The sequence below is a fragment of the Lachnoanaerobaculum sp. OBRC5-5 genome (genome assembly GCF_000296385.1).
GTDB lineage: Bacteria > Bacillota > Clostridia > Lachnospirales > Lachnospiraceae > Lachnoanaerobaculum.
Genome location: NZ_JH815185.1, coordinates 2707852 through 2765522, shown reverse-complemented (window position 1 = coordinate 2765522; position 57671 = coordinate 2707852). Strand labels below are relative to the sequence as shown.

General features: G+C 34.9%; 55 protein-coding genes and 2 pseudogenes (1 of these 57 running past the window's edge). 1 reads left to right on the top strand and 56 read right to left on the bottom strand.

Annotated features, from left to right (window positions below; all coding sequences use genetic code 11):
* The 26 genes and pseudogenes from HMPREF1135_RS12810 to HMPREF1135_RS12685 all read right to left on the bottom strand — a co-directional run.
* Positions 1–108: the 5' end (the start) of an ABC transporter permease gene (locus HMPREF1135_RS12810; protein WP_007595870.1), read on the bottom strand. The gene continues 1071 nt to the left of window position 1, outside the view; 108 of the gene's 1179 nt are visible here — the first part of the coding sequence; the start codon lies at positions 106–108; its stop codon lies beyond the left edge, outside the window.
* Positions 92–796, bottom strand: coding sequence for an ABC transporter ATP-binding protein (locus HMPREF1135_RS12805; protein ID WP_007595868.1), 705 nt, complete (start codon positions 794–796; stop codon positions 92–94). The genes HMPREF1135_RS12810 and HMPREF1135_RS12805 overlap by 17 nt, the downstream gene beginning before the upstream one ends.
* A complete protein-coding gene (locus tag HMPREF1135_RS12800; protein WP_007595867.1) occupies positions 796–2523 on the bottom strand; it encodes an efflux RND transporter periplasmic adaptor subunit in 1728 nt (575 codons plus the stop codon). The genes HMPREF1135_RS12805 and HMPREF1135_RS12800 overlap by 1 nt, the downstream gene beginning before the upstream one ends.
* 11 nt (positions 2524–2534) lie before the next feature.
* Entirely contained in the window at positions 2535–3641 is a 1107-nt protein-coding gene (locus tag HMPREF1135_RS12795) for an S-layer homology domain-containing protein (protein ID WP_007595866.1), read from the bottom strand.
* 304 nt (positions 3642–3945) lie between these two features.
* Positions 3946–5481 carry a 2,3-bisphosphoglycerate-independent phosphoglycerate mutase gene (gene gpmI, locus HMPREF1135_RS12790; RefSeq protein ID WP_007595865.1) on the bottom strand — a complete coding sequence of 512 codons (1536 nt, stop codon included), beginning with the start codon at positions 5479–5481 and terminating at the stop codon, positions 3946–3948.
* A gap of 229 nt (positions 5482–5710) precedes the next feature.
* Positions 5711–6541: a metal ABC transporter permease gene (locus HMPREF1135_RS12785; protein ID WP_007595863.1), complete on the bottom strand. Its 831-nt coding sequence runs from the start codon at positions 6539–6541 to the stop codon at positions 5711–5713.
* The gene (locus HMPREF1135_RS12780; RefSeq protein WP_007595861.1) at positions 6538–7209 is read right to left on the bottom strand and encodes a metal ABC transporter ATP-binding protein; all 672 of its coding nucleotides are present in this window, start codon (positions 7207–7209) and stop codon (positions 6538–6540) included. Before HMPREF1135_RS12780 ends, HMPREF1135_RS12785 begins: the two co-directional genes overlap by 4 nt.
* Before the next feature lie 11 nt (positions 7210–7220).
* Complete coding sequence (locus tag HMPREF1135_RS12775; RefSeq protein WP_007595859.1) at positions 7221–8282, bottom strand: metal ABC transporter substrate-binding protein; 1062 nt, start codon at positions 8280–8282, stop codon at positions 7221–7223.
* Between the two features lie 9 nt (positions 8283–8291).
* Positions 8292–8699 carry a Fur family transcriptional regulator gene (locus HMPREF1135_RS12770; protein WP_007595857.1) on the bottom strand — a complete coding sequence of 136 codons (408 nt, stop codon included), beginning with the start codon at positions 8697–8699 and terminating at the stop codon, positions 8292–8294.
* 182 nt (positions 8700–8881) lie between these two features.
* On the bottom strand, positions 8882–10096 hold the full coding sequence (locus HMPREF1135_RS12765; RefSeq protein WP_007595856.1) for an iron-containing alcohol dehydrogenase: 1215 nt from the start codon (positions 10094–10096) through the stop codon (positions 8882–8884).
* A 131-nt stretch (positions 10097–10227) separates the two neighbouring features.
* A complete protein-coding gene (locus HMPREF1135_RS12760; RefSeq protein ID WP_007595844.1) occupies positions 10228–11025 on the bottom strand; it encodes a hypothetical protein in 798 nt (265 codons plus the stop codon).
* Positions 11012–11485, bottom strand: a complete 474-nt coding sequence (locus HMPREF1135_RS12755; RefSeq protein ID WP_007595835.1) for a low molecular weight protein-tyrosine-phosphatase — start codon at positions 11483–11485, stop codon at positions 11012–11014. Before HMPREF1135_RS12755 ends, HMPREF1135_RS12760 begins: the two co-directional genes overlap by 14 nt.
* Positions 11486–11596: 111 nt before the next feature.
* On the bottom strand, positions 11597–12247 hold the full coding sequence (locus HMPREF1135_RS12750) for a hypothetical protein (protein ID WP_007595832.1): 651 nt from the start codon (positions 12245–12247) through the stop codon (positions 11597–11599).
* 74 nt (positions 12248–12321) lie between these two features.
* Entirely contained in the window at positions 12322–13215 is an 894-nt protein-coding gene (locus HMPREF1135_RS12745) for a Fic family protein (protein ID WP_007595830.1), read from the bottom strand.
* A 199-nt stretch (positions 13216–13414) separates the two neighbouring features.
* Positions 13415–13606: pseudogene (locus HMPREF1135_RS12740) on the bottom strand (type II toxin-antitoxin system RelB/DinJ family antitoxin); the annotation flags it as partial.
* A 389-nt stretch (positions 13607–13995) separates the two neighbouring features.
* Positions 13996–15519: an RNA-binding domain-containing protein gene (locus tag HMPREF1135_RS12735; RefSeq protein WP_198006709.1), complete on the bottom strand. Its 1524-nt coding sequence runs from the start codon at positions 15517–15519 to the stop codon at positions 13996–13998.
* A gap of 97 nt (positions 15520–15616) precedes the next feature.
* Positions 15617–16411 (bottom strand): nucleotidyltransferase domain-containing protein, encoded by a 795-nt coding sequence (locus HMPREF1135_RS12730; protein ID WP_007595824.1) that lies wholly within the window; start codon positions 16409–16411, stop codon positions 15617–15619.
* Positions 16401–17423 carry a nucleotidyltransferase domain-containing protein gene (locus tag HMPREF1135_RS12725; RefSeq protein ID WP_007595821.1) on the bottom strand — a complete coding sequence of 341 codons (1023 nt, stop codon included), beginning with the start codon at positions 17421–17423 and terminating at the stop codon, positions 16401–16403. The genes HMPREF1135_RS12730 and HMPREF1135_RS12725 overlap by 11 nt, the downstream gene beginning before the upstream one ends.
* Positions 17424–17532: 109 nt before the next feature.
* A complete protein-coding gene (locus HMPREF1135_RS12720) occupies positions 17533–18114 on the bottom strand; it encodes a DUF1643 domain-containing protein (protein WP_007595819.1) in 582 nt (193 codons plus the stop codon).
* Between the two features lie 49 nt (positions 18115–18163).
* Positions 18164–18673, bottom strand: a complete 510-nt coding sequence (locus HMPREF1135_RS12715) for a hypothetical protein (RefSeq protein ID WP_007595818.1) — start codon at positions 18671–18673, stop codon at positions 18164–18166.
* 276 nt (positions 18674–18949) lie between these two features.
* A complete protein-coding gene (locus HMPREF1135_RS12710; RefSeq protein ID WP_007595817.1) occupies positions 18950–20044 on the bottom strand; it encodes a glycerol dehydrogenase in 1095 nt (364 codons plus the stop codon).
* A 278-nt stretch (positions 20045–20322) separates the two neighbouring features.
* The gene (locus HMPREF1135_RS12705; RefSeq protein WP_007595816.1) at positions 20323–21171 is read right to left on the bottom strand and encodes a TIGR02452 family protein; all 849 of its coding nucleotides are present in this window, start codon (positions 21169–21171) and stop codon (positions 20323–20325) included.
* Between the two features lie 171 nt (positions 21172–21342).
* Positions 21343–21567, bottom strand: a complete 225-nt coding sequence (locus HMPREF1135_RS12700; protein WP_007595815.1) for a DUF6718 family protein — start codon at positions 21565–21567, stop codon at positions 21343–21345.
* A gap of 115 nt (positions 21568–21682) precedes the next feature.
* The gene (locus HMPREF1135_RS12695; RefSeq protein ID WP_007595814.1) at positions 21683–22327 is read right to left on the bottom strand and encodes a C39 family peptidase; all 645 of its coding nucleotides are present in this window, start codon (positions 22325–22327) and stop codon (positions 21683–21685) included.
* Positions 22328–22425: 98 nt separating this feature from the next.
* Positions 22426–23466, bottom strand: coding sequence for a GNAT family N-acetyltransferase (locus HMPREF1135_RS12690; RefSeq protein ID WP_007595809.1), 1041 nt, complete (start codon positions 23464–23466; stop codon positions 22426–22428).
* Positions 23467–23470: 4 nt separating this feature from the next.
* Positions 23471–24406, bottom strand: coding sequence for a DUF2156 domain-containing protein (locus HMPREF1135_RS12685; protein ID WP_007595808.1), 936 nt, complete (start codon positions 24404–24406; stop codon positions 23471–23473).
* A 153-nt stretch (positions 24407–24559) separates the two neighbouring features.
* On the opposite strand from HMPREF1135_RS12685, the gene HMPREF1135_RS12680 reads away from it, so the two are divergent.
* Positions 24560–24838, top strand: a complete 279-nt coding sequence (locus HMPREF1135_RS12680) for a chorismate mutase (RefSeq protein ID WP_007595807.1) — start codon at positions 24560–24562, stop codon at positions 24836–24838.
* 43 nt (positions 24839–24881) lie between these two features.
* Here HMPREF1135_RS12680 and glpK read toward each other — a convergent pair whose 3' ends face one another.
* From glpK to HMPREF1135_RS12530, 30 genes and pseudogenes are all read right to left on the bottom strand, one after another.
* Positions 24882–26378 (bottom strand): glycerol kinase GlpK, encoded by a 1497-nt coding sequence (gene glpK / locus HMPREF1135_RS12675; protein ID WP_007595806.1) that lies wholly within the window; start codon positions 26376–26378, stop codon positions 24882–24884.
* Between the two features lie 12 nt (positions 26379–26390).
* A complete protein-coding gene (locus tag HMPREF1135_RS12670; RefSeq protein WP_007595805.1) occupies positions 26391–27752 on the bottom strand; it encodes a hypothetical protein in 1362 nt (453 codons plus the stop codon).
* Positions 27753–27776: 24 nt separating this feature from the next.
* Complete coding sequence (locus HMPREF1135_RS12665) at positions 27777–28235, bottom strand: hypothetical protein (protein ID WP_007595804.1); 459 nt, start codon at positions 28233–28235, stop codon at positions 27777–27779.
* A 174-nt stretch (positions 28236–28409) separates the two neighbouring features.
* Positions 28410–29780: a hypothetical protein gene (locus HMPREF1135_RS12660; RefSeq protein WP_007595802.1), complete on the bottom strand. Its 1371-nt coding sequence runs from the start codon at positions 29778–29780 to the stop codon at positions 28410–28412.
* A 61-nt stretch (positions 29781–29841) separates the two neighbouring features.
* Positions 29842–31239, bottom strand: a complete 1398-nt coding sequence (locus HMPREF1135_RS12655) for a hypothetical protein (RefSeq protein ID WP_007595799.1) — start codon at positions 31237–31239, stop codon at positions 29842–29844.
* Positions 31240–31263: 24 nt separating this feature from the next.
* Positions 31264–31722: a hypothetical protein gene (locus tag HMPREF1135_RS12650; RefSeq protein ID WP_007595797.1), complete on the bottom strand. Its 459-nt coding sequence runs from the start codon at positions 31720–31722 to the stop codon at positions 31264–31266.
* Positions 31723–31820: 98 nt separating this feature from the next.
* Positions 31821–32399, bottom strand: coding sequence for a DUF5104 domain-containing protein (locus HMPREF1135_RS12645; RefSeq protein WP_007595795.1), 579 nt, complete (start codon positions 32397–32399; stop codon positions 31821–31823).
* A 176-nt stretch (positions 32400–32575) separates the two neighbouring features.
* A complete protein-coding gene (locus HMPREF1135_RS12640) occupies positions 32576–33157 on the bottom strand; it encodes a DUF5104 domain-containing protein (protein ID WP_007595792.1) in 582 nt (193 codons plus the stop codon).
* Complete coding sequence (locus HMPREF1135_RS12635) at positions 33154–33459, bottom strand: hypothetical protein (protein ID WP_034243215.1); 306 nt, start codon at positions 33457–33459, stop codon at positions 33154–33156. Before HMPREF1135_RS12635 ends, HMPREF1135_RS12640 begins: the two co-directional genes overlap by 4 nt.
* Positions 33460–33476: 17 nt before the next feature.
* Positions 33477–34049, bottom strand: a complete 573-nt coding sequence (locus HMPREF1135_RS12630; RefSeq protein WP_007595789.1) for a DUF5104 domain-containing protein — start codon at positions 34047–34049, stop codon at positions 33477–33479.
* Positions 34049–39433, bottom strand: a complete 5385-nt coding sequence (locus HMPREF1135_RS12625) for a DUF6531 domain-containing protein (RefSeq protein ID WP_007595788.1) — start codon at positions 39431–39433, stop codon at positions 34049–34051. Before HMPREF1135_RS12625 ends, HMPREF1135_RS12630 begins: the two co-directional genes overlap by 1 nt.
* Before the next feature lie 9 nt (positions 39434–39442).
* Positions 39443–39766, bottom strand: a complete 324-nt coding sequence (locus tag HMPREF1135_RS12620; RefSeq protein WP_007595787.1) for a hypothetical protein — start codon at positions 39764–39766, stop codon at positions 39443–39445.
* Positions 39767–39790: 24 nt separating this feature from the next.
* Positions 39791–44065 (bottom strand): type VII secretion protein EssC, encoded by a 4275-nt coding sequence (essC, locus tag HMPREF1135_RS12615; RefSeq protein ID WP_007595786.1) that lies wholly within the window; start codon positions 44063–44065, stop codon positions 39791–39793.
* Positions 44062–45150 carry a type VII secretion protein EssB/YukC gene (locus HMPREF1135_RS12610; RefSeq protein ID WP_007595785.1) on the bottom strand — a complete coding sequence of 363 codons (1089 nt, stop codon included), beginning with the start codon at positions 45148–45150 and terminating at the stop codon, positions 44062–44064. Before HMPREF1135_RS12610 ends, essC begins: the two co-directional genes overlap by 4 nt.
* Before the next feature lies 1 nt (position 45151).
* A complete protein-coding gene (locus HMPREF1135_RS12605) occupies positions 45152–45376 on the bottom strand; it encodes a hypothetical protein (RefSeq protein ID WP_007595784.1) in 225 nt (74 codons plus the stop codon).
* Complete coding sequence (locus tag HMPREF1135_RS12600; protein WP_007595783.1) at positions 45366–45755, bottom strand: hypothetical protein; 390 nt, start codon at positions 45753–45755, stop codon at positions 45366–45368. The genes HMPREF1135_RS12605 and HMPREF1135_RS12600 overlap by 11 nt, the downstream gene beginning before the upstream one ends.
* A 331-nt stretch (positions 45756–46086) precedes the next feature.
* Positions 46087–46377 (bottom strand): WXG100 family type VII secretion target, encoded by a 291-nt coding sequence (locus HMPREF1135_RS12595; RefSeq protein ID WP_007595772.1) that lies wholly within the window; start codon positions 46375–46377, stop codon positions 46087–46089.
* 172 nt (positions 46378–46549) lie between these two features.
* Positions 46550–48667, bottom strand: coding sequence for a hypothetical protein (locus HMPREF1135_RS12590; RefSeq protein WP_007595782.1), 2118 nt, complete (start codon positions 48665–48667; stop codon positions 46550–46552).
* Positions 48668–48692: 25 nt separating this feature from the next.
* On the bottom strand, positions 48693–49004 hold the full coding sequence (locus HMPREF1135_RS12585) for a hypothetical protein (RefSeq protein ID WP_007595781.1): 312 nt from the start codon (positions 49002–49004) through the stop codon (positions 48693–48695).
* A gap of 2 nt (positions 49005–49006) precedes the next feature.
* On the bottom strand, positions 49007–49312 hold the full coding sequence (locus HMPREF1135_RS12580) for a WXG100 family type VII secretion target (protein WP_007595780.1): 306 nt from the start codon (positions 49310–49312) through the stop codon (positions 49007–49009).
* Between the two features lie 11 nt (positions 49313–49323).
* Positions 49324–49656, bottom strand: coding sequence for a hypothetical protein (locus HMPREF1135_RS12575; protein ID WP_007595779.1), 333 nt, complete (start codon positions 49654–49656; stop codon positions 49324–49326).
* Between the two features lies 1 nt (position 49657).
* Positions 49658–51640 (bottom strand): Mbeg1-like protein, encoded by a 1983-nt coding sequence (locus HMPREF1135_RS12570; protein WP_007595776.1) that lies wholly within the window; start codon positions 51638–51640, stop codon positions 49658–49660.
* On the bottom strand, positions 51630–52376 hold the full coding sequence (locus HMPREF1135_RS12565; protein ID WP_007595775.1) for a hypothetical protein: 747 nt from the start codon (positions 52374–52376) through the stop codon (positions 51630–51632). Before HMPREF1135_RS12565 ends, HMPREF1135_RS12570 begins: the two co-directional genes overlap by 11 nt.
* A gap of 101 nt (positions 52377–52477) precedes the next feature.
* The gene (locus HMPREF1135_RS12560; protein WP_007595772.1) at positions 52478–52768 is read right to left on the bottom strand and encodes a WXG100 family type VII secretion target; all 291 of its coding nucleotides are present in this window, start codon (positions 52766–52768) and stop codon (positions 52478–52480) included.
* Between the two features lie 208 nt (positions 52769–52976).
* Positions 52977–53171 carry a hypothetical protein gene (locus tag HMPREF1135_RS14230; protein ID WP_007595752.1) on the bottom strand — a complete coding sequence of 65 codons (195 nt, stop codon included), beginning with the start codon at positions 53169–53171 and terminating at the stop codon, positions 52977–52979.
* A gap of 135 nt (positions 53172–53306) precedes the next feature.
* The gene (locus tag HMPREF1135_RS12550; protein WP_007595750.1) at positions 53307–55175 is read right to left on the bottom strand and encodes an Mbeg1-like protein; all 1869 of its coding nucleotides are present in this window, start codon (positions 55173–55175) and stop codon (positions 53307–53309) included.
* A complete protein-coding gene (locus tag HMPREF1135_RS12545; protein WP_007595749.1) occupies positions 55165–55911 on the bottom strand; it encodes a hypothetical protein in 747 nt (248 codons plus the stop codon). The genes HMPREF1135_RS12550 and HMPREF1135_RS12545 overlap by 11 nt, the downstream gene beginning before the upstream one ends.
* A 97-nt stretch (positions 55912–56008) precedes the next feature.
* Positions 56009–56467: a hypothetical protein gene (locus HMPREF1135_RS12540; protein WP_007595742.1), complete on the bottom strand. Its 459-nt coding sequence runs from the start codon at positions 56465–56467 to the stop codon at positions 56009–56011.
* A gap of 174 nt (positions 56468–56641) precedes the next feature.
* Positions 56642–57106 carry a hypothetical protein gene (locus HMPREF1135_RS12535; protein WP_007595741.1) on the bottom strand — a complete coding sequence of 155 codons (465 nt, stop codon included), beginning with the start codon at positions 57104–57106 and terminating at the stop codon, positions 56642–56644.
* A gap of 91 nt (positions 57107–57197) precedes the next feature.
* A pseudogene (locus HMPREF1135_RS12530) lies at positions 57198–57671 on the bottom strand (hypothetical protein); the annotation flags it as partial.

The following is a 57671-nucleotide window of genomic DNA, read 5'->3' as shown; positions in this document are numbered from 1 at the left end:
AAGTATAACAACTGCCGATACACCGATAATAAGTCCCAGCATTGTAAGGAACGATCTCATTTTATTTGCAATAATACTTTTTATTGCCAGTTTAAACGATTGCAGCATACTCCTCACTACTTCCATCAAAATTTATTTTGCCATCAGCTATTCTGATAACTCTCTTCGCCTCCAGCGCAATGGCATTATCATGGGTAATCATAATAACGGTATTTCCCTCTTCATGGATTTTCTTAAAAAAATCCAAAACCTGACGGCTGGTCTTTGAATCCAGGGCACCTGTAGGCTCATCTGCCAAAATCAGTGAAGGATTTGCAGCCAGAGCTCTTGCAATACTCACTCTTTGCTGCTGTCCTCCTGAAAGCTGATTTGGCATCTGCTTTGCTTTTTCGGCAAGTCCCACCTTTTCAAGTGCTTCCATTGCCCTCTTTTCTCTTTCATGATTTGAAACATGTGCGTACAAAAGCGGCAGTTCCACATTTTCCAAGAGATTCATTCTGGGCAAAAGATTGTATTGCTGAAAAACAAATCCTATCATCTTATTTCTGATATCGGCAAGTTGATTGTCACTAAGCTTTCCGACATCTTTTCCGCCCAAAAGATATTTACCTGATGTAGGCACATCCAAAGCACCTATAATATTCATAAGAGTGGATTTGCCGGATCCCGACTTACCCACAATTGCAACAAACTCTCCCTTGTCTATATCAAGAGTTACACCGTCATTGGCATAAACAGTCTCACCACCCATTTTATATTCTTTTCGAATGTCTGTCATTTGGATAAGTTTTTCCATTACTCTCCTCCGGCTCCTGCATCGGCACCGCCGGCATCAGCCCCGGCACCGCCCGCTCCGGCTGTATCGGCTCCGCCTCCTTCTGCAGGTGCGCCTCCTCCGCCCATGCCGTCCATTCCGTCTGTTCCCGTATCCATACTTGCGCTCTCGTCCACATAGACCTCATCACCTTCATTAAGTCCTGATGTAATCTGTACAAAATCCGCATTTATAACTCCGGTAGTTACTGTAACCTCTTTAAAACCTGCAGGGATAAGGCCGTCTCCACTTGAAGCCGCACCGCTTGCATCTGCACTCTGTGTTGCCGAGGTATCTTTTACATAGACCTTATTTCCTCTCATAAGAGCACCTGAAGGTATTGTAAGTGCATCCTTTGCAGACTCAAGTGTAATATATCCGTCCACATTCATTCCCGGTAAAAGATTATAAGTTTCATCAAGTGTTATTGTAACAGGATAGGTTGATACACCGTTTTGGCTTGTACTCTCAAGGCTGACATTGGTAACCGTTCCCGAATATTCCTGATCCGGGAACGCATCAGACTTTATTCTTACCTTCTGTCCGTTTTGAACTTTTGTAATATCCTTCTCATCCACACTCATTTTAAATGTATATGAGCTCATATCGTAAATAACAGCCATATTGGTAGCCTTGTTGTTTCCGCCTGAGCCCACCTTATCCCCGACCTTATAGTTCTTTGATATAACTTTTCCGGAAATAGGTGATTTAATAGTATACTCGTCATAGGTTTTCTTTGCAGTGGCAACTCCCTTTTGTGCCGCATCCACATTTCCCTGTGCGGTATCTAAAGCATCCTTATAGGTTTTTAAAAGTTTCTCTGCGGACTCTGCAGTCATCTTAAAAATAGGTGTTCCGACTTCTACATAATCACCTACATTCACCAATACACTTTCTATCTGTACACCTTCAGCCAGGTCTGCACTCATATCAACATTTGTTGTAGCCTCAAAAGTACCGTCTCCTGTAGAAGTAATATTTCCGACTGTAGCATTTGCAGTTGTCTTATCTGTAAGTCCTCCAGGATTACTTACTTCGAACGTAACATTACGAACAAGTCTTCCTCCGTCCATTGTCTGATCCATACTTGATATGGAAATTACTTTTCCCTCTATCTGCTCTCCTGTTTCCGTAAGAGTCAAAGTTCCTGTCATTCCCGCCTGAATATTCTGTGCCTCCATACTTAGGAAAGGAATACGAATATTCATCACAGTATCATTATATATGGTGGCAAGCTTTGTACCTCCGCTTATCTTATCTCCTGCCTGAATACTCAACTCCTTGATATAGCCCTTTCTTGTAGAGCGATACAGATTACCGGAAAAATCCGCCTTTGCTTTTGCAAGGTCTTTGTTGGCCGTAGCATATCCGGTATTTGCTTTACTAAGAGAATTATTTGAGGAATTTATATCAGATTCAAGACTTGACTTATCTATTTGATAGAGTACCTGGTCCTTATTAACCATATCACCTATCTCAAAGTCCGCCGAGATAATATCTCCAGATACAAGCGCAGTTATATTATAAGTGTCCTTAGGTGTTATAGTACCTGAAGAGGATATCTCTGAAGAGATATCCTGCTTTGATGCTATTGCTGTAGATACAAATGTACTCTTGTCAATATTTACAGCCTGCCTTGATTTCATAAAGAAAAATCCACCTACGCCAATGGCTATAATTGCAGGTATAATAATAAATCTTTTCTTCATTTTTTCCCTCACTAATCTGCTATATAATCAACTATCGTGTAGCTTACAGATCCATCTTCAGAATTATTTATATCTACGACTAAAGTAACATCATCATTAACCTTGATACTTCCGTAGATAGAGAATGCAAATTGCATATCGCTGTTTGCAATTTTGTATGTTTCTCCGTCTATAGTCACAGATGTAGGTGTAAGTGTAGATGTTGACTCATAGTATATACTCTCAACAGTACCATGTACAGCCTTCTTGCCGTTTGTAGCATCCGTATTCTCATCATATGCCCAGATAGTCTTTGCAGCTGCCGAATAGTATATTACAAGGCCTACATCCGATGATACCATCAGGCTCTTGAATCTGTCCGCACCTACGCTGCTTCCGTCAACAAAGAGATTCGCATCCTTATAGTCAAAAGGAACCGCCTGTATCAATTGATTTACAGACTTTACCACCTTAGGTCCCTTAAGCGAATTGTCGGCAAGCTTTAAAGGATTTACCTCCTTATCGCTGTTTAACTCACCGCCGAATACGGTTGCAATATATGCTCCGCCGTCTTTCATATTTGTTTTTAACATATTATAAAAGAGATTTATACAATCTCTTACCTTAAGATTTGAAGTAGGTGTAAGTGATGTAAGGTTCTCATTTAACTCAAGGAAACCGTACTTTGCCATTCTCTTATTGTTTGCATCACCTGCAAAATCACTTGCCTGATATCCGAGTAAAGCAAGTACTCCTCTTACAGCATCATTCAATGTTACATTATCATTAGGCTTGAAGTTTCCGCCTAGATATCCTGTCATATATCCCTGCTCCGCCGCCATCTTTATAGCGGAAGCATTTTCATTATCCTTAGGAACATCATTAAATACCGATACATTGCTTGTCTTTGTAAGTACGGAACGATATGATGAAGCCTGTACAAGCATCTTTGCGAACTCACCTCTTGTGACATATCTGTCTATATTTCCGCTTACAAAGGTTATACCCGTAAGACCTATTACTTTTTTTCTCAAATCAAAATTTGAACTTTTTGCAAAAACAGTACCTGCACCAATACTCTGTGTAGCCAATACGGAAGCCAATCCCAATGCTCCCATTTTCATTAATTTACTTCTCATATAACCTCCGTTATCTGCATATTAACGCGCTTAGTATTATATCGCAATCATTCCCGTATTCAATAATAATCACGAAATATTCATATATTTTTTTGCTAATCTTTATCAAGCTTATTGTATCAGCTTAATAATACACATAATACGCTATTTGTTTTTCAAAGTCAATTAACGCTATATGAATTATCTTTGTATATTATTTACGGTTTATTTAATAATGTTGAGAATGATTATGCAATCTTATCAGCATTTCTTAAATTTATAAAAAACGCCCAAGGCAAAAGCCTTGAGCATTAATAAAATCTATTTATTTTTCAACCAATAAACTCTTTCCTGTCATTGCAGCCGGTTTTTGTAATCCCATAAGCTCAATCAATGTAGGCACTATATCGCAAAGTCTTCCGCCCTCTGCCAGAGTATACTTAGGATCCGCATTTACCAAAATGAACGGTACAGGATTTGTAGTATGAGCTGTATGCGGCTCACCTGTCTCCTCGTCAACCAAAGTCTCACAGTTTCCGTGATCTGCACAGATAAACATCACTCCGTTGACTTCCTTGATAGCCGCTACAGTCTTTCCGATACACTCATCAACCGTCTCCACAGCCTTTATAGCCGCATTTTCGACAGCTGTATGACCTACCATGTCAGGGTTTGCAAAGTTAATGATAATAACATCATACTTACCGCTCTTTATGGCAGCTACAAGCTTATCACATACCTCATATGCGCTCATCTGCGGCTTCAAATCATATGTAGCAACATCCTTTGGTGAGTTTACAAGAATTCTGTCCTCTCCCTCGTTAGGCTCTTCCTTTCCTCCGTTAAAGAAGAATGTAACATGAGCATATTTCTCAGTCTCGGCAATTCTTACCTGCTTCATACCGTGCTCCGCTATAAACTCTCCGAAAGTATCCTTTATCTCTTCCTTCTCAAATGCAACAAGCTTATTACTGATACTCTCATCATAATCTGTGAAACATACAAATGTGGTATCAAGTCTCTTTCCTCTTTTAAAGCCGTCAAAATCGTCTACGCAGAATACTCTTGTCATCTCTCTTGCTCTGTCAGGTCTGAAGTTAAAGAAGATAACAGAATCATTATCTCTGATAACCTTTACACCGTCATTATCTACAGAGAAAGGTACAACGAACTCATCATTCTTACCTTCGTCATATGACTCCTGTATGCCTCCTGTTGCGCTTTTCTTTAAGTTTCCGCCCTTAGTCATAACAGAATAAGCCGCTTCAACTCTGTCCCATCTGTTATCTCTGTCCATTGCATAGAAACGTCCCATTACGGAAGCTACTTTACCTACTCCAATTTTAGCCATCTGCTCCTCAAGCTCGGCTACAAATTCCTTTCCCGATGTAGGAGGTGTATCTCTACCGTCAAGGAATGCATGAACATAAACTTCTTTTAATCCGTTTCTCTTTGCAAGCTCCAACAATCCGTAAATATGTGTATTATGGCTGTGGACACCGCCGCTTGAAACAAGTCCCATCAAATGAAGTGCGCTGTTATTCTTCTTTGCATTGTCAACTGCGGCAAGAAGCGCCTTGTTCTCAAAAAAGTCTCCATCCTCTATAGCCTTTGATATTCTTGTAAGCTCCTGATATATAATTCTTCCGGCACCCATATTCATATGGCCTACCTCCGAGTTACCCATCTGACCGTCAGGAAGACCTACAAAAAGTCCGCTTGCCTGTCCTTCTACAAAAGGATATTCCTTCATCAAGCTGCACAGATTAGGTGTATTTGCCTCAAACACCGCATTGTGATCATGTCCTTTTCTAAGTCCTAAACCGTCCATTATACATAATACTACAGGTCTTTTTTCCATATATACCTCGTTTTCTATCAAACAGTTTATAGCTGTTTGAATAAATGCTATTAGTCAGCAGCCCGGTGCCATACCGAAACTGCGTATTATTTTCAAATTTGATTTGATTTTACATTAATTCCAAAACATAATCAAGATAAAAAAATAACAAAGCTTACTAAAAATAAAATCCGTGTCCTAATTCAGGCAACAAATTTTACCTTTGCCTAAACTATAACACAGATTCTAATCAATGTCCCATTTTACCTATCAAATAAAATATAAAAAATGCCAATATATCAATGCATACAATAGTTGCACCTACAGGTGAACCGCCAAGTATTGAAATGACAAGTCCCAGAGAGGTACAAACCACTGAAAATATCGCTGATGACACGGTCACTGAGAGGAAACTCTTAAACACACACATGGATGCCAATGCAGGGAATACCACAAGTGCCGAAATAAGGAGTGAACCGACTAAATTCATAGCCAATACTACAATTATTGCAATGATTATCGCTATCAAGAGATTATATTTTTGTGTGTCTATACCTGTAGCACTTGCAAAATTCTCATCAAATGTTACTGCAAAGATTTTATTATAAAACAGTACAAATGCAGATATTACAAATATTGAAAGTATAACACAAAGAATCACTTTTTCCTTTGTTAAGGTAAGTATTGAAGTGGATCCGAACAAAGTGGTACATACATCTCCGGCAAGATTTGATCCGCTTGAAAACACATTCATAACCAGATATCCGAAGGCCATCGCCCCGACAGACATCATCGTTATTGACGCATCTCCCTTTATCTTTCCGTTACTTCCGCCCTTTAAAAGCAGAATTGCGGCAATTATAGTCACAGGCAACACAAGCACCATATTGTCTGTAAGATTAAATACCGTCGATACCGCCACTGCACCGAATGCCACATGCGAAAGTCCGTCTCCAATAAATGAAAAGCGTTTCAATACCAGAATAACACCAAGCAGTGAAGAGCACAGTGCTATAAGTATGCCTACTATTATTGCATACCTTACAAAAGGATAGCTTAAATATATATGTATGTCTTTCATGCCATCCCCCTGCTCTTTTTATATTCCGGAGTTGTACCGAAAAATATATGTTCTCCAATATATAAAACCTTGGTAGCATATTCAAGTGCCACTTTTATATCATGAGATATCATAATAATGGTCATATTACTTTTATTCAGCTCATTGATAATATCATACATATTTTGACTCGCCTCAGGATCAAGACCTGTAACAGGCTCATCAAGTATCATAAGTCTTTGTCCCGCCATCAACGCTCTGGCTAAAAGCACCCTTTGTTGCTGACCGCCGGAGAGTTCGCTGAAGCTTCTGGTCATAAGATCCAAAAGTCCCAGTTTTTCTATCTTCTCCTTTGCGGTCTGCTTTTCTTCTTTTTTATAAAATGGTCTGATTCCCACCTTTGACTGACATCCTGACAGCACAATTTCAAAAACCGATGCCGGAAAGTCTTTTAATAATTGTTGCTGCTGTGATAAATATCCTATCTCCGTAGGCAACAAATTTTCATTATATATAACCTCTCCTGAGATCGGTTTTATAAGTTTTAAAAGCGTCTTTATAAGTGTAGACTTTCCCACACCGTTTTCCCCAATTACACATAGATAATCTCCGTCTGAAACTTCAAAATTAAGATTATCCACTATGGCTTTTCCGTCATATCCAAGTGACAATTTTTCACATTTTATCATAAATCTCCAGTCTATAATACCTCTTTAAGCACTTCCAAATTCTTCTTCATTATATCCAGATAGCTTGCATTATCACCGCTCTTTGTAGACTGCATAGAGTCAAGTACCAAAACCTTGGCATTTTTATCTTTGGTATTGTCAACTATTGTTTTTGCCAAATCTCCTTTTGAACCGTCAATTATAAAAATATCCGACATATTAAGCTCATCCATCTTATTTGCCAAAAACTTTACAGTCTCAAAAGATGCTTCACTTCCCGCATCACAGCCCTTAAATGCTGCATAATACTTTATTCCGTATTCATTTACCAGATATCTGAACGGGAATCTGTCTCCGACTATTATAGTTTTGTTTTGAATGCTTGAGAGTGTATCCTTATACTCTTTATCAAGTTCATCAAGCTTAGCTAAATAGTCATTTGCGTTTTTCTCATATTCAGCCTTATTGTCAGGGTCAATTTCGGCCAACTTTGCTTCTATAGCACTTACTATAGTTTCAGCATTCTTAATTGAAAGCCATACATGCTCATCTATCTCTTCCTCTCCGTCTTCATGTGCATGTTCGCCCTCTTCATGTGCATGTTCTTCGCCTTCATGATCATGCTCTTCTTCATCCTGCATACCCTCTACAAGTTCCTCTGCTAATGCAGCTTCACCGATACTGTCTACCATATTGATATACTTCAAATTAGGATTCTCTTTTATAATATCCTCAGCCCAATCGTCGGACTCTCCGCCTACATATACAAACAAATCACTGTCTGTAATTTTTGCGATATCTGCCGCAGATGCCTGATAGCTGTGTAAATCCACACCCTTATCTATAAGGAAGGAAATCTCTACATTCTTATTATCACCTACCACCTGTTTTACCCAGTCATAGGCAGGGAAAATAGTAGTAACAATGCTCAGCTTCTTAGTTTCCTCACTGTTACTTTCAGCTACACTGCTGCTCTCCATAACACTGCTGCCGCTCTCAGTCTCACTGCTGCCGGTACTTTCCTTTTTTGCACAGCCCAAAACCATCATAATAGCCACAAGGATACTTAGTCCTATTCCAATATACTTCTTCATAGTCTCCCTCTATTCTCTACATTCATTACAAGTTCCATAAAAAACTGTTCTGGCATGATCTATAGAAAAGCCGTGTTCTTCTCTCAAGTGTTCACCAATTAAAGATAATTCAGTACACTCCAAATGGATAAGCTTTCCGCATTTTTCGCATTTACAATGAAAACATACCGGATGAACGTCTTCACCCTCTACATATTCAAAGCAGGCACTGTCTCCTGTTTCCAACATATATTTATGTACTGTCCCATCGCTTACCATTCTGTCCAAATGTCTGTAAACAGTAGCTTTCCCGATATTCTTTCCCTGCTGTTTGAAAAAGAGAATAATATCATTCACGGTGACATGCTTATTCTCATTGTTTTTCAGGAAATCCTCTATTTCAAGCAATTGTCTTGTTTTATACTGAGCTTTCTTCAAACCACACCTCCAATTTGATTACTGAGATTTAAACTCAATTTGAAACTCGATATCATATTACAACTTTTTATTTCATTTTTCAAGCAAATTTGATAACGAGTTTTAATTTTTTTATCAAAAAAACACATCAACAATCTAAGAATAAATCAGATGTTGATGTGTTCATTTATACTATAAAATTTTTAGAAATCTACTTCCGTATCATAGTAGCAACATTTTAAGAGCTTCTCCATCTCTTCAACACTTGGCTGTCTCGGGTTTGAACCTGTACATGCATCTCCAACAGCATTTACAGCTATATCATGAAGTCTTTCCAAGAAAACTTTCTCAGGTACAAATCCGTTCTCTGTAGGATATGAATCCGCACCGTAGTTCTTGATACAATGTGGAATATTTAAAGCATCATTTAAACCTCTAAGGTACTTGATAAGCTCTTTTATCTTCGCATCTTCGCTACTGCCCGGCAATCCAAGCACATCAGCTATCTTAGCATATCTCTTTGCAGCTTCCTTATCCTCTGCATTGAAAGCGATAACCTTTGGAAGGTACATAGCATTTGCCGCACCGTGAATAATGTGAGCACCCAAATCTCCAAATACGGCACCTGTCTTATGCGCCATAGAATGTACTATACCAAGCAAAGCATTTGAGAATGCCATACCTGCAAGACATTGTGCATTGTGCATTGCATCTCTGGCCGTCTTATCTTCATTGTATGACTTTACAAGGTACTTGTTTATCATTTCTATAGAGTGAAGTGCAAGCGGATCTGTAAAGTCACAGTTGGCTGTAGATACATACGCCTCTATAGCATGTGTCATAGCATCCATACCTGTATGTGCAACAAGCTTCTTCGGCATTGTCTGTGCAAGTGCAGGGTCTACAATTGCAACATCAGGTGTTATCTCAAAGTCGGCTATAGGATATTTGATACCCTTTTCATAGTCTGTTATAATTGAAAAAGCTGTTACTTCCGTAGCTGTTCCCGATGTGGAAGAAATAGCACAGAATTTTGCTTTTTTTCTAAGTGTAGGAATACCGAATACCTTACACATATCCTCAAAAGTACAATCAGGATACTCATACTTGATCCACATAGCCTTTGCCGCATCGATAGGTGAACCTCCACCGATAGCAACTATCCAGTCCGGTCCGAACTCAAGCATCTCCTTAGCACCACGCATTACGGTGTCTACAGAAGGATCAGACTCAATTCCCTCAAAAAGTCTTACTTCCATACCTGCTTCTTCCAAATAAGCGATTGTCTTATCTAAGAATCCGAACCTTTTCATTGATCCACCGCCTACACAGACAAAAGCCTTCTTTCCTGTGAAGCTCTTTAAAGCCTCAAGTGAATCTTTTCCATGATAAATGTCTCTTGGTAATGTAAATCTCATATACAGCCTCCATTTTTTGAGCATCGGTTCTTAAATATTAAGAACCTAAGTGTTACTAAAATTACATGCTTATATATTATAACTTAATGTTATTATTGTCAACATTTTAACGATTTTTTTTAACAATTCGTTTATTCTCTTCTGATAAAGCTGAAATTATTTATATCTATTGAAAAAACAAGCTTCACCAACCATAAGAAGAATAAAAGCACTCCTACAGGTATAAGGCATGATGTTACAATAAGTACAGCAATAGCCTCTATAAATGAGCTTAGAGTATTCTCAAACTTCTTTAAAAGTTCATTCACATTCCCTGTAATATTATTTACTATCTTCTCAATGGCGTTACTATTTTTGTTCTCTTCCTCGGCGCTCTTTGTTACCGTATCCGTATTTTCCTTGGCATTATTAAGAGTTGTCTCTATCGAGGCGGCATAATTACTCTCAATCATTCTCGCAATATTTACACTCACAGGAATAGTAAATGATATAACCAGGCTGAATAAAAATAATTTAGTCGCAATCTTTGCAAATATCTTTTCATTTGAAGCGATAAATACTATGAAAAGCACACATGCCACAGGAATAACATACTTAAATGCCACAAAGCCTGTTACAGTGAGTAAAAACTTCTCAAGGTAGATTGCACAAAGCACAATAAGAAAATACTTACTCATATCCGCAAGTTCCTGTGCAATAGGTGTTCCTACATCTCCCGGCAAAAGTGTAATAGCCGATGAAGATGCCACAGCCGCAGCAGCAAGCTCCATAACCTTACTTCTGCTCTTGTCAAGAGCATTTATTGTATCGGCATGAAAATCCACATTCCCCAGCTTATCAGCTATCAGAAAGAATGATACCACTCCTACCGCAATACAAAAGATTGCGGCAATTACCTTTATTATCAATACCTTTTTAATTGATGACATTTTTCTCCTCCAAATACTTCAAAAATCCGTCTATACCTCTGTTTATATCCTCAAAGGCAACATCAAATCTGTCGGTGTACCATGGGTCCGATACCGAATCATCGCTTCCTGCGAAGCTTAAAAGTTTGAATATCTTATCTCCGTCACCGAACAAATTTTTCATATTTTTTATATTAGCATCATCCATACCTATAAGATAGTCATATTCTTCATAGTCGGACTTTACCATCTGCCTTGCCTTCTTACCTGCACAGGCTATTCCATGTTTCTGAAGTTCGTCTTTTGCAGACGGAAACATAGGATTTCCCACGCCGTTCCATATCTCTTCCGAGCTTGTTGCGGCTGAGGCTATCTCAAACATATCCTCCAACCCAAGCTTTTTCACTTTGTCTTTCATTATAAACTCTGCCATAGGCGAACGGCAGATATTGCCGTGGCAGATGAAAAGTATCTTTATCATATTTATTTGAAGTGCCTCCTAAAATGCTATATTTTGCTCCGATTTGCCAAGTATATCAGAGCCTGTTTTTATACCCCTACTCTATCATAAAAATGTGAATTTTTCATCTCCTTAATCCATACTGCCGCTGCCTTTATTACCGCCAAATTCGCAGCCGTGATCATGGTCATGTCCATAATACCATCTACCGTATCGGTAACCATAGTGAGGCGGACAGTTGGCGCAGTCGCCGTTGCATCTTCTATTATGCCGTCTTCCTTGAGCCGAAGACCCTCCGGCACTTGCTCCTGCAAAAATAGCAGCAAGAGTACCAAAGAATCCCCTTTTCGGAGCGGGTGGTTCCGAGATAAAATCATCGATGTAGATATCCTCTTCTTCCTCTTCGCGCAAGGCTTCCGGTAGCAAAATATTTCGTTGCTTACAGATTTCGATGATAACCTCATCATCAATCTCGCCATACAAATATTCCATATCCTCGGCGGTCAATCGTTCTGCTGAATTAAGCACAGCAGCAGTCACCGGTTCTTTATCGTTGATATAGGCAAACTCTGCTAAATCAGAGCCGGAGAAGGCCAGTTTTTCTTCCACAGCCTTTCTAAGCAGACGGTTAGATGCCGGTACATTAACCTGCAATTCGATGATGATTTCTCCGACTTCATCAGCAGAACCAAGTGAAGTCAATGCAGACAGATTACGCACCTGTGTGCTTTCCGCCCAATCATAGAATTTTTCGTAATATTCATCCCATGTGTATGTACGCAATCAATCCACCTCACATTTCTTTTAAAGCAAAATCTACAATACATAGGTGACCCACTTATTCAGAAGCAGGTCGATTAATCCTGTAGCATATCTAAATACATATCTAATCTTGCATTGATGTATCCTGCAAACAGATTTTCCATTAGCGAAAGATTGTGCTTTACATAATATTCATCAAACGCATTATAATAGTCAATTCTATCTGTAAACTTAATATCTATAGGTGGGAATCCGGATTTCATCAACTCAAGATTTACAAGCAGTCGTCCGGTTCTGCCATTACCATCAATGAAAGGATGGATGCCCTCAAACTCGATGTGAAAACGAGCCAGTTTTGTCACAATATGCTCTGTGCTTGCAGCAAAATCATATAGCAACTGTTCCATCTTCGGCTTAATAAGATACGGCTGCACGGGTTCATGTTGTGCGCCCACAATACGAACCGGAACTCTACGGTAGACACCACGGTCTTCTCTCTTATCCGCAAGAACTAGATAGTGGATCTGTTTGATGATGCTCTCACTGATTGGAATATTATCTTTTACCAGTTCGCTCACAAAATCAAATGCTTCTTTATGACCAACCGCCTCCATATGGTCTTTCAGCGGTTTCCGGTCAATCGTAAGACCACGAAGAACTAAATCCGTTTCTCTCAAGGTAAGTGTATTTCCTTCAATGGCATTGGAGTTGTATGTGTACTCTACAATAAATTCTTCGTTGAGCCTTGCAACCTCGCCCGCAGTTAAAGGTCTTCTGCTCTCCAGTTCTACCTTCTTGAGGTCAATTTGTGCCAAGAGACTTTCCTTTGACTTATAACGACCATCAGTAGGTTTCTTTGCATCCACAGGAATTTTCCATCTACGTCCTTCCCGGTATGCACCTAAAATTTTTCCCTCAGAACAAAGAACTCTGATTCTTCTATCAGAAATGCCCCATTTTTCAGAAGCCTGTTTTACTGTCAAAAACATAGACTATCCTCCCAATCTAAGATATAGTATACCGCTTTAACGGAATAATATCAACGATATCGGAATAACACTCATCAAAATAACGGAATAATATGTCTGTGATTATTCTAAAAAAGGCACCTGCTTGCTTTTCTTTTCAACCAAGAGGTATGAGATAAAACTATTCGGATCATTCTCTGCATTCCGCATCAAAACAACCTTATAATCCATACTTTGACCTCATATCTGAAATCACATCATCTGCACCTCTAAACTTTTTCTGTTCTCCGGATCTTTTTAGTTTTGCAAGTAGCTCTTTCTCGGTCATAGGTGCATATGGATTTGATACTGTCTGTCTTTTTATTTCAAACGGAAATCCATTTGTTGCAACCGCCTGTGTTAAAAAAATTTTATTACTTTTGTTACTTGCTATTTTCCACACCTCACTTTCATATGTTTAGACTATTCTAGTGTTAATACATTACTGTTTCAATAACATTTGTATTTGTTTTGCAAAATACAAGTATTCTTCTTTTATATTATACTAATACCAACGATAATTCATACACCCGGTCCGAGAGATGCACTTCCTTCAACAATATCTATATTTCCTCCAGCCGTACTAGAATCAATAATATATATACCTTTAATATGCCTCTTACTTAACTATATATTTTGAAAAATCTTTTTAATTCAAGAGATAATCACGAGATTTTTTTAATCTACTATATACTTAAATAAAAGCACATTTTTTTATCTTGTGAAAATCTCCTCCTTTTCGCAAGATAATCACGAGATAGATTATGCCATTTGTTTCTTTATATTATCCATAGCCATCTGTAGTTGTGTTAAAAACTCAACACTCTCAATACCAATTCTATACTTAGTAGACGGACCATTTCCAATTTTCATTATTAACTTCTTCTCTTCAAGAACCTGAACAGCTTTTCTTACTTTATACTCTGTTGTCGACAATATATCTTTAATTGTATTGACAGAAACAGGCTTTCCATTCTTGGCAATATATCTAAGAATATTTTTCTCATCTGCCTCAAGTTCAGGATATGAATCAGCAAGATCAATATTCCAAACTTTAATCTCGGTATGTTCAATATCAGAAACTATTTCAGGCCTTCTAAAATCGTTTTGAATAGCTGCTTTATAGATCAAAGGTCCTCCAAATCCCTGTCGTTCTGACGCTCCAAGTAATCTGAATAACTTCATGATTATTTCATTACGAGGTCTTGAATCACCGCCTACTAAGAATTGCTTTGTAGATACAAGCATTTTCCCCGGATTGTTGAAGCAAAACCATCCATCATGTACCTCAATTTTTGTTGATGGATACCCTTGTACATAATCTGCATGCGCCAAACAATTCACAATACATTCTCTCAATATTTCATCAAAATCTGATATAGGTAATCTTAACTGTCGATAATCAACCACAAAAGATTCTTGAATTATTGTTCGCAATTTTTCATATACAATTGCGTAGAAATTATATATATTCATCTCATAATCACTTGGCTCATCATCTGATACTCTGTCCGACCATCTAGGATTATCTCCTTTACGGTTAAAATAATCCAGATGGTAATGAGGAAATAATTCCTTAATTGAATTTACCTTTCCCAGGAACAACAAGGTTCCCCTTTTAATTCTTAATTTATCACCGTTTCTACCCTTGGTAATAGCCCCAATCTCAACGAGGAAATCCATATTATCCATTTCAATATAATGTTTTTTAGGGAAACGTTTATTTACACGTTCCTTATAAGCAATAACCGAATCCTTATCTAAATCATCCATTGAAAAATTGTCAGCATATAACGAATCATACCCGGGTTGTGAATTACGCATAAATGCTGTAAGCTCCTCTTTTGTTACTTTTCTATCCCCATCACCCGTTCGAATCCAAGTGTTTTCAAACTTACCGCCAATATAAACCGGCTTCATGTTATCAGCTGCCTCTTTCACATATATAATAATGACAGTCTTTCCATCAATTATATATGTATTTACATCTTGGTTCTCAATATTCCTAAAACTAACTTTATTACTATTAGAAACTTGATCCCACAAGCTTGTAAGTGTCTTTTCAGAATTCCCAACTCCGGTAATTTTATTTTTGGGAGTGCCTTCCTCGACACCAAGAATAATCCAACCACCTGAAGTATTGCTGAAAGATGAATAACTTTCCCAAAATGAATTTGGAAGCTCTTGTGCCTTTTTTAATTCAATATAGTACTTTTCATGAACGTCCTCCAGCCATTCCTTCAAATCGACAGATGTAAGTTTTTCCGGATTTATTGTTGTTTTCAAATAATTTCCTTTCTGCATAACTATAATATACACCGTACAGTTATACTTTTAAATTTATAATAACCACCCATAAAGCAAACTTATCAGTTCTTTTATTCTACCGACAAAATCTGTCTATCACCCCTCTAAACTCCTCTTCCAACGCATCCCAATCAGTGTTCCTGTCATCCTCCATTGTTTCCACAATCGCCTTATAATATTCCAGCTTGTTTTCAATATATTTATTAATCACATCAACCCTTGGGCCTTTTTGGGATTCAGACATTCTTACCTTCTTTGCAAGCAAATCTTCTACTGCCGCCTTCATATCTTCCTCAAGAACAGAATTAACTAATTCATCAAAGAGCACCGGTGGCGGGCATTTCTTTTCATCTATCCATTTGCAGGCAAGAATAGGTCTAAGTACATAAAAATACTTTTTGTAATTTACCATATCAGCACATAGATAATCGTAATAATTCTTTTTTGCCGTACCGTAGTAATGGTAAAGTGCCGATTTGCATGCAAAGTATTTGGATGCCGTTTTGTCGTAAAGCTCCTTCCATTCATCCGTAGTATAATACACAATAGGAGAATTGCTCCACTCAAATAGTGTGGCATTGGACTTGTGAAAATGCTTCAATGCCTTTTTTATATCCCAACCGTTGATATCAAGCACCTCGTTTAATTCCCAATCGATAAAATCCTTATTCTCACGAAGGGATAAATAAAAGTCTTTATTTCTTACATAGATAAATCTTACATCATAGTCACTGTCAGGTGAAGCAAATCCCCATGCTCTGCTGCCGGATTCTATAGCATGTAACACTTTTATATTCTCTTTTTCTTCTATCTCTCTGAGCTTCATGCGAATCAATTCTTCTATCTTTCCTTCAAAATTTTCATATCTCATCTCGAATCACCCTTTCATTTATTGTCATTACAAGTTCCTGAACCATCTTAAAATCCGGCTCATCCGGAAGATCTGTGTGCTCAGCCGCATAATGCAAACGTCTTTCATACTCTCTCATCATATCATAGAAGCTGTCCGAAAAAGTTCCCTCATCTGTTTGATATTTTCCAAAACGGATATCCATCAACAATTCATGTTCTTTTTCTCTGTATGTATTGATTTCTTCCTTTTCCAGTATATCAATGGCCATCATAAATAATCTGATAAGATGCATGGCGTGCTTATTTAAATGAAGATCATCTTTCTTTTTATTTCTCTTGCCTATTTTATCATAGTCTTTTACAACATTTGACATTGTATTCCACATACTCGTATAATCTCTTAGCGGATAGTGATTTAGCTTTGCGTTGACAAATATTTCAGTTTCAAGTTCCGGATTAACTGCTTTATCTATAAAAATTTCCAGACTTCCGTTTTCAAAGTTCTTATAACTTGAGTTGAAACTGTACATTGCATTCTTTACAGAATTAAAAATATGCTGCTCCTTTTCACTTTGTGGAAATGTGTCTCTGGCAAGTGCATTCTGTAATCTTCTAAGTTGCGCATCCGCATATCCTCCAAATGATTGAATTGCCCTCTTAGATAAAAACAATCTTTTATTATCCAGAAGCATCTGTCCGATATCATTAAGATAGAGATAATTATCCGGTGAAAGGCCAAGTAACTCTATTGTATTCGGATTGCAACTTAAAAGTAAATTTACCATTTTATTGAATGCATAGATAACAGTATCCGTATTATCATCCACATACTGTTCAAACTGCGTAAGTCCTATAAGATCGGACTTTTGGTTTAGAGTAATTCCTCTTATATCTATATCACTGCCTTCTATATTTGTCCCATATGCATAGCTTCCTGCCAGTCCAAGAAGTATCACATGCTTTCCAAGATGCTCATTAGTATTTATAAAATTATATTCGGGTTTATTTATAATATTTTTATAGCCGGTCACTATGCTCCTCCTCTAATAATATCTATTTTATATACTATTATTTTCTAAGTTCAAATTTTTATATACATTATTTATCAATAATTATACACATCTATGCACCATAATTTTTTCAATCTTTACTGCATAAAACTTTTCCATCTAAGCTAAAATATAAATCTTGTAATTTGGTATTATCAGGTACATATAATTGATGCCTTGGATTCCCCCTCACTGTTAGTTTGCCACGGCATACCCACTTCCTATCCGGGTCAATAGCTAGAATTTCCTTTAAGCAATCTTTCAAATATTTTCTTTTCTCTATGGCGTTCCCCCAAGAAGCCAAGGTTAAAGCATTAGGGTATGTATTAAAAACACTTCTTATAACTTTATAGTTTTTTATCTTCAAATCATTATCAGCTTTTTTATGCATATCATTAGGATTTGTCGCTCTTTGCGGATAAAGATTTAACATCACCCAGCTGTCGCAATTATTTTCCGATGCAATTTTTCTTATTTTTAAGATAGTTGGATCATATTTTATATCATTAGCTGTACTTGGATTTATTCCAAAGCATATAATAGGATTTTCTCCGACCTCTCCCAAAATAAATCGTACTGTATCATCACCCAAATACAATACTTCCCCACTCTTTTTTTCTTTTATAAAATTTTCAAGGTCATTTCCAATAGTTTCTTTTTTGTTATCATTCATTTTACGCTATTCTCATATCTATTTTTATTATACTTTAACCCTATTCCCACTACCTTCTAAAGAGATCTCTAAGCTTTAGCTTATCAAATGCCAACATTCCTCTGGCTTCCAGGTACAAATCATCTTCCTCAATAATTTTTCTTTTGCTTAGCTCATTTAGAAGCTTTTCATAGCCTATATATGCCCTTGGTACTTTTGCTATTCTTTTTTCTGCTGTATATATCACACATGGGTAAGCCAATGCCTCATTTATAATCTTTGCAGTAGTTATATCAAACCAAAAATATTCCTTTCTTTTTAGAGGAAACCTTGTTATTTCTATTTTTTCATTATCAATTTTTATCTTGGTAAGCAACACATATAATCCCGACACTATTCCGACAGTCAAAAAAAATAATAGCAATATCAACCTTGCCATCTTGTCCGCCTCCGGATTATCTGACGGTAAAGCTTTGCCTAGCCCCCAAAATGTTGTAACCCCTAAACCTATGGTCATAAAACTGAAAAACAAATACACTAAACCCGGTCTTATTACTATTACATCATGCTTTGATTTCATTTTACCTCCCGCCACCGGATTCTCACCGGTTTCATATATATTTTCTCTTTACCGCTTACTTTAATATTTATTTTAAAGCATTGTAAGCTGTAAATCAAAGGCATTTGTTTATTTTGCCAATGCTAAAATAACAAATATAATTACAATTTTTCATTTGGCATAAAAAATGGATTTAAAATCCACCCACCCCAATATTTGACAAAGAACATAAAAAAGCCGCCACCAAACAGACTAAATATCTATTTGGTGACAGCCCATTTACTCATTGTATATAAATTACTTGCCAAGTCTTGCCTTACCCAAAGCATCTGTAGCTATAATAGCCGCATACAACTCATCAGGTGTTACGTCTCCTGCAAGGTTATGTATTGTCTCTCCCTTTACACATGCGTTCTTTGCTATAGTATGAAGATCCTCATCTGTAAAATCTCCAAGCTCTGCAAGTGTAATAGGCAGTCCTACTTCAAGACAGAAATTCTGTATATCCTCAAACTCAGCCTTATCCGCACACTCAAGTGTAAGCTGTATCAAAGTACCGAATGCCACACAGTTACCATGATATGCCTCATGTCCGCCAAGTGAAGTAACTCCGTTGTAGAATGAGTGAGGAGCCGCACAGTTTACATTATCTGCTCCTACACCTGATAGGTAAACTGTAGCCTCAATGATTGCATCCAAAGCCGGAGTAACAACATTATTCTCACAGGCGGTTATAGCCGCTTTTCCGTATTTTCTTAAGGTATCATAGCAAGCCTTTGCAATCGCCATACCTGCTCTTGTAATACCGCCACTCTCCAAACTTGGTGACTCTGTACGAAGTGAAGCTCTTCCTTCAAAGTATGTTCCGAGAGCGTCTCCCATTCCTGCAATCAAAAACTTTACAGGTGCTTTAGCTATAACACTGCTGTCTACAAGTACCGCATCAGGGTTTTGCGGATAGAATAAATATTTATTAAAGCTTCCGTCATCATTATATATAACCGAAAGTCCTGTACAAGGTGCATCTGTAGCTGCAACTGTAGGTATTATAACTATTCTCTTACCCATGTAGTATGCTGTTGCCTTAGCTGCATCCACTGCTGAACCGCCGCCTACCGCAACAACAACATCAATCTTATCAGCCTCAACAATGTCCTGCATTTTCTTTATCTCGCTGATACTTGACATTCCTCCAAAGACTTCATATCTGCGATAATCATCTTCTCCTTCAAAGCTCTTTTCCAAATCTTCATGGCAGCTGTTGTAACCGCTGTTTGAACAGACAAACAACCATCTCTTTCCCATATACTCCATTTCCTTACGGAACTGAAGCAAAGCTCCTTTTCCCTGTACATACTTGAGTGGTGCACGCATCATTCTTAAACGTTTCATAACAAAACCTCCATTAAAACCGTAAAGCTTTGAAACTGTGTCAAAACTTTAACATATATTGCTAAGGACTATTGTAGCACAAAGATTTTATTTTTCAATTACATGGATTTAATTTATTAGATAAGTAGATTTTTATTACTACTTATTATATCATTTTATACAAATATTATTTTATCACTTAGTATTGTGTCCACATATGTGCCACTTTTACTAGAATACTCGCTACCATACCCGGTATTGATTCGACTTTGCCCTTATTATACTAATTGCAGGTATTTTTATTCATTATAAGCTTTACCGCCCTCACACTCTCCCAATATTTCTTTAAACATTCTATAATTATACTCGCTGTTTCCTCTTCCATAAACAGCAAATATAATTTTATCAAAAAGCTTCCACATATTCTCTTCTATCAGTAAATCTTTAAAGTATCCCGCCACATCTTTGGCATCATGTCCGAATGCACCGCAGCCCCACGCTCCCAGTGTAATGGTTCTATATCCAAATCTTGCCGCACAGTACATATATTGTCTAATCCTTTTCTTCATCACCTTATCAAGAGCATATTTTGACTGTCCGTATGCTCTGTCAAACAGATTCGGTGCAGGAATAGTCATAACAGCTGTGGTATACGGTTTAGAAATAAATTCTAAATCTATATTTCTAAATACATCTACTACAGGTGATAAAAGCATATAATCCGAATCAAATGCCGTTCCAAATTTAAAATTATACTTATACATCTTAGAAGCCTTGGGTGAACTTATAGATTCGTACAAAGTACTCTGCCTGCATAGACACTCTTCCTGTGCACAAGCCCCGTTTTTATAGCCACCTCCCGGATGACATGCATTGGCAAAATTCATTACCAAATCTGAGAGATATTCAAAGCTGTCTGCGTTTACAACAGAGATTTCACATTTTGAAGAGTACTTAAACCCCTTTGCAAAAAATTTGTCACTATCCTCCACAATATCTTTAATAACATTAGGTGAGAGTACCACCACACTCCTATGTTTTTCCAAATCATATGGCAATTTTATAAACTTACCGTCATTATAAAATCCGTTGTTCTTTAAAATCCCCTTGTTCTCCTCATATACTACAATATTAGCTAATCTGGACATAATTACCTCCGTTAATATATTTACTGTAATTATCATATCAGACATGCTGTACATCTTTTCGGACTTTGGTGGTGATTTTAAAGAATTTAAAAAAGACAGCCAATCATTAGATTAACTGCCTGAAAGTATATTCCATATAATATAAAAAAAGTATTCCACACATTGTATATGCTAAAGCAATTTTAAATTCTCTTCAAATTCCTGCTCTGTATCAACAAATCTATATGGCTCATATTCTCCATAAGCTGACGGTCTGCTTATAGTAACCAGTTGTATATTCTCAACACCTATCTCTTTTATTATCTTTTTTTTGAAATCAACCAAATGTTGTCCATGAGAAGTCTGTAGCGCTATACTTCCTATACCGTCAGCCTTCTTTGCAACAAGATAGCACATATTCTAAAGCCTCCCTAAACTCACTTTCTGTTCTTATTTTACCGTTTTCATATTCTTTTCTCAATATAAAACCTGTATTGTGTCTTATAATAAACTATAATATTTGTGTTGACTTTTATATAAAGTACTCTATCGTCTTCTCCGGAGTCTTTTCGGTCTTTTCGTTATAAAGTATTACCGCCTCACGGTTTTCGAACTTTCCAAGGGCATAGAGTACGTCATCCTCCCTGTTAAAATATCCGAAAGGCACAATACGATTATATTTTAAAGGTTGGTCAAGTACCAGTTTCACATCACCTTCCGGTATGAACTGTGACCAATGCTCATCCGTAAACTCATCCTCATAATAAGGATCAAACATGTAAATATTCTTATCATCCGCACCGGTAAGCAGGGCATAATGCTGTACATCATAAAAGAGCCTTACTACCACCGCACCGCCTCTATTAAGGGCATCATTTATACGGCTTGTTTCACCTATAAAAACCTGTTCACCTGTAATATATTCACATATGACATTGAGCTGTCTTATCTCCCTGAATCTGTTCAGCCAATTACTAAGAAACATCATTGCCATATGAGAAGTTCCGCTCTTACCCGGATGCCCCTCATTACTGTAACAGTCAAGCGTATACAGCATAATATTTCTGATAACCTCAGGCGGAATATCTTCCCTTTCAAATAGAAAGCTCAGTGCATTAAGCATTGAAGTAGGCCCGCAATCATATTCAGATAATTGATAATGTAATGGATTTTTCATTTTACACCCTTCTTTCTATCTGCATATAGTATAAAGCTCCAATATATTACAAGCAAAATTATAATTTCCTCTTACAAGCTTTTATGCATCAACGCTTATTATACAAGTTCATTTATAAATATTCCACTGATTTTATTTATATAATTCAATGTTTTTTTTGCAATACTTTTATCAGAAAAATTCACAAAATCACATTTTACATCACTTACATACCCAAATATCCAGGATGTAAAGTCAACTATATCAAACTCTATAAAGCCTCTATCACCTATATCTGCAAGTTTACAAATACTTGAATGACTGCTGTCCATCTCCACTTTAAAGTACCCGTTTTGAGCTTTTATTATATTATCATTTATTTTAACAATGATATCTACAGGCTCCTTTGCTCTGAAATTTGACAAAAGCTCTGCTATATCGGTGATCCTGACCATGATATTTTCCTTGCCGAATTCCCTTTTGGAAAGTTCTCCTGATACTATTCTCTCCTTTAGCTCAAGATTTTTCCTGCCCCAAAAAGATTCATACGCCACTATATCATTCTCATCACTGTATACATTTATAGATCCGTCCTCAGATGCAATCTCCTTTAGATCCCTTATAAAATAATTCTCATCTCTATAGGTATATACATCATTATCCCTTGAAACTTCATTATTTATAAAATCCAAGATCCTAAAAATAAACTCCTTATCAGGCTCCTCTTTTATTACCTGCTTTTTAAGTCCGCTAAAATTTGCATTATACTCATTTTTATCCGCCACAAAGGCAAAGTCAAAAGGCAGATAATAATCCTTATTGGCAGGAATCAAGTATGTAAACGGAACATGTTCTGCATTCATATCGCAAAGCGCCTTATTTAAGAGCCTTCTCATATATCCCTGTCGCTTAAATTCCTTTCCGGTAGCTACAGCAACTATATAGTCCAAATTATAAAGTTTGTTAAAGACTGATATTTTATAAGGATTCAGCATCATCATAGACCTTATACTCTCACCCTCTATATCAGCCAAAATCCTGTTATCTTTAAGTTTTTCCTCATAATAATAATTTACAAAGCTTTCGGAATCTTCAAAAAAAGCCTCCTGATACAGAGGCTTTGTAAGTGCTTTTTCTTTTTGATTCAAATATTTTATCATAGTATTACCTTATTTGCTCAACATAGTATTTCAAAGCATAATCCACCGGATAATAACTTTGCTTTGCATGCCGTAGTCCCTCAAGTCCCAGATCGTCTTCACGATTGACAAGACTTACATTCGGAAATTCATGTACCAAAAACTCCTTATTGATTGCTTGATAAAGACCTGTTATCTCAGGATTTGCCTTTTCAATATGTATTACAGCCATGTCCTCAAGTGGATTGTAGCTTCCTATGGAAAAAGCCTCCATTTTGCCGTCAATATATATCGCACCCATTCTTATATTCAGCCTGGTACAATTGAGCAAAATATCATGTATTCCTTCTACCTCAGGATCCAGATGTTGTTCAACCTCTTCTCCCTTTTGTGCTCTCCACTTATCCAAAAATTTGAACACATCATCTCTGTCTGTAGGATTGCAACCAAGAGCTCTATACTCATATCTGTCACCATAATTCTTTATAAAATTATTGTAATGATTTTTCTTTTTATGAAGCTTCTTTCCTGAAAGAGTTCTAAGCTTCTCTCCATCATAGAGATAATCCTTAGCATCCTCCTCAAGCCTTACGATAAATTTATCCTCCGGCAAATTCAATACTTTTATTCCTTCCTCATCTGCCAGATGAATCTTTAAAGGTAAGTTCAATACTTCATTAAAATACTCCACCATTAAGCCGAAGCAATACTCAAGGTCCTCTTCCTTACAAAGCGGCATAGCGGAAAAAGGTCTGTCCTCATCCCCCATAAGCCAAAGAAGTCCAACCTCCTCATCATCTCTCATTGCGATAGCCGCTCTTACATTATAATATTCTTTCCATATAAAGCTCTCAAGCTCTACACTGTCACAAGTTCTGTTATGTCTAAGTCCGTAAAACTTGGCATACTTTGGTATATCATCCGCTTCTAATTGTTTAAAATTTAATTTTTTATAGTCCATATTTTAATTATATTTATTTTTCCCCTTTTGTCAAATTAAAAATCTATACATCAATTATTTTATCTGTAAAATCAAATATAGTCTTTACTTTTGCCGTAATATAATATTATGATAAAGTAGTTACAAGGTTACAAGTCATTATAAGGAGTACTTATGAACGAATTAGAAAATCTGCGTGAAAAAATTGATACTATAGACAAGGAAATGATAGCCCTCTTTGAAAAAAGAATGGATGTGGTAGCCAATATTGCGGCCTACAAAATAAAAAATAATCTCCCTGTTCTAAATCAAAACAGAGAGGATATCGTTGTATCAAAAGTAAAATCTACCGTAAAAAATAAGGACTACTCAGACAGTGCTGCCGATCTCATCAAAGATATCATGGAAATCAGCAAAAAATTCCAGCAAAAGCTTATCTCAAAACAACAATAAAATTTAGAGGCATTGACCTGTTTTAAAATCAATGCCTTTTTTTCTAATCTTCCTTTGCCCATCCGAAAGCATACTTCACAGCCTTTTTCCACATTCTTATCTTTTCTTTTCTGACTTCTTCACAAAGATTTGGTGTAAATACTTTGTCAATACTTCTGCTACCCTTTATATCCTCTATACTGTTCCAAAATCCGACAGCAAGTCCTGCCAGATATGCAACACCAAGCGCTGTAGTCTCCACACATTTCGGACGCTCCACACGTACATTACAAAAATCCGCTTGAGTCTGCATCAAAAAGTCATTGGTACTTGCACCGCCGTCCACATTCAATAAACTTAAAACTATACCCGAATCCTTCTCCATCACATCAAGTACATCTCTCACCTGATAAGCCATAGACTCCAATGTGGCCCTGATTATATGATATTTATTAACGCCTCTGGTAATACCGACAATAGTACCTCTGGCATATTGATCCCAATAAGGTGCACCAAGTCCTGTAAAAGCCGGCACAACATAGCAACCGTTTGTATCCTCAACCTTCATTGCCATATATTCTGAATCTTCGGATGAATCTATCAGACGCATTTCATCCCTAAGCCACTGTATAGAAGCACCTGCTACAAATACAGAACCCTCAAGGGCGTAGTTCACCTTTCCGCCAAGTCCCCATGCAATAGTCGTCACCAGCCCGTTATCGGATTTGACAGGCTTTTCACCTGTATTCATAAGCAGAAAGCAACCTGTACCATAAGTACTCTTTGCCTCTCCCATCTCAAAACAAGTCTGTCCGAAGAGCGCCGCCTGCTGGTCTCCCGCCACACCGGCAATAGGAATGCTATGTCCGAAAAACGATGAATCCGCCTCACCGTAAATACATGAAGATTCCTTTACCTGTGGCAGCATTGACTTTGGAATATCAAGCAGATCAAGTATCTCCTCATCCCATTCCAAGGTATGTATATTAAAAAGCATGGTTCTTGAGGCATTTGAATAATCTGTAACATGTACTTTCCTGTTTGTAAGCTTCCAAATGAGCCAGGTATCTACCGTACCGAACAACAATTTGCCTTCTTTTGCCTTTTGTCTTGCACCTTCCACATTGTCAAGTATCCACTTTATCTTTGTTCCCGAAAAATATGCATCAAGCATCAGACCGGTTTTATCACGAATCATATCGGAATATCCGCTGTTCTTTAGCTCATTACAATAATCCGCAGTCCTTCTGCATTGCCAGACTATTGCCCTATACACAGGAATACCCGTTTCCTTATCCCATACTATTGTAGTTTCTCTTTGATTTGTGATACCGATACCTGCAATATCCGAGGCACTTATTCCAAGCTTTGCCATAGCTTCCACAGCTACACTAAGCTGTGTAGACCATATAGCATCAGCATTGTGCTCTACCCAACCGGCCTTTGGATAATGCTGTGTCAGCTCCTTTTGTGCCACCTCACATATCTCACCTTTTCGATTGAATATGATACATCTGCTGCTTGTAGTGCCTGCATCAAAAGCCATAATATATTCTGCCATATTCTTCTTCCTTTACTCTTTTCTTTTTAACGGTTCTTCTCCACTCAAGTCCATTACAATCATTTCCATACTGATATTGTAGTCTTTTCCCAATACTTCTAAAGTTTTCTTATTCATATCCCATATTTCATCCATTCTCTCACCAAAGTTTTCTAAAGTAAGTGGATTATTCTCATCATATCCCAGTTCATTTGAAAACTCACCAAAATAACCGCCTTTTGAAAAATTTGTGTTGAAATTTCTTATAGCCTCCGGAGTGTCTATATTGGTTTCATTAAAAAGAACAAATCCCGGATAAATACCATAGCTGAACCCCTCTATTGTATTCATATCCGTATCATATATAAGCACATATGTACTACGCAATCCAAAATGATCTGACATAATATCTAATTCGAATAACTTATCATATACTTTTCTAATTGCAATACTTCTAAACGCTATATTCTCTTCAATATATCGATAATCCAAATAACCAAAACCCGTATATTGCACAATCATATTCAAATTTTTATATTTACCATATATACTGATATTTCCAAGGTTTATAAATGATTTATACTTCTTGTATGATAAGACAATATCATAATTTTCTTTTATAGTTGCCCTGACAATATATTTCCGATTATCACTATGCGGATACGACCTTTCCAATAAAAGATCATCAGCAAAATATGACATACTCGAAAATGCCTGAAATAGTTGTATCATACCATGATAATATCCCGTTTCTACCGCACCTTCATCCTCATCTTTTGGTTCAGGAATCGCAATTGCACGGTCTATCGTATATTTGCTTAAAATTTCAAACGCCTTAATAATCTCTTCCAGCTTTTCATTTTTTCTGTACAACTTATTTCCGATATCGATATATCTCTTATACCCAAAAAATCCATAGTCACGATCAAAGCAGTATTCAAGCACAGTATTCAGCAGTTTCTCATCCTCTCTTAAGCTTGATATCAAAATACCGTCTACTATCAGATACTCCATAACAGTCTTTTTATTGTTGCCTAATTCTTGGGATAAAATATTTTCTACAGTAGCCGTCTTCCCCTCGGTATCATATATTTTTTCAAGTTCTTTTAATCTCGCATCACACTCGACATCATCCTTTGCATAATAACTTGCCACTGCCCATATATCTTTTACATCGCAATCTTTTGGAATTTCTACTAAATTTTCAAGTTCATCTATTCTTTTATATCCGTTTTCATCCCTGTTATATCTTGCTCCGTTCCATATTATTTGATTCGCTGTCACATTATAGTCTGAAGACATTAGTTCGTACATACCGGTCAATACATTGATTATACATAAAACAAGTATCAATATTAAGGCAATATATATTCTATTTCTGTACTTTAACTTCACGCAAATCCCTCCTTAATGCTAAGACTAGTCTATAAATACTTTTGCATTTGGGCATACAGCCTTTACATCACAATTTATCTTTAGATGATATAACTGTACTCTTCTCAAGTTCTTAAAATTTTTCACAAAATGCAAATTATCAAGTACATTCTCTTCTTCATATGTGCCTATATCCTCCTCATCATCACCCATATATGTTAGTATTATAGTTTCAACATTCTTAAAATATCCCAAATCAGTAATATCTTTCACATGATAGTCTTTAAAATTTATAGACAGAAATTTCATTTTCCTCAAAGAACTCTTCCGGATAATACCCTTTATTGGCTTTTCTCGTCTTTTTGCCAAAGATATACGATCTTTACCCATAGTATCTCTCACAGCCCTCAAAAATTCTTCGTCCTTAAAAAATGCTATTCTCTCCATTAAAAATATTAGAATAATTATAAATATGCCTAAATAAAATGTTATTGTGTAGTTCATATTTAATTCTTCCTCCTGTTTAAAATCACGTACATTTCAGTTATTATTATATGTTTATTTTATAAATAGTATTACTTTTCACTTTCTGTGATCATAACATCATCAGGATCTCCATCATCCTAGGCAACAACTTGAAGGTACATAAAATCCATGCCTCCACCATCTGTCTCTACATTAGTCTTTTCTTTTTAACGGTTCTTTCCCACTCAAGTCTAATGTAATACAGTCAATATCATAACCATATTCTTCACCTAAAACTTCATAACATCTGTATCGCATATCAAATATTTCAACTAATCTTTCACCGAAATTTTCTTCAGTAATAGGATTGTTTTCATCATATCCCACTTCATTTGCAAACTCACCAAAATATCCGCCTTTTGAAAAATTTATGTTGAAATTTCTTATAGCATCTTTTGTATCAACCATATCTTTATAACCAATGTAATCAAATATTTTATATGTCGGGTAAATAGCATAAGCGGTTCCTTCTATCAAATGTATATCTGTATCATATACAAGTGTATATGCGGCACAAAGTTCGAAAATATCAGAAGTGGCTTCTAAATGATTAAGTCTTCTAATAAATGTCAGCGTTGACAAATATTTCAGAGAAATATAATCTGTTACATCACGATCATCCAGGCTTCCAATCATTAAACCATATACCCGCATATCTAAATTTTTATACCTACCATATATCTCTAATTTCCCCAACTTTATAAATGGTTTATACATTCTATAATACAACGAAATATCAGTACTATCACTTTTAACCGCTCTTATAATATACTTCTTATTATCCCCTCCATATGATTTTTCCGATATAAGATTATTATCAAAGTATTCTATACCTGAAAATGTTTGAAACAGCTGTATCATGCTGAAATAGTGCCTTATATATGTATCTCTACAGTCTTTATCCAATATCTTTTCAGCACTTGACATATAATCAACCGTATATTTACTTAAAATTTCAAACGCTTTAATTATCTCTTCTACTTTTTCATTTTTTCTGTACAGCTTATCTCCAATATCAATGTATCTTTTATAACCAAGCACTCCAAAGTCCCTATCAAAACAATAGTCTAATGCAGTATTCAATAATTCTGTGCCTTTATCTAAATCTTTTGTCAGGATTCCTGCTACTATAAGATATTCCATTCTTGTTTTCTTATCATCGCCTAAATCATGCTCAAGAATATTTTCTACGACTTGCTTTTCACCTTGGTCATTATACATCTTTTCAAGCTCTTTAAGCCTTGACTCACACTCGACATCATCCTTTGCATAACAACTTGCTACCGCCCAAATATCCCTTATATCACACTCTTTTGGAAGTTCGGATAAGTTTTCAAGCTCGTCTATATTGCGGTATCTGTTTTCATCCCAATTGTATCTTGCACCTCTCCATATTATTTGGTTTGCTGTCACATTATAGTTGGAAGTAAATACTTCATACATACCGGTCAGCACATTGACTACACATACAATCAGTATAAACCTAAGCAACCAATATATCCGCTTTTTATACTCTAATTTCATCTATGTCTCTCCTAACCGTAAAACCCGGTTTGTAAACACCATTGCTCTCGAAAATTCTCTTTTAATCTTTCTTATGCAACGGTTCTCTTCCGGTAAAATCATTTACAATACTACTTATATCAACATTATATCCTACATACAAAAATCTATAAATTTTCTCTTCCATATTGCAAAGTTCATCTATCTTCTCGCCGAAATTTTCCAATGTCAGTTGATTATTTTCATCATAGCCGACATCATTTGCAAACTCTTCCAAATAACCACCTTTTGAAAAATTTGTATTAAAATTATTTATAGCTTCTATTGTATCTATATAGTGACTGTCAGGAGATGCAACTAAATTGTATATATCAAAGTAACTATACACCGGAAGTACCGGATAAAATCCGTAGCTTAACCCCTCAAGCATATGTATATCCGAATCATATACAATTACATAGGTACCACAAAGTCTAAAAATTTTAGATATAATTTTTAAATCAATTAATTTATCCTCCACCATATAAGTTGCAGGACTTTTTAATGATATATAATTTGTAATATCAAAATCATCCAAATCTCTAATTGATACACGCTTTATTATCATATTAAGATTCTTATATCTTCCGTATATACTGATATGTCCAAGATCTATAAATGATCTGTATTTTTTGTAGGATAATACAATATCATAATTTTCTTTTATAGATGCCCTGACAATATATTTCTTATTATCCATCCCGGGATATGATTTTGCCGCTAAAAGATTATCGTCAAAATATGATAAACTTGAGAATGTCTGGAATAGTTGTATCATACGATGATAGTATACCGTTTCAGTTGCACTTTCATCCCCATCTTCTGATTTGGGCATCACAATTGCACGATCAATTGTATATTTGCTTAAAGTTTCAAATGCTTCAATGATTCTTTCAATCTTCCCGTTCTTTTTATAGAGCTTATTTCCGATATCAATATATCTTTTGTATCCAAGTAATCCATAGTCTCTGTCATAGCAATGTTCAAGAACATTATCAAGCAGTTCCGTATCGTTACCAAGACTTCTTATTAGGCAACCGTCAACTATCAGGTACTCCATCATAGTCTTTTTATCATCTCCTACATCTTTAGACATGATATCCTCTACGACAGCCTTTTCTCCCCCTTCATCATATATATTCTTAAGTTCTTTCAGTCTTGTATCACACTCACTGTCATCCTTTGCATAATAACTTGCCACCGCCCAAATATCTTTCACATCACAATCTGTCGGTATATCCACCAAATATTTAATCTCATCTATACTGTGATATCCGGTCTCGTCCTTATTATATCTCTTGCCTTTCCATATGATTTGGTTTGCATTTGCGTTTTTGCTTGTACTACACATCTCATAGAATCCTGTCAGCACATTGACTACACATACAATCAGTATAAACCTAAGCAACCAATATATCCGCTTTTTATACTCTAATTTCATCTATGTCTCTCCTAACCGTAAAAACTAGTCTATAAACACTATTGCCCTCGGACATTCGTTCTTCACACTCTTATCTGCGTTAAGATGATATAACTGTACCCTTCTAAGCTTATTAAAATCCCTTACTTTATTTAGATTATCAAGGACATGTTCCTCATTATACATACCGATATCTTCCTCATTATCGCCCATATATGTCAAAATAATTGTCTCAACATTCTTGAAATATTCAAGATCACTTACATCCTTAATATGGTAGTCCTTAAAATTGATTGATAAGAAGTTCATCTTCTTTAAATCCTTTTTCCAAATGATACCCTTGATAGGCTTCTCTCTTTTATGTGCCAGAGACATACGGTTTTTCCCCATAGTATCTCTTACCGCTCTAAGAAACTCCGTATCCTTAAAAAAAGCTATTCTGCTCACCACAATCATACATATTATTGTAAATATTCCCAAGTAAAATGATAATGTATAATTCATTTCCATATTTCCTTTCCGTTAAACTTCTTTGAAGCCTTACCATATTGTTTGTGTATTAAAAGGGCTCTATACTTTTCCTTATTGAAAGATTATAATCATTAGTGCCCAAATGCATAGATATCATATCCATCTTTTTCTTTATCTACATCATCCTTAATAAACTCACCCTCACCAATCGCAAATATTGATATTCCGACATTATTTTCATGAAAATCATCTACAGGTACTATTACCATAGCAATCTTTAAGCTTGATCTATATAATTCTCCCTCCTTAGGGTCTGCAAACTCTATAGTAGTATTAGCATATACCTCTTTATAGATTTTACCTCTATCTGATCTTGATTGATAATTATTATCTTCATTAAGCTTATACCTTATTATGGAAGACGGCCATGGCCATGACTTATTTTCTCTAATAATATAGTCTATCTTTTCATCAAAATGGTCTATCTTACTCCTTGCGTGTTCGGGAAACAGACTTGCTAAAAGCTCCCTATCATTAGTATTTAAAGCCTGTACTATCTTTTCAATATATTCATTAGCCACTTTTGCATCACCATATATATAATTATCTATTTTATCAGCGTCGTGTATATATCTTGCAGTTTCAACTACTGATTTACATCCTGTAAGTAAACTTAATATTAAAATACCCATCAACATTTTAATTTTCATCAGTTTGTATTTCCTCCTTTCCACATTTCTCCCTCAGCAAAATCAACCATTCATGCAATCATTAAGTTCTTAAACTATATTTAAATGTTTTATTAAAATTACGATCTGATATTACTTACCGTATTGTTTGTGTATTAACAGAACTCCTATGTATTTTCATAGGAGTTCTAAAGGATCTACCTACTGCTCTCTGTAGTCATAACCTCATCAGGATTGACAAAGTCAGCCCAAAACGGATTGTCTACCCACAGATAATATCCTCTGTTGCTGTCATCCATCGTAATCTGCCAAATTTCAGGTGAATACATCATAGAGCTGATACCTATCTCATCCGGATCCTCATCATCCTTGGCAACAACCTGAAGGTACATAAAATCTATATTACCACCATCTGTCTTTACAACATAATAAGTCTCAATCCTTTTTATTCCCTTTTCTTTGTCTTCTGTGAGTACCGGGAAATTTCTGTCATACTTGACACTCTTTGACTTTCCCTTATACCTCTTTAGCAGTAATGCAATCTTAAAGTCCATATCCTCTATGCTCTCTCTCGCATTCTTTGAAAACAGTGCCTTCAAAGCATCAGCATTTTGATTATCCAACGCAGCAATCACTTTGTCTTTATATTCTTTCTCCTCAGGCGGCTGCTTATCATTTTTTGTAATTTCACTCTTTGCACCGTCCACTGTATTTTTAACACTTGAGCAGGCTGATATTAAAAGGGCTGATACAATAATAAGAAATATTATTTTTTTCATACTTTTATATGCTCCTTACTTTGTATCTGATTCGAAAGATTATAGTCATTATCATATATATATTTCTTTGAATCAGTAATTTCATTTTTTAGTCCAGTCAATTCTTCATATCCTGTATCCAACAAAATCTTTAAATACCAGCAAATATATTTAAAGCTGTCTCCACTTCTTCCAATCCAATAATCATCAATATCTGTTAGAATACTCACTAAATCTTCCCTGCTTAAATTTAGCCTATACTTAAATACATTATAATTATTCTCCGCATTTACCATTCCGGCAATATTTGATTTAATTTCCATATTCTTATCTCCTATCATTAGTGTCCAAATGCATATATATCATATCCGTCCTTTTCTTTATCCACTTCATCCTTATTAAAATCACCCTCCCCAATAGCAAATATGGATATCCCTACATTGTTCTCATTAAAATCATCTACCGTAACTATTTCCATTCCAATGCTTAAATCAAATTTTTTATATTCATTCTCTTTCGGCTTTGCAAATTCTATAGTAGTATTAGCATATATAACCTTTTGTACTTTTCCCATGTCGGAACTTGATTGATAATTATTATCTTCATTAAGCTTATATCTTATTATCGAACCCGGCCAAATCTCATTCTCTCTAATAATATAGTCTATCTTTTCATCAAAATGGTCTATCTTACTCCTTGCATGCTCAGGAAACAGGCTTGCTAAAAGCTCCCTATCATTAGTATTTAAAGCCTGTACTATCTTTTCGATATATTCATTCGCCACTTTTGCATCACCATATATACAATTATCTATTTTACCGGCATCATGTATATATTTTACAGTTTCAACTACTGACGTACACCCCGTAAGCAGGCATGCTATTAAAAATAATATACTAATTTTAATTTTCATCAGTTTTTATTTCCTCCTTCCCATTTCATTACAGCATTGCGATGTACAAAATCAAGACACCAGTTATCATTTATTTTATCTACATTATGATCATCAAATTCTGCCGTATGTACAAACTGTTTCCACATAGACCTTTCTTCATCAAAGTCAACCATTCCTACCATTACTAAATCCTCAGCCTTTACATCTTGAAATCTTTTATCCGGATTAAACCCTGTTATCCACCACTGATATAAATCGTTAGCATCCCAATCTATTACCTGTGTTCCATCTTTTAGCCTTATATCCAAATTCATTTTAAGTTTACTCTTAGTATAGCAATCTACATTCCAGTCGTTACCTTTGTATATGCCTATTTCACCTCCGGCTCCAAAGTTAAAATAATCTCCTTTCCACATCCAAAGTGTAAACTCATCATCTCCATCTCCAAATTTAAACTTTCCTCTATTCATAGATGTAAGGGAATTAAATGCAAAATCATAAAAATTGTTATATCCCAAATGCATCTGCCAACAAAGACTCATTGCATGAATAACTCCTTTATCATCTTTATAAAAGTCAAAAATATTAAGTGCTATATCTGCAATACTACTCCTCGTCATTTCATTAAATGTATCACTGAACCCACTATCTTCAGCAAACTTTCGAAGACTCTTCATTTTACTTTGTGCATCTTTTGATATAGAATCTTTTTCAATGTCTGCAACTCTCTTTTCCCAATAATTATAACCCGAATTCACAATATCATCTAAAGCTTTATCCCAGTTAATGTATCCTAAACTACCCGTAACTATTTTATTTAAAGCATATATTCCAGGTAAGCTGGCACATAACCATAAGTCCAGCGCACCCTCAACCAAATACTTGCGTCTAAGTGCATTTGCTTCCGGTGATTCTCCTGTACTGTCAACAAATATCAATGGTGAATTATAGCAGTATGTATACTCGTTTTGGGTAAATCCATATCTTAGATCTCCCTTGATTTTATCCTTTCCAAGAAATCTTCCCATATTTTCATCGTACATTCTTGTAGCTGAAAGATAGTTTCCACTTATATCATCTACCATGAGACCGGCAAATCCGAAGTTCTTTGGTTTGCTTCCAAACACTTCTCCAAACTCTGAGTACTCAAAAAGCTCATCCCCTTCAAGTATTACACTTCCAAGTTCATCACATATGATATTGGTGCTGTTATCATCCTCCACCTCTGATATCAGTTGAATATCCCATACAAAACTTCTCTCATTTCCATCACTGTTTTGCCATAGTATATTATCAATCTTTTTTCTGATATCAATTACATAGCTTGTAGTGTGTGACTCGTTCCCATTGCTCTCTGTCTTACCGATTCTGTGACCAAGTCCGTCATATTCATAAGTAACAATATTTTTACCGGATATGACACTTATAAGTTGTCCCAATCCGTTGTATTTGTACTCTGTTTCAAGCTCACCATCGGAAAACTTCTTGATAAGATTTCCTCTCTTATCATACTCATACCTTTTTTGAATCAAACTGTTATTCTTAGCTATACGCTCTTCTGCGAGTTTTCCACCCTTATAGATGTATTTTGTGGTAATCACTTCATCTTTGAAATATTCTACTTTATCGGTTCTGTTTCCAAAGATATCATAGCTATATTCTCTTAGCACTTTACCGTCCAATACAACTTTTGTGATTCTTCCCACCTCATCATAAGAATAACTGTAATCCTTTACACTGCCATTCCTATTGATACTTATACCTGTCTTATTTCCTACCAAATCATATGCATAAGTATATTCCATATTGATTTTTTCATCACTGATATGAGTTATTTTTGTCGGACTTCCGATATCATTGTATTCATAGCATGTTTTGCTTCCATCACTATACTCTCTTGATTCAAGTCTGCCCAAACAGTCATAGGTCAACCTGATATGTTCATTTCCTGAAACAGTTTCTATAAGTCTACCTTTATTATCATAGTAATAGCCTACCTTTTTGCCGTCAGGATATACTATAGCCACAGTTCTTCCAAACTTATCATATTCGTAAGTAATACTGTGTCCGTCTGTAGTTAAAGCCTTTTTCACCAAGCCTTTCTTATCTCTTTCAAAGCTCATAGTTCCGAAGCTTCCTGATACGGCTTTCAAAAATCTGTTGCCGTCATACTCATAGTTTACATAATTTCCGTCAGAACATTTCATCGAAGTTAAAAGGCCTGCTTCATTGTACTTTAACTCTGTTTTAAAACTGTCTTCATCAATATTTTTCACCACTTGTCCAAGACTGTTGTAATCCATAGTTTTATAAGTACTGTCGGCATTTTCTATTTTAAATATTCTGCCCATATTGTTTCTATGATAGCATCTTGTCATACAGTCATTTTCATTATCTTTTTTGTACTGTCTTATTCCTACAAGATTGTACATTTTATCATAACTGTACTCACTTACCAGACCGTCACTGTCAACCACTTTTTCAAGTGTATTTCCTACACCATATTTAAAATAGTTTGTATTTCCGATGCTGTCTTTAATAGATGTTATATTTCCTTCATTATCATAGCTATAAGTATTTTCTCTACCGGTATCAGTCCTTATTCCGGATACTCTTCCCAAGTCGTCATAAGCATAATAAATCTTATTTTCCGTATTGCCCGCCAGTCGGCTTTCTTCTGTAGGTCTTCCAAGCTTATCATAATTATATATGTATTTTACATCATCACCTAAATTAACCGCTTTTACTCTGCCGTTCTGATTATATTCATAGCCTGATACATTGCCAAATATATCGGTATACTCCAATACCCTGTTCATAGAATCATATACAAAGCTTTCGCTGATATTATCATCCAAGGTTTGCTTTAGCACTCTTCCATATTCATCATATTCATATCTGATACTTCCGCTTGGCAGTGCTATCTCAACAAGTCTGTCTCCATCATAAACAAAATCAGACTTCACTCCGTCAGAAAATTCCTTACTGATGCACCTGTTTAACTTATCATATTTATAATTCTCACTTAGACCTGTTGGGTAAGTAACACTGACAATATTTCTATTGTCATCATAGGAAAATCTCTTCATACTTCCGTCAGGAGCAATCATTTTAGTCATATTGCCCCTCTTGTCATATTCAAATTTTTCCACTCCACCGGCTCGCTTTATCTGAGATATTCTTCTAATATTATCATATACATACTCTGTAGTATTTCCGTTTTTATCTTTTAGCCTTACTGGTAAATTTATATTATTGTACTCTACTTCATAGGTTTTCCCGTCAAAATCCTTTAATTTTGACACCTGCCTGTTTGCTGTATACTTATATGTTCTCTTCTCCCCAAAAGAATTTGTTACCTCTGTGATATCTCCAAGCTCATTATACTTATAAAGTCTTTTCCCTCCATTATTGTCTTCAATACTTACAACTCGATTCAACTCATCATATTCATATCCAACCATTTTGACTGTATCATTTGCTATCTCAGTTACATTTCCACTACTGTCATAGCTTATATTCATAACACTTTTATCCGGAGCGGTTATCTTTAAAGGTCTTGAGTTCTCATTGTAAACAATATCAAAGCTGTCTTTTGACTCATTAAATATTTCTACAGGATTTCCCTTCACATCATTGAATTGCTTCAGTCTTTCTTCACCGTTTACTTTGATACCGTTTAAATATCCTATACCGTCATATGAAAGCTCAACTACTATATTCTCCGGCAATTCTACTTTCGTAAGCTTTTTATCCGAATTGTATTCATATATTGTTTTATTACCTTTTCGATCTATGTCAAATATACATAGTCCGTCTTTATCAAACTCTCGAAGACTGCTGACTCCATTTTCAGTTATTTTTACAGTGCGATATCCCTCATCATGATAATAAACAATTTCAGACTCTCCGTTATTAAATGTTACACTGTTTTTATCATATTTAAAGGTAAGTTCCACGCCGTCAGCAAATCGTTGTGAAGTTATTCTTCCGTCTTTATCATATCTGTTTTCCAGAGTTACCTTGCCCTCATAATCAGTAAGTTTAGTTATAAATCCGTTCTCATACTCAAATGAAATACTCCTGCCTAATTCATTCTTTATACAGGATAAATTGTCATCCTTGTATGATAAATTGATGCTTCTTCCATTGCTGTCGCAAACCTCGACTACTTTATTATCTTCATACAGATATTCAATATACTCATTTGAATTACTTCTTTTACTGATAAGCCTTTCTCCATCATAAGCATAGGTAACAGTGTTTCCTTTTCCGTCATCTGTTTCTATCAGCTTACCGTCTATATCAAAGATATGCGTATCTCCCTCAAATATTTTAACTTCATACCTGTTACCAAGCTTTCGGAGTGTATCTCTATTTTCATTGATATTTATATAACTGCCTTTTTTATCTTTGATGAATACTTCTCTTCTGCCGTCGGAATATGTTATTTTAGCTTTTAATTCACTTATCTCAATCTTCATGTCAATATCTGAATAAAAGCCTACTCCAAGACTTGCATTATTTCTATCTATCGAATTATATGTAATATTAAATGCAATAGGGAACAATCCTTTTTGAGATAAGAATTCTCCTGCATATACATAGTTACCTGTAGACATATTGATGGGGTCTCCACCATATGCACATAATGTAATCTTTTCACCATTTACAGTAAGAATAAGATTACCGGCCTTCTTTTCATATTCATAATCTTTAAGCCCTTTTGCACCGAGCAGTGATACAATTTGTAAAAGATTATCCGCTTTTAAGTTCTCCCAAGATGCAGGGCCTTTTATTTTACTGATAGAAGCTGAGATGCTTTCTTCAAAACAGTCCACATAGGACTCATAATCTTCCAAAGCTGATATCAGTCCGTTTAACTTGTCCGTTCTGTCATCAATATCTTTTTTTGCACTGCTAATATCACCACATACATCTAAATTACTAAAATTAAGTGTAGACAGTTTTTCATCAACAATTTCAAGTGTATTCTTATATGAATAATATTCCCCTATTACATGCTTTATACAAGATTTTAATACTTCTATATAGTTATCTCTACGTACTACACTGTCACTTAATCCTGATGAATACGAACCTCCCACTACTCCTTCAATCCCTATTGCCTTATTATCTATATCGTTGACACCCGGTATTACCTGAGACTCTATAATATTTATCAATTCTTTGACACTTTCATTATAGCAGTTCAAGTTATTACTCCAAGCATCAGAATTTGTACTAAATTGATTAGCACTCTCTCCTGTCCAGTAATTAGCCAATAATTCTGTATACTCCGCTTTCACGTCATTACCGATTTTTTCCAAGTCATCACTTATTTTTTTAAATTTATTTAGTACTTCCTGCAACTTGGCTCTCTTTATTTCAAAATTTTCCATAAATCACCCCTAATCGTCATCTCTATGATGGTAATCATAATCCTCGTCTCTCATATCTTCCAATTCATCATTCAAATAATCTATTTCGTCCCTTAACCGACTGATAATATTTGATGTCTGCAACTCTATCTCTCTATGCATCTGACTTTCAGTTTCTGCAATATTCCCAATATTAAAAGGTGTCATATACATAGAATTATCTCCACCGATACTTGAAAGGTCGCTCCTTATAGTTGAGTCTATACCTCTCAAGCCTTCCATTTTAGTAATTGCAGCTCTAATCTTCCTGATATCCGTTCTGCATCGTCTAATATCCCCACATCTACAGCTCATATATATTCCTCCATCAAAATAATTTTAAACCAAAGGTATTTTTACCTTTTTAATATCTCCACCTTTGAATACAAATCCGGTTCCTATAACAAACTTATAATTTCTGATTACCGGCATACGGATAAATGACTGTTCATCAGGTATTCCAAGTACTACACCCGAATTGATATCCTTCAACTTCTTTGTAAGATCATCAAAACCACGAAGTTCATTCAGAGTCACAGCTTCAACTATGGAAATACCGTAGTCTAACAGCTTTGGAATGAGTTTTTCCAAGTCTGTCCTTATGTCTTTACACAGGTTGATAAATCTTTCTATATCGTCTACCACTATCACCACTTGTGTAAGTTCCATACAAAATTCTCTCAAACTCTTATCATTTTTTACTCTTTCATACTCACTTACCCTTCGATTCACCTCATCCTCAAGAAGCTTATAAAATGCACCTGAATCAGCTTCATTATTGAAGTAAAACTTGGCCATGTCCTTATACTCTCTGCCAAGTTCACTTCCGACGCTGTCACAAATGTATACCTCGGCTTCTTTTAGCTGTTCCAAAATCAATTTAAGTACATTGGTCTTTCCCGTGCCTTCCTTACCTACTACCATGTGGATATTGCCACATAATTCAAGGCTTTGCACTTCTATCTCATCTGTATCAAGTCCTATACCCGGTTTGTCTGCGCTGCCTGACAATACCATATCAACAGTTACAATCTCAGGCATTACCCTTATGCCGTCCGGCTTTTTACCGAGATTTGCCATGTTAAGCTCTTCTATAAGTGCTTCTATATTTTCAGTATAATTTTCAAGCTCTACAGGAGTGTAACACTGCATTATATTTACCTCATCAAGCTTTATAAGTGCTCTTCCCTTTATCTCAGGTAACTGATATTTGCTTCTTCCGACTATTCCCAGAACATCGGTTTTATCAAACAGATAGCCTGCAATCTTATTTTTGAAATTATTTAAAATAGAATATCTTATTGCTCCCTGTCTGGTAGCAGATACCGCCATATATATTCCGATTCCTGCACCGTCTCGGCTGAGTTTATTTATAAATCCTTCCAAATCTATACTTAGTTCTTTCACTACATCATAATTATCAATAAAGATAATTATTGCAGGCAGCTTTTCCGTAGATTTCTCATTATAATTGGAAAAGCTTATAGCATTTCTTTTTGCAAAGAGTCTTTTTCTAAGCTTTATCTCATCTTCCAACAGCTTAACAAGTTTGGTCAACTTCTCTTCATCTTCAAAGCTTATATAATCTGCTGTCTGTGGCAGATCTTTCAACTGAATAAGACTTGAGTTTCCAAAATCTAAAATATAGTAGTGCAAATTTTCTGTTCTATTTTTTAATGACAATGACATAGCAATATTTGCTAAGAAGACAGACTTGCCGACGCCTTGTGAACCGAATATCACAATATTTCCATCGACTAAAAAGTTATGAGAAAACTCCATCTGACTTTGATTTTCAGGCATATCTACTACACCTATATCCGCACTCATATCCGAATATACAACCTGATTTTTTATCATATCAATATTTATATGCGGATTTATCATTACTTCAGGCAATGGAGGTAACCATGTTCTGTCAATAAACACATGCTCCTCATCTTGATAGATGCTTTGAATATAATCAACCACTGCTGCAAGCTGTGTTGTTGTGGCTTTATTTTCCACAATATTTCTATCATCACTTATAAGCTCTTTTTGACCTAATTCATTTATTCTATAAATTCTCTTATCAAACCCTTCACCCTCCGTTTCTTCATCAAAGTATGCACCACTGAATGCCGACTGAAAAAGCTCATAAACCTCATTATTTCCTACTTGAAGATAAGCTCGTCCGGGATTGGTTATCTGTGCTGCATCCGGAGTTTTTATTACTTCTTTACTGTCCGCAGCGTCTTGGACTTTCAATGCCAGCTTAAACTTTGAGTTACTCCAAATCTGATCATCCACAATACCTGACGGTTTTTGAGTTGCCAATATAAGATGTACACCCAAACTTCTACCTATTCTGGATGCCGATACAAGCTCTGCCATAAATTCAGGCTGCTCATGCTTCAATTCAGCAAACTCATCTGAAATAAGCAAAAGATGTGGCAATGGAATGATTACTTTCCCTGCTTTATACAGCTTTGTGTATTCATTTATATTATTTACTCCGGCTTCATTAAATACTCTTTGTCTTCTTCCCAGCTCACTTTTTATTGAAACCAATGCACGCATACTTTCACTACCGTCCAAGTTTGTAATAGTACCAAGCAAATGCGGCAGATCCTTAAACAGATTTGCCATTCCTCCACCTTTATAGTCTATAAGCAAAAAGCCTATATCTTCCGGTGAAAAGTTTACTGACAAAGATAAAATCAAAGTCTGTAGTATTTCAGATTTTCCCGATCCTGTAGTACCTGCTACAAGTCCATGTGGTCCATGTGCCTTTTCATGCAAATTTAAAAACACTATATCATCCTTTGCCCTAACACCTATAGGTGTTGCCATAGACTTATAAATAGCGGCACTTTTCCATCTTTCTTTTATATTCAGATCATCCAGTATATTGATATTAAACATCTCAAAGAAGCTTATACTTTCCGGTATTTGGCTAAATACTCCTTTGACATGCTTAAGTGCCGCAAGTCTCCTTGCCTGCTTTTCCATATCGATATTTTTCATATCATATAGCTTTATATCCTTATCCATAAGGAAATTTTGGTTTAAAACTATCTTTGCATACTCATTTCCATCTACCTTAATAACAGTTTTGATATAATCAGGCAAACTTTCCTGCTTCCTTGCGCTGTATATAAGAGAAAATCCAAGTCTTTCTCCACTCATCTGCAAATACTCCATCACACTGTGATTAACAACCAATGACGGTTCATCCAGTATAAGTACAAAATGAGGTAAGAATTTTACATCCTTTCTTTCCTCCTCTGTTTTCAACTTTCTTTCTTTTAAAATAGTTGTAAGTGATGCCAAAACCAACTCTGCATGATTTCCTGTGGAAATCAATGTACTTACATTCACACCATGTAGCCTAAAATGTGGATACCAGAACAGGTCTGAAAGCTGTTTCATTCCGGCATCATTTGTTATAAGGATAATTTCCATATCATGATAACTGTGAAAGAAGCACAATTCGCTTACTATCGCCTTTTGTATCTCATAAATATATTTCCTCTCACCTATCAAACCCAAATGTGTCTTTTTAAGATCTATAATATATGGAAGATTTTCTATTGTGGAAAATGTTTTACCTAATTCCCGCATCTCCTCATATAGAGTCTCACCTGCATTATCCATATTTTCTTCATACTTTATCTTAAAAGATGGGCTCATATCTGAAGTTCCTACTGAAATATTCAAAAAATCCGCATCATTACTGTCTCTTTCATAAATCCTGTTTGAATATTTATCACATAGTAATTCTATACATCTTATATCAGGATAGTTAAACCTTAGAGATTCTATTTGTTTTTTTCTTAATCCTGATAAAATTCCTCTTCTATTCAGTAAATATTTATTATAATTATTTACCCTTTCTTCTTCCTGCTCTTTCCTATCTTTAGTACTTTGTATTCCTGTAACTATGGATACTATTATTGTAGCAACCATCATTCCGGCAGACATTAATATAAATATACCTCTTTTTAAAAGTATACCCACTCCAACTGTAATGGCTAATGTCAGAAATGGAGCTGCAATTCTTTTAAATATAGCATTCCTGTCTTTGGCAGGCTTACTTGGCGGTTTCTTTACTTCTACAGATTCAGTCGATATTTCCATATATATTCTCGGTGACCTTCTATACTCTATCCCAAGCTTTCTATATGGATTTATATTCAAAGACTGTATTAACTTTATTTCTAATGTATTACCTGTTATAGATATATGGTCACTGTAATAATCAATTTTTATTCCCGGAATAAATATAGTGTCACCATCATGAATAGTATTTTTTTCAAAAATGCATAATGCTCCATTTACATATGCTTTCCCGTATATCGTTCTTAAAATACCTTCTTCGATAACAATTAGAACCTTTTCTCTATTCTCCAAAACAATATCACAAAAGCTGTCCGTACCTATTTTTAACATATTTTGACTATGTTTATAATCTATTGTTTTTTCTGAATCCAATAAAGTAAATCCGATATTCTTGCAAACTTTATTCATACCATAGTTAATTGCAAGCTCATTTGCATCACTTTCTGTAATATTATCTTTATGGTATGAAATCTCAATGCATTTTTTATCATTATAAAGAATTAGGGTATTCATTCTTGCTTAGGTTCCTCCATTGATTCGCTCAATTCTTTTATTTTTTTATCAAGATCATTTATAGCATCTACTTTTTCTTCTCCTGTTATAGTGACATCTGCTTTTAAATAAGCACTATGCTTAATATATGTGAAAAGTAAAAATTCATTATTTCCAATTTTTTTTGCTATATCCTCCGCAACTGCAAAATCACATCTTCCCAGCGCTATCCAAAAATCAAGTATATTTATATCGATATTTATATCTGTATACTCAAGTAAATTGTCTCTTTGCTCAGTTGTCAAACCTTCCGTAAATATATAGGATCTTGCCAATATATACTTTACATCCTTAGAAAGCTTTTCTATCTTTATATCCTGTAAAGTATCTTCAACTTTTATGTAGTCGGAACTTATATAACTTCCATACGCACTTATTATCTTATCCCTATATGGCAATCTTACATATTGCAAAAAAATCCCATATACGAGTATAGCCGCTCCAATAATCATAGTGATCGGTATCAAGTACTTCATTTTCTTATATTCAGATTTTTTTACAAGAATCTTTGTTTCGGTATTTACCTTTTTCTCTTTCAAGTACCTTTCAAGCAATTCATCCCTCAGACTTTTCACATCTTCTACTTTTTTTAAAAAGCTCTTTTCCGGCAATTTTACACTTCCCGTAATGTATTGTTCAAATGTATACTTTTCATAGAGAATATATGCTGATAATGCTTTATATGATGCATAAAAGTCGGAATTCCCAAACTCAGTTTTCTTATCTCTTACAAGTACTTTTGGCACAAGATTTATATCAAATACAAGATTTGAGGGTGCTATGCTGAATGAATATTCCTCAGTAAGCTCTTCCATATCAGCTACATTTACTAAAAGTCTGTATTTATCTTCCTTGCTAAGTTTATCTAAAGAATCAAAACTGTATATTCCATCACTACAAAATCTAAAAATGCATTCATCATCTGTTTCTTCTATTTCACAATTCAGTAAATGCTTGTTCTTATTTGCTAAAAGAAATCTTATCTCTTTTTCAATATTCAAATCTATATTTTTTACTCTGATTTCTATATCTCTATCCTCTGCCATATTATCTCCTCACTGCTACCAGCCTGTCTCCATTTTTTATTTTCTCTTCTTCCAATGTTTTATATGCACTCACCATTCTTTCTTGCATACATGAAAGATAATAATCCGGTAAAAAATCTTTTTCTGTCATGAAAATATTTTCTATTATGTCATTTATACTTTGCTTGCAGTTCATACTCAAATCCACTTTAACCTCATCTATCTGTAGTGTAAAATCAATGTGCATATTTCTTCCTCTTTCCGGTTTTTATTGCAAAAATAAGCCCCAAAATACCCATAAATACCAGGAACAATACAGCAGTTACAGGACTCATTGTTTTTTCATCAGTATATGTCAAATTATAATATTTTGTTTTTGAAGTAAAAATATTCAGTTCACTCATCTTTAATCTTACAAGCTCATCAGGCGACTTTTCATCACTTACAGTAAATGTCAAATTATCTATAATCTCACTATACTTCCTATTCTTCTCATTCTCTCTAAATTCAAATTTCAGTCTGCTCTCCTTTGTCAAAATATCAATACCCGGATATTGATCAGTCAAAGCTACTCCGCTACTTTGATCTCTTACCTTTAAAACATCTGTATCTAAGTCCAGTTGCATAAATTTTCTCCTCCTATATCAATTATTTTATCATCCGTTGCTTTTATTAAAAAGCCCATACATTTATATCTTTAATGAACTAAAATGATTTAGCTTATAATATAAATGTATGGTGCACTTGATTTTTTACTTATATCGTCTATCAACCTATCTACAATTAGTGTATTATTTGCTATCGTTTTTTTCATATCTCTCTTTTACTTCCCGGCTATGCCGACACATAAAATCCCACTATTTCTAAATATGCAAAAAGCCCATGCATCTATATCTTAATAAACTAAAATAATTTAACTTATCAATAACATAAATGCATGGGCTATAGAACTACTACTTACTTAAACTTACTTGCAATTTCCTCATCCAGTGCCTGAGTTGCATCTGCCACGTCATCACATTGCTTTGCAATATCAAGTATCAACTGATCCATTTGATTGAATGACGGTTGTAATGATTCGAACTGAGCTGCAAAGCTTTCACTTGCCGCTCCTTCCCACTCACCCTGCAATGTGTTTATCAGATTTCTCATAGTGCTTATTACTCTTGAGTACTCTGACTCCGCATTTCTAAACTCGCCTGCTCTTGCATGCATCTGCTCCGGGGTAATCCTAATCTGTCCTGCCATAATGACCTCCTATATTTGGTTTTGTTAAAACTACTTTAGCACATTTTTAAATATTTTTCAATAAAAATATAAAAATTAATATTTTTTTATGTGCTGTATTAATAATTTATTACATAATATATCATCATTTTATACATGTCACCTTGTATTTATTTACCTATTATGCATAAATCTAATCCTCCTTTTCCGTCTTATTAAATAAAGCATTTAATACCATTGCGACCAATAAAATAAAGCTGATTCCTCCTACGGATATTGCCCCTTTTAGATATCGATTATCCATCATATTACTCTTTTTAGTTCCAGGATTATACATATAGTCACTTTTTACTTCTATATTACTGTCATCATTTGGTGCTATCTCTACAGGACTTGATATAAAGTTATATGCATCCTTATTTCCTATACTGCCCAGCCTTGTATATGAAAGCTTATCTGAAAAATCATTCATAAGCTCTCTGTTTTCTGACTTAGTACTTTCCTTTTTACTTCTAAGCTCATTTACAACATCTATCACGTTCTTCATTGTAGTGTCGTAGGCTTTACCTATACTTTCATCATACATTCTGATATTTTCATCACTTACTCTCATGATGTCATAAACCTTTTTCTCATCATCCGTCTGCTTATCTCTAAACTCGGATAATACCATACCGGTACTTCTCTCAAGTTCATTTGCAGCTCTTGACATATAACTGTCATTAAGATGTGTGTATGGATTGTAGTCATCCAGCAAATCTATATACCTTCTTTGTACATCATTAAAATCTCTTATCTTTTCATTTATCTCTGCCGACATATTTGATACGGAATTATCTATTACATCTTCTATATCATTTCTAAATGCATCATTCAGTTCCTCTATCGGGAAATTCAATGTTGTTTTTATTGTATTAAAATCTGTTTCAGCCGCTGTATTCAATCCCGTCAAATATGTATTTGACCCGATAAAAGGATTCATTGTTATATTAAATGTAGGCACAATATTATCCGTCATACTGTTTATTGCATTGGACATTGTTGCCGTATTTATATTTTCACGCATGATTGCATCTGATGCGGTAGCAAGCTTTGAGAGAAGATACTCACTCTCCTCTGTATCCATAACGAGTTCATGCATTATCACATTTTCGATATATCGCCTCATAAGCTCCATACCGCTTCTTTGTATATTTTGATACTCCTGTTCAAAAATTCTTCTATAACTGTTTTCTATGATGCTGCTTATTTCGAGATTAATTCGACTACGTAGTGCGTTTGACTCGGAAGCAAGATGCACATTTGCCTCTTCCTGCAAGGTATTCTTTGTCTGTTCATTCTGTCTCTTAAATATCTCATCAAACATATTAAAAGATGAATTTAACCTGTCATTATGACCGCTTAATAGTCGTTCAATATTTGTAAGTCCGTGTGAATATACACTGTTTCCGGAATTATCCCTCAGTGGTGTAAGACTTTCAAAAAATCTTCCAAAACTGTCTGTACCTGTTCTTACTTCTTCCCCTTCTCTCTTTATATTATCAAAGTTTCTTTCATTTTCTTCCTTGGCTTCTCTTAGTTCCCTTGAAAACGAATCAACTATATTTTCATTTTCTACATTATACTTGTCCAAATCTATGTCTGAAGGCTTAAAATCTATATTATTTTCTTTAATATTCTCATATCTGCCCAATAAACTTTCAGGCGATATGCTGTTAATATTATCAAGATCTATACTGTCATTCCTTAATATCACCTTGGTATTGTCTTGAGCTCTGTGATACTCATCCAATATTGCACTCACATATATAAATGTTATATTTTCACTTACAACAGATGCGAATGAATTTATATCGTTTACGATACTTGCAAGTGATGCGTCATTATTATCCGCATTAACCGTATAATTTATTGTGGCCTTTTGTGGATCACTGTTTATACTCTCTATTGCCTTTGAAAATGTAGCCGGTATTACTATGTATGCACCATACTTTCCTGATTTTAATCCGTTTCTGGCATCGTCCAATCCTGTCATGTAAAAATGTTCATTCGGAAGTGTTATTATCTTCCCGGCATAGTATGCTTTCTTTCCTTTTAACTTTACTCCGTCATCCAGGTTAACTACAGCTATATCTTTAGTGGACACCACTTTATATGACTTATCGCTTTCAATAATCTGATAATTATTAGCTGTACTGATGTTTTGTGGAATCTCTGTATTGGCAATAGATCCGAGAACTATACCGCTACATAGCATACATACACTTAACGCTACCGCCATAAGCTTCGTTGACTTTAAAATTCTCCCCATATACCATCCTCCAAGTCTATGTTATTTATTCCATGTCATCTGCTATATTCTTTTCTGACTTAAATAAATTTGCCGAATCTTTAAGTAGATTGTCTATAATATTTCTATGCACGTCTATCTCTTTTTCAACTTCTCCTGCTTGTGCAACCCATTTATTAAGCGATTCTTCAAATCCGGTTCTTCCAGAACCTCCCCACTCACTTATACTTGTGGATTTCATCTTTGTAGCTATATACTTTACTTGTGTTTCTACCTTTTTAAGATTTTCAACATATTTTGTTACAGTATCATATATCAATTCGTTTTTTAGATAGAGGTCTGTTTCTTTGTTATCCATAACTAACCCTTCCTTTTACCTATCTTACCTGCTATTTTTTCATCCTGTTCCTTTGTAAGTCTCACGGCATCTCTTCCTTTTGCAACAAGATCTTCTAACTCAATCCTTAGCTTTATCATATGACTATGTAGTTTTAGATAGCTGCTTTCAAAGGATTCTTTACTCGAACCTGACATACTCTCACTTAATACTCTATTCTGCTCTCTTATCTCAGACATAAGTTCTTCTATATCACTGTTGGCATTCTCTATAATATTAAGTAACAATTCTATATTTGAGTATTTCCATACTATCTGTGTCTTACCCAACTTAATCCTCCTTAATCGTCATCATCATGTGCATGAAACCAGTCATCTTCTCTTTCCATTCTCAATATCTTATTTTCAAGATTTGATAAACTGTTATTTATATGACTCTTATATTTTCTGATATCATCCTCTTGCACAGTAACAGTATTCTCGATTCTCTGTTTAGCGCTGTTATACTCATCTTCTAATAAGAAGATTGCAATACCCATGGTATTTATTATATCCCCATACCTGTTTCTAATTTCATTGTAGCGATTCTCAGTATCACATATTCTGTCCAGCATATCACGCATTACTGCCCTATCACGTTCCGCAGCGGCTATATCATTGCATCTACACGCCATATCACTTTCCTCCATACATACCGGCTACAAACTTAGCCTCCATAATCTCGCACGAATTGTAGTAGTTTATGACTCTTTCTTTGAATATTTTTCTGGTTTTATTGTTTTTTTCTATAGAGTCCTTTATATCCGTCCATTCTCTAACACTTACTCTCCAAAAACTCAATCTCCTTAAACTATCTGCGATATCTTCCATTTCCGGCAGTATCCTACCCTCCACTAAATCGTTCATTTCATCAAGTATATTCACAAGTTCTTTTGTTTTGGAATAGTTTATTGCTACTGTTCCAAGGTCGGAAGTACCGTATGCCTTACATTTATTATATTCTTCTATTTCTCTTTTTTCATATAAATCCGACTCACTATACTTATAATACTCCTTCCAATACCTATCAAAGCTATCTTTTATCCACCCCCGTAACTCATCTACTCTGTCTAAAACAAATTTTTTTATTAATTCAGGCGTTTTATCTCCATAGTCAAGACTGTCATATGCTTTTCCTAAGTCTTTTATCCATACATTTTTATCACCAAATTCATCCACTATATATCTTACGAAATCTTCTCCCTCTTTTTCAGTTAACGTCTCACCGATTATATTACCTAATATCGTAATACCGTTCCCAAAGCTTTCAACAACATCAGCCATATCTATAACTGTTTCAACCCGACTTATCAAAAAACTCGGATTAACCGATGTTATCGGTTCACGCACATACCCGTACTGTAGAAATGACATACCTGTAACAGCTGCATCTTCCCTGTCTTTTTGATTTATCTTCATAAGTTTTTCACTTATTTTTGCTATGAACTTTCCGAATGCACCCTGCTCCGATACCTGCGCTATCTTTCCGGTTTTTACATCTATCATAGCTGTAGGCAAGTGGTTCCACAATAAATCTATGATACTTTCCTGTTTTATCTCCGGTACAAAGTATATTCTGTTTTCTACTTTTATTACAGATACCCCCAAAACATTTACATAATCATTATTAGCATGAAATCCATACATTTTATCCTGAATCTTAGCAAATTCCTCAGGTCCAAGAGTTTTTTTCATATATCTTACAAACTCAGGTGAAAAACCTTGACCGTCTCCACTTATACATCTGTCTATTACATCTGAGTATACCATAGTCACAAGTGTGGCCTCGTTGCCACCTTTAGAGTGACCTGTTACATACACCTTGTCATATTTTTCAAAAACTCCACTCTTTTTTAATGATTCCATATAATCCAATGCTTCTTCCTGCATCGGTGATGTATATTTTTTTAACTCACCATCAAATATCCCATTTATTTTTTCCGTAGTTGAATAATCAGTTTTACCAAAATCCGGTGCTACCTTGTTTCCTATAGCTCTTGCTATGTCTTCCATTACTCTAATTGAATTTTCTTTTATATTTTTTGTTATATATATTCTCGATTCATTTAAAAAAAAGTCCGATACAGCAAGTGGTGCATGACGTAACATCTTTGTATCTGCTTTTATCTTTGTCCAAGCTATACCTAAGTTAGCGGCAATTGCATATGGGTCTAAGTCCTCGACAAACGCTTTTGCATTATCAATCCACGATCTGGCAGGTGTTCCTCTAAAAGATATATATACCTGATCATCTCTTTCAAATGTACAAGCTTGCATTCCTTCAGGATCATGATCTTTTTGCTTATCACCATCTCTGTCTTCCCAGCTCATATTTGAAATTCTCGCTTTACCCAGTTCAGGTCTATCTTTTAGGATTGCCTCTATTGCCGGGAGATTTTCGGCTATGGCTTTTTGAGCAGCTTCTATTTTTTCCCTTTCATCTTTTTTTAGACTATCTTTTATTTTATCCCATTCCTTTTCCTTCATTACAGTTTGATTAACTATATCAATTATATTATATTTATCTTTTATACCTAACTTGTCCAATGGTAAATACTGTATAATATCGTACAATGCTTTTTCTTGTAAGTCTTTATCTGTAGGTCTTTCACTTACCATAGTCCTTGTCTCCTTCCAATATATCTATATCTTTCAACCATGTTTTATCTACATTATCATAAATGCCTAAAATTCTATAATAAAGCTTGAGCCTATTAAACGTATAGTCTATCAATCTTTCTTCAAATTTATCCAAGTCTTCTTCTGTAATATATGTTACCATCAAACTATTTGTCTGCAAATTTTTATCTACAAATATCTCACATACCTTTCTAAAATCTTCTTCTATATTTTCAGCATTTTTATCTGTGAAAATACAAGTAGTATAGTCACTATTACTTACATATGTCATTATATCTGTATCTTTGTTAAAGCTGTCATCCAGTGAAAACCCCCATGGTTGTGTATACACCTTACACTCTCCATATATAGGTTTTACAAGCTCATATATATACTTCTCAAGCTCATCTTTCTTTAGGTATCCTACATAGTTATCACTAAAGTAAGTTAGCCCATTTTTACTATAAACTTCTACTACTGCATGCCACTCAGGTTTTGCCTTTGGGTGAACATATATACCATTGTCAACTATATACTCACCTTCAAACTTTTCTCCGTATTTTTTCTGCATATAATATTCTACTGCATTCATATAATCTTCTCTTGTCAGCATCAAAATCCTTACTCCTCTTTTTACCAGTACATCTCTAAGAAATACCAGTCCCACTATAAAAACTATTATTAAAAGAATACCTCTTATTGCTTCTTCATTCTGACTTAGTCTTCTTTTTTTCATTCTAATCCCTTAAATTTAAAAATGCCCATGTATTCATTTATCTTAATAAACTAAATAATAACTTATAGATAACATAAATACATGGGCTACAAAACTAACTTCTACTTAAATTTACTTGCAATCTCTTCATCAAGTGCCTGAGTTGCATCTGCCACGTCATCACACTGCTTTGCTATGTCCAGTATTAACTGATCCATTTGATTGAATGAAGGCTGTAATGACTCAAACTGTGCTGCAAAGCTCTCACTTGCTGCACCTTCCCATTCACCCTGCAATGTGTTTATCAGATTTCTCATAGTGCTTATTACTCTTGAGTACTCTGACTCCGCATTCCTAAACTCACCTGCTCTTGCATGCATCTGTTCCGGCGTAATCCTAATCTGTCCTGCCATAGAAGTGTCCTCCTTGTTTTTTTTTAAGAACAATTGTATTATACTACTTGATTTGTATAATTTCAATAATACATACGGCATACTTCCATTTTTTTTATTATTTTTTTATATTTGCAAAGACATAACAAATAATTACTTCAACTTTTTGTAATATTTTATATATAGTTATATTTTTTGTGCAAAACTTTATGGTGCAAAATTTATTCACTTAATCATCATTATGTGCATGAAACCGTTCATCTTCTCTTCTCATTCTTGATATCTTTGCCTCAAGCGATGATATTTTATCATTTATATAGTTCTTATAATTTCTAATCTCATCCTCTTGTTTTATTATCCTGTTTTCCACCCTTGTTTTCATCATTTCAAATTCATTATTTTGCAAATATATTGATAAGACCATGGTACTTATAATCTCTATACAACTATTCTTAAGTTCATTATAATAAATTTCACTATCACAGATTCTATCAAAATATCTTCTAAAACTTCTCTTTCCCTCTCAGCACATCTTATATCCTCACATCTACATGACATATCAATTCACTCCGTTCATACTTGATCCAAACTTTGATTCCATACTTTCACAAGTATTGTAGTAGCCTATAATTCTTTCTTTAAGCCTCTTCCTTTTATCATTCGCCTTCTTTATAGATCTGAGTATATCATCCCAGTCTCTTGTATTTACATTTACAAAACTAATACTTTTTAGCCTATCTGATATATCCTCCATTTCAGGCACAAGCCTTCTCTCAACCAAATCATTGGCTTCATCCAGCATACTTACTAATTCCCTTGTCTTTGAATAGTTTATTGCTACTGTACCCAGGTCAGCTGTTCCGTATACTTCGAATTTCGATGGATTGTACATCGCCATTTCCATTTCAAAATACGCATCAATAAGCATTTGTTGTCCTTCCACCATTTTGCTAATACTTTCTCTAAGAAGGTTTTCTATATCTTTTATAGGATCTTTTAATATATCATTTATACCAGATATCCTATCTGCTAACTCTTCATCCATGTCATATAATGCATTTAGGTCCTCAACAACAGCATTCTTTTGTTTGAATTCACTATCCAAATATCTTATAAGATCTTTGCCTTCTTTCCTACCCAATAGCTTTATAAGTCTCGGTATAATAAGTGAAAATCCCCTTGGCATATTAACAATTGCATCTATCTCTTCACGAAATGAATCATTTCCACTATCCGGGCCACTTTTGGCATGAAAACGTTGTGCAAACCACATAATTGTAACTCCAACGCTTCTCCTATCCTCCATATCCATATCCATCCATTCTTCATTAAATGCATTAAGAAAATTTCCTACTGGTCCTCTTACCGTCAGTTCTCCAGGCTTTCCTGTCTCTTCATCAATCATACCGATAGGATAATGATTATATATAATGTCAGATATCTTTTCATGTGGTATATATGGAATATAATATAATCTGTTTTCCGGCGGCATGAAATGCACACCCCAAATGTTTACATAATCATTATCCCCTCCATAACCATATGTCTTACTTCCAACTTCATTCAAAACGTCCTCACCTAACATTTCCTTAACCATAGTTATAAATTCCGGAGAAAAGCCCTGACCACAAGCACTTATACATCTGTCTACCTTATCACTGTTAAATAAAGTAAATACCATTGCTGCATTCCCTCCTTTTGAATGCCCGGTTACGTATACTTTCTTTTCCTTATCGAAAATGCTTTGACTTCCATCCCTTGGTTTTCTTATATCATTTCCGTATTTAACTGCAAGTTCTTGGTCCTTTGACATATAATCAAAGATATCTTCTTCTTTACCGATAATACTTTTCAATGAATTTACTACACTTTTCTCAATTTTGTTTTCAATATCACTTGTAAATTTTTTCACCTTCTCTTTTATTGGATTATTTGGTATTGGTGGCGTATAGACTACCGGACATGTAATTTCTAACATATCTCTTGTAGTTGACACTATAGTTGACATTGTATCCCATATATCTGAATCTCTGCCATATGCTTGTCCGTTATCCAACCAAGCTCCTTTTGGTGTCCCTCTGAAAGATACATATATATGATCATCCAACTCAAATGTGCAGGCTTGCATACTATATACAGAATAGTCAGGCTTCCCATCTCCATCATTATCTTTCCAACTCATATTGGAGATTTTGGCTTTACCAAGTTCAGGTCTATCTTTTAGGATTGCCTTTACCGCAGGAAGATTTTCTGCTATGGCATTTTGGTAGCCTTCTTCTAATCCATCTGCCTCTTGTTCAATAATTTTAATTATCGAATTTATGTCTAAATTCTTATCTATTTCCATCTTACTTAGTGGCAGATACTGTATAATATCATATAATATTTTTTCTTGTAATTCATTTTCTGATATTATATTATTTCCCATACTCTTCATCTCCTTCCGTTACGTATATTTCTCCATCATATGAATGTTTTTTTCTATCGTATACTACGGTCAAACTTTTGTAAAACTTTTCAGAATTGAATAATCTATCTAAATATATTTCTTCCAAATATTGTAAATCCTCTTCTTTCAAGTATGTTACAACCAATCTACCTCCACATATTTTTTTATTTGACAGAATATTACATATATCAACAAGCTTTTTCTCTTCATCCACTCTATTACTGCATACAAATATACGAATAATAAAGTTTGATTTTTTAGCATACATAAATATATCTGTATCTCTTAAAAAACTATCATCATCCGGAAAACCATATGGATGTGTATACACCTTACACTCCCCATATATAGGTTTTACAAGCTCATATATATATTTCTCAAGTTCTTCCTTCTTAAGATACCCTACATAATTGTCATGGAAATAAGTCATTCCATCCTTAGTTTCAACATCTACTACTACATGCCAGTAGGGATTTGACTTTGGGTGAACGTACACGCTACCTTCATATATATACTCACTTTCAAACTTTTCTCCATATTTTTTCTGCATATAATACTCTGCTGCATTCATATAATCTTTTCTTGTAAACATCACTATACTCACTCCTCTTTTAACCAATACATCCCTTATAAATATTATTGCTGATATTGATGCAATTATTATCAATATTTTTAATAATATACTTCTTATATTATTTTTTACTTTTTTCTTCATAAATGCATAATCCCTTCAACCAAAACATTTTTTATCTTGTCTATATATTAAATTGTAGTAGTATTATTTTTACACTTTTTATTATACATATATGGAATCAATCTATAAATACTCTTGCATTTGGGCAGGCTGCCTTCACATCACTATTTATCTTCAAATGATATAGCTGAACTCTTCTCAATTTTTTAAATTTTTTCACCAAATATAAATTATCAAGTATATTCTCTTCCTCATATATGCCTATGTCTTCCTCATTATCACCCATATATGTAAGTATAATAGTTTCAACATTCTTAAAATATGCTAAATCAGTGATATCTTTCACATGATAGTCCTTAAAATTTATAGAAATAAAATTTAATTTCCTCAAAGACTTTTTCCATATAATACCCTTTATAGGCTTTTCTCGTCTTTTTGCCAAAGACATACGCTCTTGCCCCATAGTGTCTCTCACAGCTCTCAAAAATTCTTCATCTTTAAAAAAAGCTATTTTGTTTAATACAATCATACATATTAGAACAATTATTCCTAAACAAAATGATTCTGTATAATTCAAATCTGAATCTCCTCTCTATCTAACATTCACTCATATTCCTTTACTGTCATGGTACTAAAAATCTTCCGGATAATTCCGCCTATAGCTTTTTCTCTTCTCTTTTTTATCATTCTTCCGGCCCCCTTGTTGCGCCATTAATATCTTTGATTTTTCGCCTGCAATACCATACACCCTCTAATCAATAAAGACCTTGGCATTTGGAAACATTGCTTTAATGTCTTCATTTACTTTCAAATTCTCTATACATATCCATTCTAACTTCTTAAAGTTTTTTATTTTATATATATTATCAAGTACATGCTCATCCTCATATATACTTGTATCACCCTCATATTCATGTGAATAACATAACATCAGTTGCTTTAAATTTTTAAACTTTTTCAGGTCGCTTACATCTTTTACTTTATATTCCCTAAAATCTATTGACACGTCCTCTAATTTCTCTAAATCCTTTTTCCAAATAATCCCAATTATCGGCTTATCTCTCTTGTCTATAAATGACATTCTATATGTATACTTTGTATCCCTAACCGCTCTCTCAAACTCCTTATCCTTAAAAAATGCTATTTTGTTTAATAAAAAGCCGCATATAACCATACACATAGCCATAATTATATATAACTTGTATTTTTTTCTCATTATCTTTTCCTCTCTACCGCACTTCTAGGGGTTATATTGTAGGATGTCATATAATACTTTTTCCTGTAATTCATATTCTGTCGGTCTATTATTAGTTGGCATAATCTTCATTTCCTTTCAATATATCTATATCTGTAAATCTTTTTTCAACATTATCATATACTGCATCTATTCTATAAAAAAACTTTTCCGAGTTATGTATATAGTCAATATATTGTTCTCTTAAATTCTTAAAATCATTTTCCGCAATATATGTTACTAAAATCGCATTGCTTAATAATTTTTCATCTTCAAATTTATCTAGCAATATTTTAAATTTCTTTTCAATATTTGATGCATCATCGATTGTCATTATCTCCGTAGTGTAATTACCCTTTTCGGCATACATCTTCATATCTGTATCTTTGTTCCAATTATCATCTAATCCAAAACCATGTGGCTCTATAAATACCTTGCACTCCCCATATATTGGCTTTGCCAACTCATATATATACTTTTCAAGTTCCGCTTTCTTAAGATATCCCACATAATTATCATGGAAATAAGTCATTCCGTCTTTATTTTC

Bases quoted from the DNA above. Each gene is read 5' to 3' on its own strand.
- HMPREF1135_RS12550 (WP_007595750.1), bottom strand. From the start codon at position 55,175: ATGGGAAATAATATAATATCAGAAAATGAATTACAAGAAAAAATATTA.
- HMPREF1135_RS12660 (WP_007595802.1), bottom strand. From the start codon at position 29,780: ATGAAATTAGAGTATAAAAAGCGGATATATTGGTTGCTTAGGTTTATA.
- HMPREF1135_RS12710 (WP_007595817.1), bottom strand. From the start codon at position 20,044: ATGAAACGTTTAAGAATGATGCGTGCACCACTCAAGTATGTACAGGGA.
- HMPREF1135_RS12700 (WP_007595815.1), bottom strand. From the start codon at position 21,567: ATGTGCTATCTTGTTGCAAAGAAGGCTGACGGTATAGGAAGTATAGCG.
- HMPREF1135_RS12685 (WP_007595808.1), bottom strand. From the start codon at position 24,406: ATGGACTATAAAAAATTAAATTTTAAACAATTAGAAGCGGATGATATA.
- gpmI (WP_007595865.1), bottom strand. From the start codon at position 5,481: ATGGAAAAAAGACCTGTAGTATTATGTATAATGGACGGTTTAGGACTT.
- HMPREF1135_RS12620 (WP_007595787.1), bottom strand. From the start codon at position 39,766: ATGAGCTGTAGATGTGGGGATATTAGACGATGCAGAACGGATATCAGG.
- HMPREF1135_RS12625 (WP_007595788.1), bottom strand. From the start codon at position 39,433: ATGGAAAATTTTGAAATAAAGAGAGCCAAGTTGCAGGAAGTACTAAAT.
- HMPREF1135_RS12535 (WP_007595741.1), bottom strand. From the start codon at position 57,106: ATGAGAAAAAAATACAAGTTATATATAATTATGGCTATGTGTATGGTT.
- HMPREF1135_RS12720 (WP_007595819.1), bottom strand. From the start codon at position 18,114: ATGAATGATAACAAAAAAGAAACTATTGGAAATGACCTTGAAAATTTT.
- HMPREF1135_RS12715 (WP_007595818.1), bottom strand. From the start codon at position 18,673: ATGAAATCAAAGCATGATGTAATAGTAATAAGACCGGGTTTAGTGTAT.
- HMPREF1135_RS12695 (WP_007595814.1), bottom strand. From the start codon at position 22,327: ATGAAAAATCCATTACATTATCAATTATCTGAATATGATTGCGGGCCT.
- HMPREF1135_RS12795 (WP_007595866.1), bottom strand. From the start codon at position 3,641: ATGAGAAGTAAATTAATGAAAATGGGAGCATTGGGATTGGCTTCCGTA.
- HMPREF1135_RS12595 (WP_007595772.1), bottom strand. From the start codon at position 46,377: ATGGCAGGACAGATTAGGATTACCCCGGAGCAGATGCATGCAAGAGCA.
- HMPREF1135_RS12730 (WP_007595824.1), bottom strand. From the start codon at position 16,411: ATGAGATATGAAAATTTTGAAGGAAAGATAGAAGAATTGATTCGCATG.
- HMPREF1135_RS12680 (WP_007595807.1), top strand. From the start codon at position 24,560: ATGAACGAATTAGAAAATCTGCGTGAAAAAATTGATACTATAGACAAG.
- HMPREF1135_RS12800 (WP_007595867.1), bottom strand. From the start codon at position 2,523: ATGAAGAAAAGATTTATTATTATACCTGCAATTATAGCCATTGGCGTA.
- HMPREF1135_RS12690 (WP_007595809.1), bottom strand. From the start codon at position 23,466: ATGATAAAATATTTGAATCAAAAAGAAAAAGCACTTACAAAGCCTCTG.
- HMPREF1135_RS12605 (WP_007595784.1), bottom strand. From the start codon at position 45,376: ATGCACATTGATTTTACACTACAGATAGATGAGGTTAAAGTGGATTTG.
- HMPREF1135_RS12600 (WP_007595783.1), bottom strand. From the start codon at position 45,755: ATGCAACTGGACTTAGATACAGATGTTTTAAAGGTAAGAGATCAAAGT.
- HMPREF1135_RS12665 (WP_007595804.1), bottom strand. From the start codon at position 28,235: ATGAACTACACAATAACATTTTATTTAGGCATATTTATAATTATTCTA.
- HMPREF1135_RS12575 (WP_007595779.1), bottom strand. From the start codon at position 49,656: ATGGCGTGTAGATGCAATGATATAGCCGCTGCGGAACGTGATAGGGCA.
- HMPREF1135_RS12705 (WP_007595816.1), bottom strand. From the start codon at position 21,171: ATGTCCAGATTAGCTAATATTGTAGTATATGAGGAGAACAAGGGGATT.
- HMPREF1135_RS12775 (WP_007595859.1), bottom strand. From the start codon at position 8,282: ATGAAGAAGTATATTGGAATAGGACTAAGTATCCTTGTGGCTATTATG.
- HMPREF1135_RS12570 (WP_007595776.1), bottom strand. From the start codon at position 51,640: ATGGTAAGTGAAAGACCTACAGATAAAGACTTACAAGAAAAAGCATTG.
- HMPREF1135_RS12805 (WP_007595868.1), bottom strand. From the start codon at position 796: ATGGAAAAACTTATCCAAATGACAGACATTCGAAAAGAATATAAAATG.
- HMPREF1135_RS12760 (WP_007595844.1), bottom strand. From the start codon at position 11,025: ATGTCATCAATTAAAAAGGTATTGATAATAAAGGTAATTGCCGCAATC.
- HMPREF1135_RS12635 (WP_034243215.1), bottom strand. From the start codon at position 33,459: ATGGAAATTAAATCAAATATTGCCGGAATGGTAAATGCGGAGAATAAT.
- HMPREF1135_RS12590 (WP_007595782.1), bottom strand. From the start codon at position 48,667: ATGGGGAGAATTTTAAAGTCAACGAAGCTTATGGCGGTAGCGTTAAGT.
- HMPREF1135_RS12560 (WP_007595772.1), bottom strand. From the start codon at position 52,768: ATGGCAGGACAGATTAGGATTACGCCGGAACAGATGCATGCAAGAGCA.
- HMPREF1135_RS12755 (WP_007595835.1), bottom strand. From the start codon at position 11,485: ATGATAAAGATACTTTTCATCTGCCACGGCAATATCTGCCGTTCGCCT.
- HMPREF1135_RS12565 (WP_007595775.1), bottom strand. From the start codon at position 52,376: ATGAAAAAAAGAAGACTAAGTCAGAATGAAGAAGCAATAAGAGGTATT.
- HMPREF1135_RS12745 (WP_007595830.1), bottom strand. From the start codon at position 13,215: ATGTTTTTGACAGTAAAACAGGCTTCTGAAAAATGGGGCATTTCTGAT.
- HMPREF1135_RS12585 (WP_007595781.1), bottom strand. From the start codon at position 49,004: ATGGATAACAAAGAAACAGACCTCTATCTAAAAAACGAATTGATATAT.
- HMPREF1135_RS12785 (WP_007595863.1), bottom strand. From the start codon at position 6,541: ATGAAAGACATACATATATATTTAAGCTATCCTTTTGTAAGGTATGCA.
- HMPREF1135_RS12610 (WP_007595785.1), bottom strand. From the start codon at position 45,150: ATGGCAGAGGATAGAGATATAGAAATCAGAGTAAAAAATATAGATTTG.
- glpK (WP_007595806.1), bottom strand. From the start codon at position 26,378: ATGGCAGAATATATTATGGCTTTTGATGCAGGCACTACAAGCAGCAGA.
- HMPREF1135_RS12640 (WP_007595792.1), bottom strand. From the start codon at position 33,157: ATGAAAAAAATAATATTTCTTATTATTGTATCAGCCCTTTTAATATCA.
- essC (WP_007595786.1), bottom strand. From the start codon at position 44,065: ATGAATACCCTAATTCTTTATAATGATAAAAAATGCATTGAGATTTCA.
- HMPREF1135_RS12645 (WP_007595795.1), bottom strand. From the start codon at position 32,399: ATGAAAATTAAAATGTTGATGGGTATTTTAATATTAAGTTTACTTACA.
- HMPREF1135_RS14230 (WP_007595752.1), bottom strand. From the start codon at position 53,171: ATGGTCTTATCAATATATTTGCAAAATAATGAATTTGAAATGATGAAA.
- HMPREF1135_RS12780 (WP_007595861.1), bottom strand. From the start codon at position 7,209: ATGATAAAATGTGAAAAATTGTCACTTGGATATGACGGAAAAGCCATA.
- HMPREF1135_RS12545 (WP_007595749.1), bottom strand. From the start codon at position 55,911: ATGAAGAAAAAAGTAAAAAATAATATAAGAAGTATATTATTAAAAATA.
- HMPREF1135_RS12655 (WP_007595799.1), bottom strand. From the start codon at position 31,239: ATGAAATTAGAGTATAAAAAGCGGATATATTGGTTGCTTAGGTTTATA.
- HMPREF1135_RS12650 (WP_007595797.1), bottom strand. From the start codon at position 31,722: ATGAATTATACATTATCATTTTACTTGGGAATATTTACAATAATATGT.
- HMPREF1135_RS12630 (WP_007595789.1), bottom strand. From the start codon at position 34,049: ATGAAAATTAAAATTAGTATATTATTTTTAATAGCATGCCTGCTTACG.
- HMPREF1135_RS12765 (WP_007595856.1), bottom strand. From the start codon at position 10,096: ATGAGATTTACATTACCAAGAGACATTTATCATGGAAAAGATTCACTT.